The organism is Mangrovicella endophytica, from assembly GCF_002893625.1.
Classification (GTDB): Bacteria; Pseudomonadota; Alphaproteobacteria; order Rhizobiales; family Rhizobiaceae; genus Mangrovicella; species Mangrovicella endophytica.
The window spans coordinates 1-54,922 of sequence record NZ_PKMZ01000010.1; the positions used below are offsets into that span (position 1 = coordinate 1).

The 54,922-nt window shown below is 67.2% G+C and carries 55 protein-coding genes, 1 tRNA gene and 1 pseudogene (1 of these 57 cut by a window edge); 29 read left to right on the top strand and 28 right to left on the bottom strand.

The annotated features are described in order from the left end of the window. Nucleotides 1–1,348: pseudogene (locus C0R46_RS20835) on the bottom strand (hypothetical protein); the annotation flags it as partial. 482 nt (nucleotides 1,349–1,830) lie between these two features. Between C0R46_RS20835 and C0R46_RS16945 the strand changes: the two are divergent. From C0R46_RS16945 to C0R46_RS16975, 7 genes are read left to right on the top strand one after another with little or no spacing between them, the layout of a single operon-like run. Next, a complete protein-coding gene (locus C0R46_RS16945) occupies nucleotides 1,831–2,925 on the top strand; it encodes a transporter substrate-binding protein (protein ID WP_102960855.1) in 1,095 nt (364 codons plus the stop codon). Continuing rightward, nucleotides 2,922–3,527 (top strand): ANTAR domain-containing response regulator, encoded by a 606-nt coding sequence (locus C0R46_RS16950; protein WP_102960856.1) that lies wholly within the window; start codon nucleotides 2,922–2,924, stop codon nucleotides 3,525–3,527. The genes C0R46_RS16945 and C0R46_RS16950 overlap by 4 nt, the downstream gene beginning before the upstream one ends. Further along, on the top strand, nucleotides 3,505–4,416 hold the full coding sequence (locus tag C0R46_RS16955) for an ABC transporter permease (protein ID WP_102960857.1): 912 nt from the start codon (nucleotides 3,505–3,507) through the stop codon (nucleotides 4,414–4,416). The genes C0R46_RS16950 and C0R46_RS16955 overlap by 23 nt, the downstream gene beginning before the upstream one ends. Next, nucleotides 4,416–5,336, top strand: a complete 921-nt coding sequence (locus tag C0R46_RS16960; RefSeq protein WP_102960858.1) for an ABC transporter permease — start codon at nucleotides 4,416–4,418, stop codon at nucleotides 5,334–5,336. The genes C0R46_RS16955 and C0R46_RS16960 overlap by 1 nt, the downstream gene beginning before the upstream one ends. A 35-nt stretch (nucleotides 5,337–5,371) precedes the next feature. After that, nucleotides 5,372–6,976, top strand: a complete 1,605-nt coding sequence (locus tag C0R46_RS16965) for an ABC transporter substrate-binding protein (RefSeq protein WP_425349900.1) — start codon at nucleotides 5,372–5,374, stop codon at nucleotides 6,974–6,976. 1 nt (nucleotide 6,977) lies between these two features. Beyond that, nucleotides 6,978–7,922: an acetamidase/formamidase family protein gene (locus C0R46_RS16970; RefSeq protein WP_102960860.1), complete on the top strand. Its 945-nt coding sequence runs from the start codon at nucleotides 6,978–6,980 to the stop codon at nucleotides 7,920–7,922. Further along, nucleotides 7,922–9,706 (top strand): ABC transporter ATP-binding protein, encoded by a 1,785-nt coding sequence (locus C0R46_RS16975; RefSeq protein WP_102960861.1) that lies wholly within the window; start codon nucleotides 7,922–7,924, stop codon nucleotides 9,704–9,706. The genes C0R46_RS16970 and C0R46_RS16975 overlap by 1 nt, the downstream gene beginning before the upstream one ends. Before the next feature lie 33 nt (nucleotides 9,707–9,739). On the opposite strand, the gene C0R46_RS16980 is transcribed toward C0R46_RS16975, so the two are convergent. The 7 genes from C0R46_RS16980 to C0R46_RS20995 all read right to left on the bottom strand — a co-directional run bounded on the left by C0R46_RS16980 (nucleotide 9,740) and on the right by C0R46_RS20995 (nucleotide 16,398). Continuing rightward, the gene (locus C0R46_RS16980; protein ID WP_102960862.1) at nucleotides 9,740–11,887 is read right to left on the bottom strand and encodes a M48 family metallopeptidase; all 2,148 of its coding nucleotides are present in this window, start codon (nucleotides 11,885–11,887) and stop codon (nucleotides 9,740–9,742) included. Between the two features lie 134 nt (nucleotides 11,888–12,021). Further along, nucleotides 12,022–12,678, bottom strand: coding sequence for an undecaprenyl-diphosphatase (locus C0R46_RS16985; RefSeq protein WP_102960863.1), 657 nt, complete (start codon nucleotides 12,676–12,678; stop codon nucleotides 12,022–12,024). Between the two features lie 104 nt (nucleotides 12,679–12,782). Beyond that, nucleotides 12,783–13,223, bottom strand: a complete 441-nt coding sequence (locus tag C0R46_RS16990) for a hypothetical protein (RefSeq protein WP_102960864.1) — start codon at nucleotides 13,221–13,223, stop codon at nucleotides 12,783–12,785. A gap of 11 nt (nucleotides 13,224–13,234) precedes the next feature. Next, complete coding sequence (locus tag C0R46_RS16995) at nucleotides 13,235–14,104, bottom strand: TIGR02587 family membrane protein (protein ID WP_102960973.1); 870 nt, start codon at nucleotides 14,102–14,104, stop codon at nucleotides 13,235–13,237. A 64-nt stretch (nucleotides 14,105–14,168) separates the two neighbouring features. Then, a complete protein-coding gene (locus C0R46_RS17000) occupies nucleotides 14,169–15,314 on the bottom strand; it encodes an AI-2E family transporter (protein WP_102960865.1) in 1,146 nt (381 codons plus the stop codon). 232 nt (nucleotides 15,315–15,546) lie between these two features. Continuing rightward, on the bottom strand, nucleotides 15,547–16,161 hold the full coding sequence (locus tag C0R46_RS17005; RefSeq protein ID WP_102960866.1) for a cysteine hydrolase family protein: 615 nt from the start codon (nucleotides 16,159–16,161) through the stop codon (nucleotides 15,547–15,549). Between the two features lie 63 nt (nucleotides 16,162–16,224). Then, nucleotides 16,225–16,398 carry a hypothetical protein gene (locus C0R46_RS20995; RefSeq protein WP_198598389.1) on the bottom strand — a complete coding sequence of 58 codons (174 nt, stop codon included), beginning with the start codon at nucleotides 16,396–16,398 and terminating at the stop codon, nucleotides 16,225–16,227. A gap of 229 nt (nucleotides 16,399–16,627) precedes the next feature. Here C0R46_RS20995 and C0R46_RS20645 point away from each other — a divergent pair, with 229 nt between their 5' ends. Further along, a complete protein-coding gene (locus C0R46_RS20645; RefSeq protein ID WP_114348478.1) occupies nucleotides 16,628–16,786 on the top strand; it encodes a DUF3563 family protein in 159 nt (52 codons plus the stop codon). A gap of 108 nt (nucleotides 16,787–16,894) precedes the next feature. Here the strand turns inward: C0R46_RS20645 and C0R46_RS17010 are convergent, their stop codons facing one another. From C0R46_RS17010 to ytfQ, 5 genes are all read right to left on the bottom strand, one after another. After that, a complete protein-coding gene (locus C0R46_RS17010; protein WP_102960867.1) occupies nucleotides 16,895–17,635 on the bottom strand; it encodes a FadR/GntR family transcriptional regulator in 741 nt (246 codons plus the stop codon). Between the two features lie 10 nt (nucleotides 17,636–17,645). Further along, the gene (gene yjfF, locus C0R46_RS17015; protein WP_102960974.1) at nucleotides 17,646–18,635 is read right to left on the bottom strand and encodes a galactofuranose ABC transporter, permease protein YjfF; all 990 of its coding nucleotides are present in this window, start codon (nucleotides 18,633–18,635) and stop codon (nucleotides 17,646–17,648) included. Next, nucleotides 18,635–19,663, bottom strand: a complete 1,029-nt coding sequence (locus C0R46_RS17020; RefSeq protein ID WP_102960868.1) for an ABC transporter permease — start codon at nucleotides 19,661–19,663, stop codon at nucleotides 18,635–18,637. Before C0R46_RS17020 ends, yjfF begins: the two co-directional genes overlap by 1 nt. Continuing rightward, the gene (gene ytfR / locus C0R46_RS17025) at nucleotides 19,660–21,192 is read right to left on the bottom strand and encodes a galactofuranose ABC transporter, ATP-binding protein YtfR (RefSeq protein WP_102960869.1); all 1,533 of its coding nucleotides are present in this window, start codon (nucleotides 21,190–21,192) and stop codon (nucleotides 19,660–19,662) included. Before ytfR ends, C0R46_RS17020 begins: the two co-directional genes overlap by 4 nt. A 100-nt stretch (nucleotides 21,193–21,292) precedes the next feature. After that, nucleotides 21,293–22,192, bottom strand: a complete 900-nt coding sequence (ytfQ, locus tag C0R46_RS17030) for a galactofuranose ABC transporter, galactofuranose-binding protein YtfQ (RefSeq protein ID WP_425349901.1) — start codon at nucleotides 22,190–22,192, stop codon at nucleotides 21,293–21,295. Between the two features lie 445 nt (nucleotides 22,193–22,637). On the opposite strand from ytfQ, the gene C0R46_RS17035 reads away from it, so the two are divergent. After that, nucleotides 22,638–23,789 (top strand): GGDEF domain-containing protein, encoded by a 1,152-nt coding sequence (locus tag C0R46_RS17035; protein ID WP_198598390.1) that lies wholly within the window; start codon nucleotides 22,638–22,640, stop codon nucleotides 23,787–23,789. A 68-nt stretch (nucleotides 23,790–23,857) separates the two neighbouring features. Next, the gene (locus C0R46_RS17040; RefSeq protein ID WP_102960872.1) at nucleotides 23,858–24,343 is read left to right on the top strand and encodes a CreA family protein; all 486 of its coding nucleotides are present in this window, start codon (nucleotides 23,858–23,860) and stop codon (nucleotides 24,341–24,343) included. Here the strand turns inward: C0R46_RS17040 and C0R46_RS17045 are convergent. Together C0R46_RS17045 and C0R46_RS17050 are read right to left on the bottom strand one after the other, a co-directional pair. After that, entirely contained in the window at nucleotides 24,340–24,552 is a 213-nt protein-coding gene (locus tag C0R46_RS17045) for a hypothetical protein (RefSeq protein ID WP_157944677.1), read from the bottom strand. The two genes, C0R46_RS17040 and C0R46_RS17045, sit on opposite strands and share 4 nt — an antisense overlap. A 161-nt stretch (nucleotides 24,553–24,713) precedes the next feature. Continuing rightward, a complete protein-coding gene (locus C0R46_RS17050) occupies nucleotides 24,714–25,145 on the bottom strand; it encodes a hypothetical protein (protein WP_102960874.1) in 432 nt (143 codons plus the stop codon). A gap of 50 nt (nucleotides 25,146–25,195) precedes the next feature. Here C0R46_RS17050 and C0R46_RS17055 point away from each other — a divergent pair, with 50 nt between their 5' ends. Then, nucleotides 25,196–25,462, top strand: a complete 267-nt coding sequence (locus C0R46_RS17055) for a hypothetical protein (protein ID WP_102960875.1) — start codon at nucleotides 25,196–25,198, stop codon at nucleotides 25,460–25,462. A gap of 176 nt (nucleotides 25,463–25,638) precedes the next feature. On the opposite strand, the gene C0R46_RS21315 is transcribed toward C0R46_RS17055, so the two are convergent. Beyond that, entirely contained in the window at nucleotides 25,639–26,202 is a 564-nt protein-coding gene (locus tag C0R46_RS21315; protein WP_425349902.1) for a hypothetical protein, read from the bottom strand. Between the two features lie 784 nt (nucleotides 26,203–26,986). Then, entirely contained in the window at nucleotides 26,987–28,156 is a 1,170-nt protein-coding gene (locus tag C0R46_RS17065; protein WP_102960877.1) for a M20 aminoacylase family protein, read from the bottom strand. A gap of 163 nt (nucleotides 28,157–28,319) precedes the next feature. Here C0R46_RS17065 and C0R46_RS17070 point away from each other — a divergent pair, with 163 nt between their 5' ends. Continuing rightward, nucleotides 28,320–29,627 (top strand): D-alanyl-D-alanine carboxypeptidase family protein, encoded by a 1,308-nt coding sequence (locus tag C0R46_RS17070; protein WP_245413642.1) that lies wholly within the window; start codon nucleotides 28,320–28,322, stop codon nucleotides 29,625–29,627. A gap of 17 nt (nucleotides 29,628–29,644) precedes the next feature. Beyond that, the gene (locus C0R46_RS17075) at nucleotides 29,645–30,859 is read left to right on the top strand and encodes a CobW family GTP-binding protein (RefSeq protein ID WP_245413643.1); all 1,215 of its coding nucleotides are present in this window, start codon (nucleotides 29,645–29,647) and stop codon (nucleotides 30,857–30,859) included. Here the strand turns inward: C0R46_RS17075 and C0R46_RS17080 are convergent. Further along, nucleotides 30,844–31,116, bottom strand: a complete 273-nt coding sequence (locus tag C0R46_RS17080; RefSeq protein WP_342586520.1) for a sulfurtransferase TusA family protein — start codon at nucleotides 31,114–31,116, stop codon at nucleotides 30,844–30,846. The genes C0R46_RS17075 and C0R46_RS17080 overlap by 16 nt on opposite strands. A gap of 121 nt (nucleotides 31,117–31,237) precedes the next feature. On the opposite strand from C0R46_RS17080, the gene C0R46_RS17085 reads away from it, so the two are divergent. Both C0R46_RS17085 and C0R46_RS17090 read left to right on the top strand, forming a co-directional pair. Next, a complete protein-coding gene (locus C0R46_RS17085) occupies nucleotides 31,238–31,786 on the top strand; it encodes a DUF924 family protein (RefSeq protein ID WP_102960878.1) in 549 nt (182 codons plus the stop codon). 163 nt (nucleotides 31,787–31,949) lie between these two features. Next, entirely contained in the window at nucleotides 31,950–33,233 is a 1,284-nt protein-coding gene (locus tag C0R46_RS17090) for a GNAT family N-acetyltransferase (RefSeq protein ID WP_102960879.1), read from the top strand. Nucleotides 33,234–33,276: 43 nt separating this feature from the next. Here C0R46_RS17090 and C0R46_RS17095 read toward each other — a convergent pair whose 3' ends face one another. The 4 genes from C0R46_RS17095 to C0R46_RS17110 form a co-directional block, all read right to left on the bottom strand. Continuing rightward, nucleotides 33,277–35,589 (bottom strand): xanthine dehydrogenase family protein molybdopterin-binding subunit, encoded by a 2,313-nt coding sequence (locus tag C0R46_RS17095; protein WP_102960880.1) that lies wholly within the window; start codon nucleotides 35,587–35,589, stop codon nucleotides 33,277–33,279. Further along, entirely contained in the window at nucleotides 35,586–36,572 is a 987-nt protein-coding gene (locus tag C0R46_RS17100) for an FAD binding domain-containing protein (protein WP_102960881.1), read from the bottom strand. The genes C0R46_RS17095 and C0R46_RS17100 overlap by 4 nt, the downstream gene beginning before the upstream one ends. Beyond that, a complete protein-coding gene (locus C0R46_RS17105; RefSeq protein WP_102960882.1) occupies nucleotides 36,569–37,075 on the bottom strand; it encodes a (2Fe-2S)-binding protein in 507 nt (168 codons plus the stop codon). The genes C0R46_RS17100 and C0R46_RS17105 overlap by 4 nt, the downstream gene beginning before the upstream one ends. A 70-nt stretch (nucleotides 37,076–37,145) precedes the next feature. Then, entirely contained in the window at nucleotides 37,146–37,577 is a 432-nt protein-coding gene (locus C0R46_RS17110; protein WP_102960883.1) for a MarR family winged helix-turn-helix transcriptional regulator, read from the bottom strand. Nucleotides 37,578–38,061: 484 nt separating this feature from the next. Here C0R46_RS17110 and C0R46_RS17115 point away from each other — a divergent pair, with 484 nt between their 5' ends. Then, nucleotides 38,062–39,108: a cytochrome-c peroxidase gene (locus C0R46_RS17115; RefSeq protein ID WP_198598394.1), complete on the top strand. Its 1,047-nt coding sequence runs from the start codon at nucleotides 38,062–38,064 to the stop codon at nucleotides 39,106–39,108. Between the two features lie 233 nt (nucleotides 39,109–39,341). Here C0R46_RS17115 and C0R46_RS17120 read toward each other — a convergent pair. Then, a tRNA-Leu gene (locus tag C0R46_RS17120) sits at nucleotides 39,342–39,425 on the bottom strand. 358 nt (nucleotides 39,426–39,783) lie between these two features. Here C0R46_RS17120 and C0R46_RS17125 point away from each other — a divergent pair. After that, nucleotides 39,784–40,317 (top strand): disulfide bond formation protein B, encoded by a 534-nt coding sequence (locus C0R46_RS17125; RefSeq protein WP_102960885.1) that lies wholly within the window; start codon nucleotides 39,784–39,786, stop codon nucleotides 40,315–40,317. Between the two features lie 32 nt (nucleotides 40,318–40,349). Here C0R46_RS17125 and C0R46_RS17130 read toward each other — a convergent pair whose 3' ends face one another. Both C0R46_RS17130 and C0R46_RS17135 read right to left on the bottom strand, forming a co-directional pair. Then, complete coding sequence (locus C0R46_RS17130) at nucleotides 40,350–40,910, bottom strand: HNH endonuclease (RefSeq protein WP_102960886.1); 561 nt, start codon at nucleotides 40,908–40,910, stop codon at nucleotides 40,350–40,352. Nucleotides 40,911–41,183: 273 nt separating this feature from the next. Then, the gene (locus C0R46_RS17135) at nucleotides 41,184–41,843 is read right to left on the bottom strand and encodes a DNA-3-methyladenine glycosylase family protein (protein ID WP_102960887.1); all 660 of its coding nucleotides are present in this window, start codon (nucleotides 41,841–41,843) and stop codon (nucleotides 41,184–41,186) included. 48 nt (nucleotides 41,844–41,891) lie between these two features. Between C0R46_RS17135 and gluQRS the strand changes: the two genes are divergently transcribed. The 9 genes from gluQRS to C0R46_RS17180 all read left to right on the top strand — a co-directional run bounded on the left by gluQRS (nucleotide 41,892) and on the right by C0R46_RS17180 (nucleotide 49,360). Beyond that, nucleotides 41,892–42,848: a tRNA glutamyl-Q(34) synthetase GluQRS gene (gluQRS, locus tag C0R46_RS17140; protein WP_102960888.1), complete on the top strand. Its 957-nt coding sequence runs from the start codon at nucleotides 41,892–41,894 to the stop codon at nucleotides 42,846–42,848. 81 nt (nucleotides 42,849–42,929) lie between these two features. Continuing rightward, nucleotides 42,930–43,859, top strand: coding sequence for a DMT family transporter (locus C0R46_RS17145; protein ID WP_245413644.1), 930 nt, complete (start codon nucleotides 42,930–42,932; stop codon nucleotides 43,857–43,859). Between the two features lie 35 nt (nucleotides 43,860–43,894). Beyond that, nucleotides 43,895–44,083: a twin transmembrane helix small protein gene (locus C0R46_RS17150; RefSeq protein WP_102960889.1), complete on the top strand. Its 189-nt coding sequence runs from the start codon at nucleotides 43,895–43,897 to the stop codon at nucleotides 44,081–44,083. Between the two features lie 121 nt (nucleotides 44,084–44,204). After that, the gene (locus C0R46_RS17155; RefSeq protein ID WP_102960890.1) at nucleotides 44,205–44,777 is read left to right on the top strand and encodes a cob(I)yrinic acid a,c-diamide adenosyltransferase; all 573 of its coding nucleotides are present in this window, start codon (nucleotides 44,205–44,207) and stop codon (nucleotides 44,775–44,777) included. Nucleotides 44,778–44,784: 7 nt separating this feature from the next. After that, nucleotides 44,785–45,507 carry a rhomboid family intramembrane serine protease gene (locus tag C0R46_RS17160; RefSeq protein ID WP_102960891.1) on the top strand — a complete coding sequence of 241 codons (723 nt, stop codon included), beginning with the start codon at nucleotides 44,785–44,787 and terminating at the stop codon, nucleotides 45,505–45,507. 150 nt (nucleotides 45,508–45,657) lie between these two features. Beyond that, nucleotides 45,658–46,407, top strand: coding sequence for an electron transfer flavoprotein subunit beta/FixA family protein (locus C0R46_RS17165; protein ID WP_102960892.1), 750 nt, complete (start codon nucleotides 45,658–45,660; stop codon nucleotides 46,405–46,407). A 101-nt stretch (nucleotides 46,408–46,508) separates the two neighbouring features. Continuing rightward, nucleotides 46,509–47,438 (top strand): electron transfer flavoprotein subunit alpha/FixB family protein, encoded by a 930-nt coding sequence (locus C0R46_RS17170; RefSeq protein WP_102960893.1) that lies wholly within the window; start codon nucleotides 46,509–46,511, stop codon nucleotides 47,436–47,438. Between the two features lie 149 nt (nucleotides 47,439–47,587). Then, the gene (locus C0R46_RS17175; RefSeq protein WP_102960894.1) at nucleotides 47,588–48,469 is read left to right on the top strand and encodes a 3-hydroxybutyryl-CoA dehydrogenase; all 882 of its coding nucleotides are present in this window, start codon (nucleotides 47,588–47,590) and stop codon (nucleotides 48,467–48,469) included. Between the two features lie 141 nt (nucleotides 48,470–48,610). Continuing rightward, nucleotides 48,611–49,360, top strand: a complete 750-nt coding sequence (locus tag C0R46_RS17180; RefSeq protein WP_102960895.1) for a ZIP family metal transporter — start codon at nucleotides 48,611–48,613, stop codon at nucleotides 49,358–49,360. Nucleotides 49,361–49,501: 141 nt separating this feature from the next. On the opposite strand, the gene C0R46_RS17185 is transcribed toward C0R46_RS17180, so the two are convergent. Together C0R46_RS17185 and C0R46_RS17190 are read right to left on the bottom strand one after the other, a co-directional pair. Beyond that, the gene (locus C0R46_RS17185; RefSeq protein ID WP_102960896.1) at nucleotides 49,502–50,626 is read right to left on the bottom strand and encodes a GGDEF domain-containing protein; all 1,125 of its coding nucleotides are present in this window, start codon (nucleotides 50,624–50,626) and stop codon (nucleotides 49,502–49,504) included. A 209-nt stretch (nucleotides 50,627–50,835) separates the two neighbouring features. Beyond that, on the bottom strand, nucleotides 50,836–51,702 hold the full coding sequence (locus tag C0R46_RS17190) for a LysR substrate-binding domain-containing protein (RefSeq protein ID WP_102960897.1): 867 nt from the start codon (nucleotides 51,700–51,702) through the stop codon (nucleotides 50,836–50,838). Between the two features lie 99 nt (nucleotides 51,703–51,801). Here C0R46_RS17190 and C0R46_RS17195 point away from each other — a divergent pair, with 99 nt between their 5' ends. Continuing rightward, nucleotides 51,802–52,398 (top strand): LysE family transporter, encoded by a 597-nt coding sequence (locus C0R46_RS17195; protein WP_102960898.1) that lies wholly within the window; start codon nucleotides 51,802–51,804, stop codon nucleotides 52,396–52,398. Nucleotides 52,399–52,473: 75 nt separating this feature from the next. Here C0R46_RS17195 and tlpA read toward each other — a convergent pair whose 3' ends face one another. Beyond that, nucleotides 52,474–53,181: a thiol:disulfide interchange protein TlpA gene (tlpA, locus tag C0R46_RS17200; RefSeq protein ID WP_245413645.1), complete on the bottom strand. Its 708-nt coding sequence runs from the start codon at nucleotides 53,179–53,181 to the stop codon at nucleotides 52,474–52,476. Nucleotides 53,182–53,204: 23 nt separating this feature from the next. Here tlpA and argH point away from each other — a divergent pair, with 23 nt between their 5' ends. Together argH and C0R46_RS17210 are read left to right on the top strand one after the other, a co-directional pair. Continuing rightward, nucleotides 53,205–54,632: an argininosuccinate lyase gene (gene argH, locus C0R46_RS17205; RefSeq protein WP_102960900.1), complete on the top strand. Its 1,428-nt coding sequence runs from the start codon at nucleotides 53,205–53,207 to the stop codon at nucleotides 54,630–54,632. Between the two features lie 111 nt (nucleotides 54,633–54,743). Further along, a protein-coding gene (locus C0R46_RS17210; protein WP_102960901.1) for a hypothetical protein crosses the window boundary here: on the top strand, nucleotides 54,744–54,922 show its 5' portion. Its footprint extends 136 nt past the window's final position; only the first 179 of its 315 coding nucleotides appear in the window; it begins with the start codon at nucleotides 54,744–54,746; its stop codon lies off the right edge, out of view.

Genomic DNA, 54,922 nt, shown 5'->3' on the forward strand with positions numbered 1-54,922 from the left:
GCGTGCCGCCACCGCTGGTCGGGTCAGTCGGCGTGCCGCCACCGCTGGTCGGATCGGTAGGCGTACCGCCGCCGCTGGTCGGGTCGGTGGGCGTGCCGCCGCCGCTCACCGGGTCGGAAGGGGTGCCGCCGCCGCTGGTGGGGTCAGAGGGCGTGCCGCCGCCGCTGGTCGGGTCGGTGGGCGTGCCGCCGCCGCTCACCGGGTCGGAAGGGGTGCCGCCGCCGCTGGTCGGGTCAGAGGGCGTGCCGCCGCCGCTGGTGGGATCGGTAGAGGTGCCGCCGCCGCTGGTGGGATCGGTGGGATTGCCGCCGCCGCTCGTGGGGTCAGAGGGATTGCCGCCGCCGCTGGTCGGATCAGTCGGCGTACCGCCGCCGCTGGTCGGATCGGTAGGGTTGCCGCCGCCGCTGGTCGGATCAGACGGATTGCCGCCGCCGCTGACGGGATCGGACGGCGTGCCGCCACCGCTCGTGGGGTCAGAGGGGTTGCCGCCGCCGCTGGTCGGGTCAGTGGGTGTGCCACCGCCGCTCACCGGATCAGAAGGTGTGCCGCCGCCGCTGACGGGATCGGAGGGGTTGCCGCCGCCGCTGGTGGGATCGGTGGGCGTGCCGCCGCCGCTTGTCGGATCGGTGGGGTTGCCGCCGCCGCTCGTGGGGTCAGAGGGTGTGCCGCCGCTCACCGGGTCTGTAGGCGTGCCGCCGCCGCTCACGGGATCGGAGGGGTTGCCGCCGCCGCTCACCGGGTCGCTAGGCGTGCCGCCGCCGCTGGTCGGATCGGAGGGGTTGCCGCCACCGCTCACGGGATCGGACGGATTGCCGCCGCCGCTGGTCGGGTCAGTCGGCGTACCGCCGCCACTAGTCGGATCGGTCGGTGTATCGCCGCCGGCTGGTTCGCCTTCCTCGGCGGGCGTCTGCAGCGATCGCGCAAACAGGCCACCACCCATCGCCGCAGCGCCAGGCTGAACGCCGGCGGTCGATGTCATCGAAGCCGTCGCAGCGCCGGCGATCGCTTCGCCCTCCACAAACCCTGCAGCCGGGCCTGCGGACGCCCCCACCGAGGCCGGTCCAGCCGATCGCGCGATCGAAGGGCCGGATCCAGCATCGCCAACAGACTGGGCTGGATCGTCCTGGAAGCTCATGCCGTCCGGCGCGGCGCTGCTCAGGATGCGCGCGACATCGTCGTTGCGAACCTGCGGCGCGCTTTGGTTCAACTGAGGTGCGTCGATGCCCTGTGCGGCATATGATCCATTCAGATTAACGCCGTTAACCGTGCTGGTGCTGTCGAAACCGTCGATCGCTTCATAGATCTTGGTTTCGAGAACTGTTTCCCCGTTGAGCGGCTGGTTTTCCATTTTTTCGCCTCCATTATTGCGAGGCAGGTTAGGCTTTTTGGTTTGACGCTGTATTAAGGCGAAGATGAAAAAGGCCCGCTAACGCAATTGTGTTGGCTAGTGCAGCAAGGTAATCAGGATTGTTTCTTGTAAGGATAGCTTATATATTCGTATTCTCTGCCGTGACATGTTCGAAGAACGCAAAATAAACCGCAGATGATGCAGGTTTAAGCGAGCCTTAAGGATGATGAAACCCTCGCGGTGATGCTGCTTCGCTCGCCTGTCCGCGCCTCGGCCACCATTTCCGGACGCGGCGGTCCCGCTGTTCCTGCCTACTAATACGGCATGTGCAGATCATCATCATTCTGCTTGACAGCCTCGGATGCGGCAGCCAAGCTGACGGAAATACCGGCCATGGACGCCGGGTGGCATTCGCGCCTCGCTGATCCCGCATCGCATCCCGATGTCGCGGATCGCGGGGCTTTTTGCATTTTGGAGCCAGCGTGAAGCGTCAGGTCGCAATCGGCGTTCTTTATTCGCGGTCCGGCAGCTATCAGCTGCTGGGCGAGGCGAGCCGATGCGGTGCGCTCGGCGGCATCGCCGCCGTCAATGCGGATGCCGCGCGGTCCATCACCTTCGTTCCGGTCGAACACGATCCTGCCGGCCGGATCGAGGCCTATGCGCCGCTCTGTACCGATATGCTGACGCAGACATCGGCGCGTCACGTCATCGGCTGCATCACCTCGTGGAGCCGTAAGGAAATCATCCCGGTCCTGGAGAAGCACGGCGGCCTGCTCTGGTATGCCGCCCCCTACGAGGGATTCGAAGCCAACGACCACGTCATCTACATGAACGCCGCGCCGAACCAGCATCTCGTGCCGCTGGTCGCTCATGTCACGGCACGCTACGGGCGCAACGCCTTCCTGCTCGGCTCCAACTACATCTGGGGCTGGGAGATGAACCGCATCGCACGCGACCTCGTCGCCGATGCCGGCGGGGAGGTGCGGGGTGAGCGTTACCTGCCGCTCGGCGATACCGACGTCTCTCGCCTCATCGAGGAAATCCGCGCCACCCTTCCGGACTTCGTCCTGAACAACCTCATCGGGCCGTCCTCCTACGCGCTCTACGAGGCCTATGCCGCCCTCGGTCGGGAGGACGAGCGGTTTGCCGCCGAACTGCGACCGATCGTCTCCTGCAATCTGACGGAGCAGGAGCTGCCCTCCATCGCACCCCATGGCGAGGGTCACCTGTCCTGCTTGCCCTTCATGTGGAACGGTGCGGCCGGCCCGCGATCGAGTTTTGAGGCGGCGGCGCATGCGGCCGTGGTGATGCTTGCGGACGCTATCGAGGCGGCCGGGACGGACGAGCGTGATGCGGTGCGCCAGGTGATGGCGGGCCTTGCCTCCGATACAGTTCTGGGCCGCATCCGCATCGATCCGCGCACGCAGCATGCCGGCCTGCCGGCAAAGATCGGCCGCATCCGCGGGGCGCGTTTCGACATCCTGCAAGAAAGCGACGGAGCGATCGCGCCCGACCCCTACCTGTCGCGCTACGATCCCACGACGAGCATGCGGCCGCCCTTGAGGCTGGTGCGATGACCCGCCGCGCACGCATTCCCAATCTCGGCGGCGCCAAGGCTGTGGTGCTGCACAGGCCGCATCCGGGTACCGAGGCGCTCGGCCGTCATCTCGCCGCGATCGGCCTCGACGTGGTCGAAGCCTGGCCGGAGCTGCCGGCGGCGGCGATCAGCGCCGATTTCCTGTTCTTCGACGTCGATCTCGGCTTCGACGCGCAGTTTCCCTGGGCACCGGGCATGGCGCCGATGCCGCTGATCGCGCTGATCGGCTCCGAGGCGCCCGGTCGCATCGAATGGGCGCTCTCGCAGAAGGCCGACGCCCAGATCGTCAAGCCCGTCGGCAATGCCGGTGTCTATTCGGCGCTGCTGATCGCCCGGCGCGCCTTCGACGAACGGCGGCGCCTGGCGGCCGAGATTGCCGATCTGCAGGGGCGCGTGGCCGAGCGGCAGACGATCGTGCGGGCGGTCATCGCGCTGTCCTCCGGATCGACCGACGAGACCCAGGCCTATGCGCAGCTGCGCGCGCTCGCCATGAGCTGGCAGGTGACGCTGGAAGAGGCGGCGCGGCGCGTGGTCGAACTCAACAACAAGGAGGCCTCGCATGAGCGTCCTCGCCGGGCCTGATGCCACCACCATCGTGCCGCCTTCGGCGCCGGTCGGCGGGGAGGGTGTGCTGCGCCGCCTGTTCCGGCGCAAACTTGCCATCCTCGGCCTCGTCATCATCGCGGCGGTGGTGCTCTCGGCGGTGCTGGCGCCGGAGGTCGCGCCCTTCGATCCGAACGAGCAGTTCTTCGACGGGCTGACGCTGGAGGGCTCTCCGTTGCCGCCGTCCGAGCGCTTCTGGCTCGGCACCGATCTCCTCGGCCGCGATCTCCTGTCGCGCATCCTCTTCGGCGCCCGCAACTCGCTGATCATCGGCGTCGTCGCCAATGGTGCGGCGCTCATCATCGGCACGCTGGTCGGCGTTGTCGCCGGCTACTTCCGCGGGCTGATCGGTGCCGTGCTGATGCGCTTCACCGACCTGATGATGGCTTTCCCGGCGCTGCTGCTCGCCATCTGCCTCGCGGCGGTGCTTCGGCCGAGCCTCTGGATCGTCGCCCTGGTGATCGCGCTGGTGAACTGGGTGCAGGTGGCGCGTGTGGTCTACTCCGAGACGCGCTCGCTTGGCGAACGCGAGTTCGTGGCCGCCGAGAAGACGCTGGGCGCCAGTTCGAGCCGCATCCTCTTCCGCCACATCCTGCCGCACCTGACCTCGACCGTCATAGTCTACGGAACGCTCGGCATCTCGACCACCGTGCTCCTGGAGGCGACGCTCTCCTTCCTCGGCGTCGGCGTGCAGCCGCCGGATGCCTCCTGGGGCAACATCATCTTCGAGAACCAGACCTACTTCCAAGCGGCGCCCTGGCTGGTCTTCTTTCCCGGCGCGGCAATCCTCCTGCTGGCCCTCGCGTTCAATCTCGTCGGCGACGGTTTGCGCGATGCGCTCGATCCGACCGAGGAGGGGCGGCACTGATGGCGACCTATCTCTTCCGCCGGCTCGTCCAGGCCGTGCTGATCCTCCTCGGCGTCAGCCTCGTCACCTTCGTGCTGCTCTATCTCCTGCCCGCCGATCCGGCGCGGCAGATCGCCGGGCGCACCGCCTCGGCGGCGCAAGTCGCCAGCATCCGTGCGCAGCTCGGGCTCGATCAGCCCTTCTTCGTCCAGTACGGGCGCTATCTCGCCAGCCTCGTCCAGGGCGATCTCGGCCGGTCCTACCTGCAGCGGTCGCAGGTGTCGGATCTCATCGCTTCGCGCCTGCCGGCAAGCCTGCTCCTGATGGTGGCGGCGATCGCCTGCGAACTCCTCATCGGCCTCACCATGGGCGTCGCCGCAGCGGTGCGGCGCGGTCGGGCAAGCGACCATGTCCTGATGGTCGGCTCCTTCGTCACCGTCTCGGCCCCGCAGTTCGTGGTCGGCCTGCTGCTGCTCTACGTCTTCGCCGTCAAGCTCGGCTGGTTCCCGATCGGCGGCTACGGCACGGCTTCGCATCTCGTCCTGCCGGCGCTGACGCTCGGCATTCTGGGCGCCGGCTGGTACTCGCGCATGATGCGCTCCTCGATGGTGGACGTGCTGCGCCAGGACTATATCCGCACCGCCCGCGCCAAGGGCCTGCGGCGCTGGACCATCCTCGCCCGGCACGCGCTGCCGAACGCCATCCTGCCGGTGATCGCAATGATCGGCATCGATATCGGCCTGTTCATGAGCGGCATCGTGGTGGTCGAGAGCGTCTTCGGCTGGCCGGGCATCGGGCAGCTCGCCTGGCAGGCAATCCAGCGCGTCGACCTGCCGATCATCATGGGCGTCACCCTTGTCTCGGCCGTGGCGATCGTCCTCGGCAACCTTCTCGCCGACCTCGTCGCGCCCTTCGTCGATCCCCGCATCAAGCTCCAGTAACGGAAACCAAAAGGACATCTCGCATGACGTCTCTCCTGAAGCGCAGCGTCGCCGCACTTGCCTTGTCCGCCGCGGTGCTGGCGACCCCGACGATCGCTGCGGCGCAGTCCGGCGGCTCGATCACCGTGACCTATAAGGACGACATCGCCACGCTCGATCCGGCGATCGGCTACGACTGGCAGAACTTCTCGATGATCAAGGCGATCTTCGACGGGCTGATGGACTACGAACCGGGTACCGCCAAGCTGCGGCCGGGCCTCGCCGAATCTTACGAGATCTCGCCTGACGGCAAGGTCTTTACCTTCAAGCTGCGCGACGGCGTCAAGTTCCACAATGGCCGCGCCATGACGGCCGAGGACGTCAAGTACTCTTTCGAGCGCACGGTCGATCCGAAGACGCAGTCACCCGGCGCCGGCTTCCTCGGCTCGATTGAGGGCTTCGAGGCGATGCAGGGCGGCACGGCCACGGAGCTCAGCGGCGTCAAGATCGTCGATCCGAAGACCGTGCAGGTGACGTTGTCACGCCCGGACGCGACCTTCCTCTCGGTCATGGCGCTGAACTTCTCCTTCATCGTGCCCAAGGAAGAGGTCGAGAAATACGGCGCCGACTTCGGCCGCCACCCCGTCGGCACCGGCGCTTTCAAGCTCGCCGACTGGACCCTCGGCCAGAAGCTGACGCTGCAGAAGAACCCTGACTACTACCGCGAGGGCGCGCCGAAGCTCGACGAGATCAATTTCGAGATCGGCCAGGAGCCGGTGGTCTCGCTCTTGCGCGTGCAGAACGGCGAAGTGGACGTGCCCGGCGACGGCATCCCGCCGGCGAAGTTCCGCGAGGTGATGGGCAATCCGGACCAGGCGGCCCACGTCGTCCAGGGCGTGCAACTCCACACCGGCTACATCACCATGAACACCAAGGCGGCGCCCTTCGATAATCTGAAGGTGCGGCAGGCCGTCAACATGGCGATCAACAAGGAGCGCATCGTCCAGATCATCAACGGTCGCGCCACGCCGGCGAACCAGCCGCTGCCGCCGACGATGCCGGGCTACGTCGAGAATTTCGAGGGCTACAAATACGACGTCGAGGGCGCCAAGAAGCTCCTCGCCGAGGCCGGTCATCCCGACGGCTTCGAGACCGAGCTGTTCGTCGCGAATGTCGATCCGCAGCCTCGCATCGCTCAGGCGATCCAGCAGGATCTTGCCGCGGTCGGCATCAAGGCGTCGCTCCAGAACCTGGCGCAGGCCAACGTCATCGCCGCCGGCGGCTCGGCCGAAGGCGCGCCGATGATCTGGTCGGGCGGCATGGCCTGGATCGCCGACTTCCCGGATCCGTCGAACTTCTACGGTCCGATCCTCGGCTGCTCGGGCGCGGCCGAAGGCGGCTGGAACTGGGCCAAGTACTGCAATGAGGAGCTCGACAAAAAGGCCGCCGAGGCCGACGCGATCGTCGATCCCGCCAAGGCCGCCGAGCGCGCGGCTGCCTGGGGCGAGGTCTACAAGGGCGTCATGGCCGACGCACCCTGGGTGCCGGTGTTCAACGAGAAGCGCTACACCATGCGCTCCGAGCGCATGGGCGGCGACGATGCGCTGTACATCGATCCCGTCAACACGCCGATGAACTACAAGTACGTCGAGACGAAGTAAGATGTGCAAAGCCTGCGACTACACGATCCACGGCCATCAGCATCACTTCGGCTGGGATAACAGTCTTGAACCGGCCCTCCGCGTGGCGCCGGGCGCGACGATCGAGTTCGAGTGCCGGGACTCCTCGGCCGGGCAGCTGACGCCGGACTCGACGGTCGAGGACGTCAGGACGCTCGATTTCTCGAAGATCAACCCCGTGTCGGGTCCGATCTTCGTCGAGGGCGCCGAGCCCGGAGACGCGCTGAAGGTCACGATCGAGGGGTTCAAACCGTCCGGCTTCGGCTGGACGGCGAACATTCCCGGCTTCGGCCTCCTCGCCGACCAGTTCACCGAGGCGGCGCTGACGGTCTGGAAATATGATCCGCAGAGCCTCGAGCCGGCGGCCTTCGGGCCGCATGCCAAAGTGCCGCTAAAGCCCTTCGCGGGGACGATCGGCAACGCCATGGCCGAGCCCGGGCACCACACGGTGGTGCCGCCACGTCGCGTCGGCGGAAACCTCGATATCCGCGATCTTTCGGCCGGGACGACGCTCTACCTGCCCGTTGAGGTCGCCGGCGCGCTGTTCTCCGTCGGCGACACGCATGCCGCGCAGGGCGACGGCGAGGTCTGTGGCACGGCGATCGAAAGCCCGATGAATGCGGTGCTGACGCTCGACCTGGTGAAGGGCGCGAACCTCGCCATGCCGCGCTTCACGACGCCGGGGCCGGTGACGCGCCATCTCGACGCCAAGGGCTACGAGGTGACGACGGGCGTCGGGCCCGATCTCATGACCGGCGCCAGGCAGGCGGTCGCCGACATGGTCGAGCTTCTCGCCGGACGCTACAACCTCAATCCGGTCGACGCCTATATGCTCGTCTCGACCTGCGGCGATCTGCGCATCTCCGAGATCGTCGACATGCCGAACTGGGTGGTGTCCTTCTACTTCCCGCGTGTCGTGTTCGAGTGATGTCGGCACTTAGGCAGACAGAGGCGGTCGGCGCGGGTGCGCCGGCTTCCACCCCGGTCCTCACCGTCGAAGGCCTGACCATCACGGTCGGCGAGGGCGCGCATCGCCGCCCGCTCGTCGAGGACCTGTCCTTCACGCTTCAGCGCGGCGAGACGCTGTGCATCGCCGGCGAGTCCGGCTCCGGCAAGTCGCTGACTTCGCTCGCCATCATGGGTCTCCTGCCGAAGCCCGGGCCGAGGGTCGAACGCGGCTCGATCCGCCTCGGCGACGCCGATCTGGTGGCGCTCGGCGAGCGCGAGATGCGGCGTGTGCGCGGCGACCGTATCGCCATGATCTTCCAGGAGCCGATGACCTCGCTGAACCCGGTGCTCACCGTCGGGCGCCAGCTCACCGAGGCGATCGAGGCGCATCGCGACGTCGGCGCTGCCGAGGCGCGGCGGCTGGCGCTGGAATCGCTCGAGGCTGTCCGCATCCCCGAGGCCGCACGTCGCATGCGGCAATATCCGCACGAACTCTCCGGCGGCATGCGCCAGCGCGTGATGATCGCGATGGCGCTGGCGCTGGAGCCGGACGTCCTCATCGCCGACGAGCCGACGACGGCGCTCGATGTGACCATCCAAGCGCAGGTGCTGGGCATCCTGAAGGAGATCCAGGCGACCCGCGGCACCGCCGTCATCCTAATCACCCACGATATGGGCGTCGTCGCCGAGGTCGCCGACCGGGTCGTCGTGATGCGCCAGGGCAGGGCGGTGGAAAGCGGCGCCGTCGCGCCGCTCTTCGAGGCGCCGCAGCAAGATTATACCCGCGCGCTTCTCGCCGCCGTGCCGCGCATGGGCGCCGGTGCTGCCGCCGGCGAGGGGACGCGCGCGAACCAGCCGGTCGCCGAGATCCGCGACCTCACCGTCCGCTTTCCGCTGAAGGGCGGTCTCCTCGGCCGAACCGTAGCCGAGGTGCATGCCGTCGCCGGCGTTTCCTTCGACATTCCGGCGCGCCAGACGCTGAGCCTCGTCGGCGAATCCGGCTGCGGCAAGTCGACGACGGCGAAGGCAATCGCGGGCCTCGTCACCTATGGCGGGCACCTCTCCGTGGACGGCCGCGCAGCGCAGAGCCTCAGTACCACCGACCGCAAGGCGCTGCGCCGCGACGTGCAGATGATCTTCCAGGATCCGTTCGCCTCGCTCGATCCGCGCATGCGGGTGGGCGACCTCGTGGCCGAGCCGCTGGTAATCCACGGCATCGGCACGCCCAAGGAGCGGCGCGAGCGTGTGGCGGCTCTGTTCGAGCGCGTCGGTCTGGAAGCCGATGCGATGCGGCGCTATCCGCACCAGTTCTCCGGCGGCCAGCGCCAACGCATCTGCATTGCGCGGGCGCTCGCCCTCAGGCCGAAGCTCATCATCGCCGACGAGAGCGTCTCGGCGCTGGACGTCTCCGTGCAGAAGCGCGTGCTCGAGCTCCTGAAGGAGCTGCAGGACGAGTTCGGCATCGCCTATCTCTTCATCAGCCACGACATGGCGGTGGTGGAGAACATCTCCGACCGCGTCGCCGTCATGTATCTCGGGCAGATCGTCGAGATGGGAACGCGGGCGCAGGTTTTCGGCGCTCCGCGCCATTCCTATACGCGGCGGCTGATCGAGGCGGTGCCGGTGCCCGACCCCGCCCGTCGGCGCGCCGCGTTCCCGCGGCTCGTCGGCGACATTCCGAGCGCCGTGCGCAAGCCGAATGATCCGCCGCAGCGTCTCGTCCTCACCGATGTCGGCGAGGGGCACCTCGTGGCGGCGGAGTAGCCGCCGACCGGCAGTGACGCTGGCCGACGAGCCTTATGCCGCCGTCTGGAGGCTGGCGCGCGCATAGGCGGCGCGCAGATGCCGGTCGACCAGCTCGGCGAAGGCGTCCGGCTTCATGCCTTTCACCCCGAGAAAGCCCAGTGTGACGAGGCGCTTCTTGCGCTGGATCTTGCTGTAGAGCGCTACGCGCGACTTGGCCGGAATGGCTGTGCCCTCCTTCAGAAGAAGCTGCAGGGCGAAGCGGTTCGACGCATAGACCTTGAAGTCGCTGATGCTGGTCCAGGCGATCGGCTCGGTCAGGACGCGCGACTTTAGATGCGTCGGCGTCAGCACGAGCACCGGCGTCTGCATGCTGCGGTGGACGTACCAGGCATAGCCTGCCGCCAGGAGTGCGATGAGGCTGGTCACGCACAGGATGATGGTGGTCGCAGAGGGGTCGTGGGCGATACCGAGCCCTGCAGCGAAGGCGATAGACGCGACCGCAAAGCCGCCCATCAGCACGGCGAGGATGCCCATGGTCCAGATCATCGGCTTGCCGTTGTCGTAGATGGCGGTCTCGCCTTCCGGCATCAGCGCCGCGTCGGCTTCGAGCTGCGCTTGGCGGGCGGCTCCCACGTGGCGGGCGCGGTCGAGGAAGTCGGCGCTGAGCGTGGCGCAGAGCTGCGGCCACTTGCGGAAGAGCAGCCCGGGCAGGGCCGCATCGTTGGCGTCCGGCACACGGGATGCGCGGCGCAGCAGCGTCTCGTCGACGGTAACACTCAGCGCGGCGATGCGCTGCCTCGTCGGTGGGTGGCTGTCGGTCGGGTGCGGCTGGCGCTCTTCGAGATGCTCGGCCGGATCGGGCACGCCCTCGCGCCCGGCTTCCGCGCAGATCGCGGCAATGAGATCCGGCGGCGCCGCGCCCGGTGCCTGATAGGCGCGCATGAGGACTCGGTCGATGACGGCGCTGACCGCGGCGCTGCGCAGGAGAGCCGAAGCCGCACCCTCAGGGCCGCTTACCATGCTGCCGAGCCGGTCTGCCTCGAACTCGCGCAGGCGGCTCCAGTGCCCGACCGAGTTGTCGAATGTCTTGAGCGCCTGGAAGCCGAGCGTTGCCGCGGGGCGCAGCATCAGCCCGGCCGCCTCGCCGTTCTGGAGCGCACCGATGGCGCGCCAGAGACCGGCATGGATCGGCGCGAAGCGTGTGCTGTAGGCGGTGTCTTCGCCGGCGAAGTGCGCCAGTTCATGGCCGAGGATCGCCGTCACCTCCGGCGCGCTGAGAAGGCCGAGATAGGGTGCCGGCATGTAGAGCGTACGGCCGGACAGAACCCGCTGTTCCGGCCAGATGCGCACTGGTGCCTCGGTGACGAAGAAGCCCTCGGTGAGGCCGATCACGACGGCCTCCGGCATCAGCGCGCCCTGACGCTCCGCGAGCTCGCGCACCGCGCGCCAGAACTCGGGCGCCTCGGCTTCCGTCACCGCCCTGCCTTCGACGTCGATCGGCTCGGGCGTATAGAGTGCGAAAACCTGCCGCAGGCCCTTGATGGCCAGGATGGCGCCGTAGAGCGCCGTTGCCGCGAGCAGCAGCCCGGCCAAAGCCAGCTTCACCTCGCCGCCGGAGACACTGTCCTGGAACCAAAGGCCGCCGACCTCGAAGAGCGTCGCGCTGATGGCACAGACGGCCAAACCGAGGATGACGGCACTGAGCGAGAAGGGCAGGATGGCGCGCAGGCGCGCGAAGCTTCGCACCATCTGCTCGCGCGAGCGGCGCGCCCGAAGCCCGGCGATCGCCGCCGCCAGCAGGCCGAGCAGCCCGCCCACGAGCGCGAGCACGGCTCCGCCGACAGTGCCAAAACCAAGCGGCCAACGCAGCTCGGAGACTAATGCGGCCTGGTCCACATAGGCGACCGACTTCTCGATCTCTGCCACCGCCAGCATGGCGGCGAGCGCCGGCGCGCCTTCCCCCTGGAAGTTGATCGTGGCGAAGGGATCCTCGTCGGCAATCTTCTTCACCTCGGCCAGCATCGGCGGCAGATCGGCCTGGGCGTTGCGGTATGTCTCGAGCGTTTGCGCGCCCCTGTCGATCTGCCACAGGCCGAGCGCGATGAGGCAGATCGGCAGCACCACGATCCAGCCGGTCAAGGCGATGCGCGACGCGAAACTGGGTGAACGTTCGGTCAGCTGCTGCAGAACACTGGCCAAGAACCGGACTCCCGTTGCCGACGCAGACGGGATCAGACGACGGCGCCCCGGGAGCTTCGTCGAAGGATCGAGGCCGAATACGTCTCCTTACCCGAGGTCGGTTAGCCGATCGATGTAACGATTGTCCATGATGATCACGCGTTCCGTGATCGAGGGGCGCGGACGCTTGCCATTCTCGCTGTGCTCTGGCTCCAGGAGCGCGCCAGGGCGATCAGCTTGGAAAGCGGCTGCAGAACGAGGAAAGCATAAGCCGCATCTGCCAAGGCCAGGACCATGCCGGCGAAGCGACGCATGAGCGCGAAGGCGACGGCCGCCGCCAACGGCCCGACCATGGCGGCGCCGGCGACGTCGAGCGGGAAGTGGATGCCGAGATAGATCCGCGCCCATCCGACGATAACGCCGACGACAGCGAAGACGGCGGCGTAGCGCCAGTGCCGCAGCAACGCGAGCATGGCGGCATAGGTGAAGACCACCAGCGCGTGGTTGCTGGGGAAGGAGGCGCTCGGCCGATGCTCGATCAGCTGGTGCCCGAGCGGGATCTGAAACGGCCGCTCCGTTGGCATGAGCTGGCCGATAAGGCCGCTTACGGTGATCGCGACCACCAGCGCGAGGAGCAGCGCCAGCGCCTGGCGCCGCACCGATCGGTCGCCGAGGATCCAAAGCATCGCGAGATGCACGAGAACGATGAAGAAGAGGTACTTGGCGGCGAGATAGGCCAGCGTCGCCGTGACACCCCAATCGGTGCTCGACGCGTTGATCAGCTCGAAGAGCTGGCGATCGAATGCGTTCATCGGGATCTCCCTCGAAGCCGCCGAGGGTGCGCCCGCATGGTTTACAACATGCTAAGATCGAAGGGTTTTTCGCCCTTCGATGACGTCCGTGTGACAGATTTATGTCAGGGCTCGCGATACGCTACGGGTCGGATCGTGACAGTGTCGGTGGCGGTCTCGGCCGGGAAGATCATCGTGCCCACGGCCTCCGAATGCGCGGGTACGTAGTCGAAGGTAACGTGGGCCATCACGGTCCGTTCGCCGCCAACCTGCGCCGCGGCGCTTCCCACGACCTCGACGCCGGCGGCCGTCGCATCGCCCCCATTGACGACCCGGAAGTGCACCTGCGTTCCCGATGGCGACGGCGCCCTGCCGTCGATGACAACCGAAAGCACGGGCTGTGTTCCCGACGCGTTGATCGCCTCGTACAGCGTGAAGCCGATCATGCCGAAGACGAGGAAGACGGAGGTCCAACCGACGACCCATTCGACGGTCGGCGGCCGTCTTATAGTGGGTGCGACGTCTCGAACCTTGCCGCTGCTGATCCGTCTGAGCAAACCAAACATTGGTACGATCCTCAGAGAACGAGCCGGGCCGAAGCCGCGCCGACCGCGCAAGGCAGGCCGAGGACGATCGCCGTCATCAGCGTCTGCGTCAGGCTCACCCCGTCGGTGCGCCCGAAGACCCAGAGAACGAAGAGGCTGATCAGCAGCGCCAGGACATAGCCGGGAATCGTCAGTCGCAGGAGCGGGCTCCACCACGGGCCCTCCGGCTCCAGCGGATGACCGCCGCTGAACTCCACGGCGTAGACGAAGCCGTGCATGATCAGGATCGAAGCCGCGATCATCGCGAGAATATGGACCTGCGTCATCATGTAGGAGATCAGGATCATCTCCTCGGTCGGCGCGACGTTCAGCCCGAGATAGAGGGCGCCGATCGCCATGACCGCGAACTCGCCGGCGACGCCCGGCAACGTCCCCTGGTTCCTGGGCCGATCGTCACCGGCCTTACCTTCGCCGAACTGGCTGCGGGCCAGCAGCGCGCCGATGCTGGCCGGAACGGACTGGATCGCCACCTTGCCGATGACTTCGTCGAGGGTCATGCCCGCCTTGATCACCCCGAACATCACGAGGATGATCAGGCTCGCCACCATGCCGATCGCATAGGCCACCATCGCATCGCGGATCACGGCGCGCCATTTCCAGTTCGGCTCGAAGCCGGCCTCGATCGCCAGCAGCAGAAGGAAGGGCAGGTTCAGGATCAGAAGCAGGAACAGACGCCAGCGGTCGATGTAGAGGCCGATCCACCACATCTCCATGGTCATCAGCATCGGCAGGGCGAAGAGCAGCGCACCACCGAAGGCGCGGCCGATGCCGACCAGGAACTCCCGCCGCTCGGCGCTGGGCGACGGTCTACGCAGAGAAGAGGTCAGACGCGTGTCGATCATCGGCATCCAGGATCGTCAGTCCGGCAGATGATGCTCCGAATGTTTCAACCAAATGTGAGCGGCACTATAGCGTCTGGCGAAGGTCGAGAGGCGCAGGCTGCTCAACAAGGGGCTCGGTCACTTTCAGCTCGCGCATCCATTCGCGCCAGATCGCGACGATCAGAGCCATCAGCACAGGGCCGATGAAGAGGCCGAGCAGGCCCATCGTCTTCACTCCGCCTACGAGGCCGAAGAAGGTCGGCAGGAACGGCAGCTTGATCGGGCCACCAACAAGGCGCGGACGCAGCGTCTTGTCGACGATGAAGAGCTCCACGGCGCCCCAGGTGAAGAGGCCGATGCCGGCGAGCGTCGCGCCGCTGCCGACGAGGTAGAGCGACACGCAGGTAAAGGCGAGCGGCGCACCGCCCGGGACCAGCGCCATGATGCCGGTGAGGACCCCCAGCGTGACCGGCGACGGAACGCCGGCAATCCAATAGGCGACGCCCAGTACGACGCCTTCGCCGATGGCGATGAGACCCATCCCGGTGACGGTGGCGCTGATCGTTTCCGGCACGACGCGGGAGAAGCTTCGCCACTGCAGCGGCAGGATGCGCTCGCCGAGCCGGTCGATCTGCGCGGCAAAGCTGTCGCCGTCGCGATAGACGAAGAACAGCGCGATCAGGAGGAAAAGCAGGCCGAGCAGGAAGTTGAAGGCGCCGCTGCCGGCTGCGAGTGCGATCCTGTAGATGTTGCCGATATTCTCCCCGCTGACGAACTGCACCACTTCCCCAAGCGCGCCCGGCTGGCCGAGCGTCTCGTTCCAGCGCTGCGACAGCCATTCGCCGGCCAGCGGCAGGTCGACGATCCAGCTCGGTGCCGGCTCGCCATGCCGGTTCACCTCGAGCGCCCAGCTGAACCAGAGACGCACCTCCTGAACCGCATAGGAGACGGCAAGCGAGAGCGGGATCACCAGGAAGGCGATGATGATCAACAGTGCCACGGCCGCGGCGAGCGTGCGGCGGCCGCCGAGGACGGAGCGCAGCCGGCGCAGCAGCGGCCAACTGGCAAAGCCGATCACCAGCGCCGCCAGCACCGGCACCAGAAAGCCGTGGAAGAAGTAGACCGCCGCGGCCAGCACCAGCACCAGCAGCCAGCGCGCCGCCGACAGCGGGCGCACGAGCGCGGCGGGAACCGCTGCCGTGCGGCCGAGCAGCACTGGCGGCTCGGCCATCGGGCGTTGGCGTGTGGCTCCTGTCGTCGTGTGCAGATCCATGTCCCGCAGATAAGCCGGTTGCGGCCCTGTGGCCACTGTCAGAGCGCCGGCCGTCACCGGCGACACCCGCCGGACCGTCCGGCGTCTTCCCTATATCAGCAGGAATCCGGCAAGATGCGGTTACCGTACGCAGTTTCTGCGAATAGTTTTGTGACGACTTGGCATCGGGCCTGGTGCCGATGCCCTTGGATCAGCGGCGCCAGTGCTCGATGATCTCGGCGGTTTGGCTGAGGACGATCTGCTGGCTGAAGCGGCTGGCATATACGGTCATCAGCGCGTCGTGGGTCTCGTCGGCAGAGCCGCAGATCGCGTCCTGGGCGATGACGACATGGAAGCCGGCCTCCATCGCCGAGAAGACGGCGGCGAGGACGCAGACATCGGTTTCGGCGCCGGTCACTACCAGCGTCTGCACGTCCCAGTCGCGCAGCGTCTGCAGAAGCGCCGGATTGCGGAAGGGCGTGTAGCCCGGCTTGTCGATGACGATTGCGGGCGGGACGTAGCGCTGCAGCGGCTCGACGAGTTCCAGGAGCTCCGGGTGGATCGCATGCGTGGTGAACTGCCGCCAGCGCTCGAAGTAATCGCGCCAGGCTCCATGAGCCTGCTCCGGCACTTCAGGCGGGATGAACCGGGTAAAGATCGTCCGTTCCGGATGGTGCTCGGCGATCTGGGCGACCACCGGCAGCACTCGCGGCATCCACGGCGTCTGCCACTCCGTCTCCTTGGCGAAGATGTTCTGCATGTCGATGCATAGGTGCGCAGTGTTCCTGCGCAGCAGCGCTTCCGCTGCTCCGTCGGTGGCTTGCATGGATGATTGCCGCTGTGTCGATGGTGGTCCGGCGCGATGCCGAAAGCAAACTCTTAAGCGAGATCAGCCAGTCCCGCCGTCCGCGTCGTCCTGACCCGCATCGGGCAGGGAGCCGGCGCCCGGCGTTGCGTCCTCGTTGGTCAGCTCCGGCTTGGCATGCGGACCTGCCGGATTCTGCTCGGCCGTATTTGACCTCTTCTCCCGTGAAGCATCCTCAGGCGTCTTCTGATCGCTCAACAGTCTTCCTCCTCATGCCTCCCTGCCAACGGGCAAGGCGCGGCCGAGTTGCCTCGGCTCGCCACTCGTTTCCGGTCGTGCGACCGAACGGAGTGATGAATTAGAAGTTAACGCGGGGGTGAAAACGGATGGTCGATCCGGCCGCTGAGCGCATGGGTTCCATGCGCAATGTTGCATTGCAGCATGGCGCGCCGGGGCTTACCTTTCAAGCAACAGAAGGAGAGAAGCCATGGGCCTGACAAGCCGAATTCGCGATGCTGTAAAGCGCCGGCGCGAGTACAATCCGGAACTGGAATACCTCAACGAGGCGACCTCGCTGGTTGATCTGGAGCGTCGTCAGCGCGAGATCGATCAGGGCCGTTTCCGGCGCTCGCGCTACCCCTACTAAGGCTGTGCCGGCGCACCCGGCATAGCTGAACGGCACAGCGGCGACGTTCGTGAACGTGCGTGGCCTTTAGGCCCGCCCAGCAACACGGCACGACGCCCGTTCCGCCATTCAGACACCGTCGGCCCGCAAGGCCCGGCGCGTACGCTCCACGCCGACATCAATGACGTGCAGCATCGCGGCCCGTGTTGCCGCTTCATCGCGCGCTGCAATGGCCTCGACGATGCGCATGTGGTTGGCCGCGCATTCCGCCACCATCTCCTGCCCCGAGGCCGGCGAGCTCAGCTTGAACGAGATCGCCAGAGCGGCCTCGATCAGGCTGGTGATCGAGCGCATGAACGGGTTCTTCGAGACATCCGCAATGGCCAGGTGGAACTCCAGATCCACATTGGCGATGCTGACCCGGTCATGGGCCGGGTCATCGAAGCGCCGCGCGATCGAAAACAGTTTCTCGATATCCTCCGCCGTCGCGTGACGCGCCGCCAGCGCCGCGGCCGCAGGCTCGACCGCGGCCCGCATCTCCGCCAGGTCGATCAGTAGCCCCTCATCGAGGCCGCTCTCGAAGCGCCAGCGCAGGACGTCCCCGTCGAACAGATTCCAGTTTTGTCGCTCCAGGACGCGGGTGCCGACCCGCGCCTTGGGCTGGATGAGGCTCTTGGCGGCCAGCGTCTTCATGGCTTCGCGCAGCACCGTGCGCGAGACGCCGAAACGTGCGCTCAATTCCTCGTCGCCCGGCAGGATCGTGCCTTCCCCGAATTCGCCCGACACGATGCCGCGACCGAGTTGCCCCACAACATGGGCGTGGCTGGTGCGCAGCGGTGCTCCGGTGATGGCGGCTTCGAGTATCCCCATAGACGTGCTTCTAAGCCGGCGCGCCGACGCCGCGCCAGTCGGCGCGTCGGCGTTCCGACATCCAGAGGATACCGCGCTGCAAGGCGATGAAGGCGAAGAGCAGGAGGCCGATGACGATCTTGGTCCACCAGCTCGACAGCGTTCCGTCGAAGACGATGTAGGTCTGGATCAGGCCCTGGATCAGGATGCCGAGGAAGGTGCCGGCGACGAAGCCGGAGCCGCCGGTGAGCAGCGTGCCGCCGATGACCACCGCGGCGATCGCATCGAGCTCGACGCCGACTGCTGCCAGCGAGTAGCCGGCGGAGGTGTAGAGCGAGAAGACAATTCCGGAGAGACCGGCGAGGAAGCCGGACAGGGCATAGATGCCGATCGTTGTACGGGCGACGGGCACGCCCATCAGCTCCGCCGACTGCATGTTGCCGCCGAGCGCATAGACATTGGTCCCGAATCGGGTGCGCTGCGCCACCAGGGCGCCGCCGATGAAGACGGCGAGCATCACCATGCCGACGAAGGTCAGGCGGCCGCCGCCGGGCAGGCGGAAGTAAAGGCTCTGCAGCTCGTTGTAGAAAGGGTGGCTGACCGGAACGGACTGCGTGGAGATCAGGAAGGCCATGCCGCGGGCGAAGAACATGCCGGCGAGCGTGACGATGAAGGCCGGCATCTTGAGATAATGGATGATCGCGCCCATCACGCCGCCGAAGACGGTTGCGATCAGCAGGGCGAGGACGAAGGCGACGATCGGATGGAGACCGAGCGTGTCCATCGAAACCGCCAGGAAGATGCCGGTGAAGGCGATCACCGAGCCGATCGACAGATCGATCCCGCCGGACAGGATGACGAAGGTCATGCCGACGGCGGCGATGCCGAGGAAGGCGTTGTCGGTCAGGAGATTGCCGATGACCCTCGTGGACAGCATGTTGGGGAACTGCAGCACGCAGGCGACATAGGCTGCGACGAAGATCGCCAGCGTCGTCAGAACGGGCAGATATTTCGACCGGATCATCGGGCGACGCGCTCCACCTGACGGGGCTCTCTGCGGCGTTCCGGCCGCACGAAGGTCCAGAGGCTGCGGCTCGCCGGCGACTGCACGACGAGGATCACGACGATGATCGCGGCCTTGATGATGAGATTGAACTCCGGCGGGAAGCCCGACAGCAGGATACCAGTGTTGACCGACTGGATGATCATCGCGCCGATCAGCGAGCCGATGATCGAGAAGCGACCGCCGAGCAGGGAGGTGCCGCCGATGACGACGGCAAGGATGGCGTCCAGCTCCAGCCAGAGGCCGGCATTGTTGGCATCGGCGCCCTTGATGTCGGCCGCGGCGATGATGCCGGCCACGGCCGCGCAGAGGCCCGAGGTCGCATAGACCGCGAGGAGCAGGCTGCGACTGTCGACGCCGGCGAGCGAGGAGGCGCGCCGGTTGACGCCGACAGCCTCGATCAGGAGGCCCAGCGCGGTCGAGCGCACCAGCAGCGCGACGACGATGCCGAGGGCGACCCAGATCAGCACCGGCATCGGCAGGCCGAGCGCGGCGCCGCTGCCGATGAAGATGAAGCTCGCATCGTTGAAGGTGAGGATGACGCCTTCGGTGACGAGCTGGGCGATGCCGCGGCCGGCCACCATCAGGATCAGCGTGGCGATGATCGGCTGGATGTCGAGCAGCGCGACGAGAGCGCCGTTCCATAGACCGCAAATGAGGCCGATGCCGATCGTTGCGGCGAGGGTTGCCGGCAGAGAATAGCCCCCGGCGATCAAGGAGGCGCCGACGGCGCCGCAGATCGCCATCACCGCGCCGACGGAGAGATCGATGCCGCGCGTCGCGATCACCAGCGTCATGCCGATCGACAGGATCGCCACCGGCGCGCCGCGGTTCAGAACGTCGATGAGGCTGCCATAGAGGCGCCCGTTCTGGAACTGTATGTCGAAGAAGCCGCGCGAGACGGCGGCGTTCAGCGCCAGGATCACCGCGAGAGCGATCAGCTGCGGCGCGAGGCGCTTCAGCGCATCGACGAGACGGGCGCTCATGCGGCCTCCACACTTGCCGTGCCGTGGGCCGCGGCGATGGCATTGAGGATCCCATCCGGCGTCACGTCCTCGCCGGTCAGCTCGGCGACATGGACACGATCGCTGAGGACGGCGACGCGAGAGGCATAGACGACGAGCTCCTCCAATTCGGACGAGATCACCACCAGCGACATGCCGTCCTGGCGCAGCGTCTCGATCAGGCGGATGATCTCGGCATGGGCGCCCACATCGATGCCGCGCGTCGGCTCGTCGAGAATGAGGAGTTTGGGGTCGGTCGCCAGCCAGCGGGCGAGCAGAGCCTTCTGCTGGTTACCGCCGGACAGGAACTTGATCGGCGTCTCGCGGCTGGCGGTGCGGATGTCGAGCGCCTTGATGTAACGGTCGGCGAGTTCCACCTGCTCGCGCCGCGAAAGGGGTTTCGCCCAGCCGCGCCGCGCCTGGAGAGCGAGAGCGATGTTCTCGCGCACAGACAGATCGTCGACGATGCCGTCGACCTTGCGGTCCTCGGGGCAGAAGCCGAAGCCGGCGGCGATCGCCGCCCGCGGCGAGGTCAGCGCGGCGGGCTTGCCGTCGATCTCGGCTGTACCGCTGTCGGCGGGCTCGATGCCGAACAGAAGCTCCGCCGTCTCGGTGCGGCCGGAGCCGAGGAGGCCGGCGATGCCCACCACCTCGCCACGGCCGACCGAAAGGTCAAAGGGCGCGATGCGGCCGCGCCGGCCATAGCCGGTGAAGCGGAAGGCTGCGTCTGCCGAAGCGTCCGGCTCGGCGGCGGTGCCCGCCCGGCGCTCCTCCTCGGCCAGCTCGCGGCCGAGCATCAGCGAGATGACGGTGCGCCGGGTCAGCCCCGCGACGGGGCGGCTGTCGATGAGGCGGCCGTTGCGCAGCACCGTCACCGTATCCGCGACGCGGAATACCTGATCGAGGAAATGGGTGATGAAGACGATGCCGAGGCCGCGGCTCTTCAGCTTGCGGATTACGTCGAACAGCATCTCGACCTCGGCGGTGTCGAGGCTGGCGGTCGGCTCGTCGAGCACGAGGACCTTGCCGGAGAGATCGACGGCTCGCGCAATGGCGATGATCTGGCGGATGGCGACGGAGAAGCTGCCGAGCGGCGCGGCGACGTCGATCGAGAGGCCGTAGTCGGCGAGGAGTTCGCGCGAGCGCCGGTGCATCTCGCCCGTGCGCACCAGGCCGAAGCGCCGCGGCTGGCGGCCGAGGAAGAGGTTCTCGGCGACCGACAGGTTCGGCAGAAGGTTGACCTCCTGATAGACGGTGCCGATGCCGAGCGCCTGCGCATGCTTGACGTCACGCGGGTCGATGGCCTCGCCGTCGAGCAGGATGTCGCCTGCGTCACGCCGGTAGGCACCGGTGATGATCTTGATCAGCGTCGACTTGCCGGCGCCGTTCTCGCCGAGCAGCGCATGGACCTCGCCGGCGCGGATGGTCAGGTCGACCCGATCGAGCGCTCTGACGCCGAGGAATGACTTCTCGATCCCGCGCGCCTGCAGGACCGGGCTGGACTGGAGCATGGGTTCAGGTTCCGAGCTGCCGTGCCGGGCGCCGCGGCCAAGAGGTCGCGGCGGTGCGGTCAAGGGTCGGCGCGGCATCGACCGCGCCGACCCTTGTCGATCAGTAGCCGAGGCCCTTCTTCTCCTCGTAGACCTTCATCGGGTCGTCGCTCTGGGTGTAGAGCTTGGATTCCGTCTGGATCCACTTCTTCGGCTCGGTGCCGTCGGCCTTGAACTTCTCCAGCGCGTCGAAGGCCGGACCCGCCATGTTCGGCGTCAGCTCGACGGTCGCGTTGGCCTCGCCGTTCGCCATCGCCTGGAAGATGTCCGGCACGGCGTCGATCGACACGACCTTGATGTCGGTGCCCGGCTTCAGGCCGGCTTCCTTGATCGCCTGGATCGCGCCGACGGCCATGTCGTCATTGTGGGCATAGAGCGCGCAGATGTTCTTGCCGCCACCCTCGGCCTTGATGAAACTCTCCATCACCTCCTTGCCCTTGGTCCGGGTGAAGTCGCCGGTCTGCGAGCGGGTGATCTTGATGTTGTCGTGGCCGGCAAGCGCTTCCTCGAAGCCCTTCTTGCGGTTGATTGCCGGCGAGGAGCCCGTGGTGCCCTGCAGTTCGACGACGTTGCACTCCTTGTCGCCGACCTCCTTGACCAGCCAGTCGCCGGCCACCTTGCCCTCGTGCACCTGGTCGGACGTCACGGCGGTCAGATAGAGCGAGTCCGGCGCGTCGATCTGGCGGTCCAGGAGCACGACCGGGATTTCGGCCTCCTTGGCTTCCTGCAGCACCTGATCCCAGCCTGTGGCGACTACAGGCGCCAGCAGGATCGCGTCCACGCCCTGCGCGATGAAGGAGCGGATCGCCTTGATCTGGTTTTCCTGCTTCTGCTGGGCGTCGGCGAATTTGAGGTCGACGCCGCGCTTCTCGGCTTCCTGCTTGGTGACGCTGGTCTCGGCCGCGCGCCAGCCGGATTCCGAGCCGATCTGCGAGAAACCGACGGTCATGCCGGCAGCCATGGCCGACGTTGCAACGAGCGATGCGATGAGCGCTGCGCCGGCGCTCAGCTTCCAGTTCTTCATGCCAATCCTCCCTGGCGAAACCGATCCTCCCCGACCGGCATGGTCAACGATAATATCATATTACTTTTGCTGTCCATGCCCTCCTTGTCGCACCCGGATCGTCTGCAGACGATTTTCTGGGCTGCAACCTGGAATTTCGCCAACGCGCGGGGATGATCGTGCAAGGCTGATGATCTACCCACGCAGCAGCAGGGTTCTCCGCCGCTTCCGGTAGAATAGTGTGATGCGGCAGACGTGGTGAGATACCTCGTCCTTGTTCATCTATAAACGATGTCACGCGCCTGAGTTGCTGCAAACGTCATTTCATTAGCATTTCGCAAACCTGTTTTGACCGATGATGATGAGATCACAGAACAGGTCGGCTCTGCGCCACTCAACCGCCATGACCTATCAACCCGCCATCGCGATCGCGCTGCTGCATGGTCTCGGCATCATGGCGCTGGTTGCTGTCTGCTATGGTTGCGTCGAACGCCTGCCGCTCCACCTGGTGCCGAAGCGGCTGCTGGAGGGTCTGATCTTCGGGGGCGGCGCCGTGGCCGCGATGCTCTCCCCGGCCCTTCTCTGGGAGGGCGTCATCATCGATGCACGGTCGGTGATCGTCGGCATGGCCGGTGCTTTCGCCGGGCCGGCGGTCACGTTGATCGCGGGGCTTCTGGCCTCTGCCTACCGCCTGTGGCTCGGCGGCGCCGGCGCGCCGGTCGGGGTTTCCGGCATCGTCTTCGCGGCCGTTGTCGGGCTGTGGTGGGGACGCGGCAAGCGACGGGGCCAGGATGCGAGCGTTCTCGATCTCGCGCTCCTCGGAGCGTTCGTCTCGCTGCATATGGTGACCTTCCTGTTTCTGCCGATCTTCCCTCGAACGGGCGCAGCGACGCAGATCTGGCTGACGGTCATGATCTCCTATGTCGCGGCCTCAATCGTCATGGGCTCCATGATGCGGCGCGAGCGGATGATGCTGCTGCGCGAGCGTGGCCTGCGGCATGACGCGTTGACCGACGTCCTGACCGGCCTTGCCAACCGCCGCGCCTTCGAGGAGACGCTGAGCCAGAAGCTGTCGCTGCTGCAGACGACGCAGGAGGCCGCCATCTCGCTGCTCCTGATCGACATCGACCACTTCAAGAACGTCAACGATCGCTTCGGCCACGATACAGGCGACGAAGCGTTGAAGACGGTGGCGCGCGTGCTGCGCGCCTGCGTGCGCGACGGCGACCTGGTCGCCCGCCACGGCGGCGAAGAGTTTGCAGTGCTTCTGCCGCTGACCTCGCAGCAAGCTGCCACCAAGGTCGCGGAGCGGATCCGGATGGAGATCGAAGCGACGCCGTTCGACCATCTTGACACCGCTTTCGGACTGACGGTCAGCATCGGTCTGGCCTCCTCCGAGCAGCACGGAACCGATGCGCTGGGCTTGCGAACCATGGCCGATGCGGCGCTCTATGCGGCCAAGCGTGCCGGTCGCAACCGGGTGGTCGGCCCCGTGCCGCAGGTCAAGGGCGGGCCGGACGAGAGCGTCGCCTTCGACTTGGCTCCGGCGGAGTGATCGCCTGCCATTGATGCGAAGGCCCGCGTGGACCATCTCTTCCGTTGGTTGAACAACGGAACTGATCGATGCGAACTCTGCTGCCGGCGCTCTTTGGTGTAACCCTCCTCGCTGCTGTGGGCGTGGCCCGTGCCGAGCAGGTGGGAGAGGTCTCGACGGACTGGTTTGGCAACGACATCAAGGTCGAGGCGATCGCCGACCCGAAGGTGCAGGGCGTCACCTGCCACATCACCTATTTCGAGCGGGGGCTGATCGACCGATTCCAGCAGGGCAACTGGTTCGAAGACCCGTCCAATTCGTCGATCGCCTGCCGCCAGACGGGACCTATCACCGTCGGCGACATCGACCTCGACGAGGATGGCGAGGAGATCTTCTCGGCCCGCCGCTCGCTGATCTTCAAGGCGCTCGTGGTCAACCGCATCTACGACAAGGCCAACGACACGCTGATCTACCTCGCCCATTCGCGCGAGGTGCAGAAAGGCAGCGCTAAGATGTCGATCTCGACCGTGCCGCTGTTCGCGTCCAACCCGACCTGGAGCAAGGGAAAGCCTTAAGAGGCGTTCGCTGCACGCTGGGTCGGGCGGAGAGATGCCGGGCATCCTTCGATGACGCGCCGGGCGGTGCTGCCGAGGCGCCGTTGCCAATGAAGATGAAGGCTCCCGGCCGCCCGCTCCAGCATGTAGGAAAAGTCCTCCCCGCCCATCAGCGGCGCCGCCGCGGTGTTCACGGCGTCCTTGCCGGCGATTTCGGCGGCCATCTCCATGCAGAAGCTGGCCTGACCCGCACATTAGCGAGATGCGCCTGCGATGGGCCGCTGCGGGGCGGTCCGCAACGGCCCAGCCGGTTCTCGGCAGCTAAGCGGCAGGCGAGGTGTTCATGATCGTCACCGGCGAGGCTCGCCAGCAGATGGCATGCCTGTCGAAATCACTGATTTAGTTGCGCATCCGACGTGGAACGTTCGATGACAGGCTTCTGTCCAGGCTCGTGAGACATGGTCTTCGTCCGGCTCGAAAGATCATCGCCGCTGACCTTGGTTTTGGTCTGCGACTTGGAGAACGTGCCGCCGCCCTGCGCCGAGGCGCGGGATTTCGCCTGAAGATTATTGGGGTTGGCGTTGATGCGCGTACGGCTGTCGACTTTGCCGTCGGTGGCCGCTGCGCTTCCTCCCGAGGCGATGGAGGCGCCGTAGCTGCCATCCTCGCCGGTTGATGCGCCGCCGGTGCCGACCGTGGAGGCGGATGTTCCCCCCGCCGAGGCGGTTCCGCCCGATCCGACGATTGCGGTATCCTGAGCGGAGGCCGTGATCGTGAGACCCAGGACGAGGGTGGCGGCGAGCGTGGTGCTGCTCAGGGCCATGTGACTACTCCTTCTCCATGATGACGGTGCAGCCGCCATGCGTGCTGGTGATGACTGTCCGAGTTCCATCGGACGAGGATGCGGAGGCGCTCGATGCCGCGCCTGGCGATGTCGTGGTCGTCGTCTGCCCGTCGACGGTGTTGGACGTCGACACGCTGCCGTTCCCTGCGGTCACCGTCGACGAGGTTCCGCTCCCGACCGTCGTGCTGCCGGAGACGACGCCACTGCCCGCTGTCACCGAACTAGACGTCCGCCCCGAGTCGATCCGGGCCATGAGGCTCGGATTGCGCTCGAGGTCACTGCGCTTGACGATCTGACATCCGTTCGTCTCGGTACTGCTTGGCTGCGCCACAGCGGCGCCGGCGGCCGAGAACGCCGCGACTACGCACAAGGCGATCTGGACTTTACGCAATCTCTCCTCCCGAAATCGGAATGCGCGGCCGGTCCTGTGAGACCGGCCGCGCGTTGCGCGATCAATCGGCGATCAGGCCGATCAGCACTTGCCCTTCTTGGCTTGGCCCGGAGGGCAGCTCTTGTTCGACGTATCATCCTGAGCGGCTGCTGCAGCGGAGCCGGCGGTGCCAACCGAGGACGAGGACGTGCCGTCGCCCGCGGACGTGCCGCCGGTGCCGAGCGTGGAGGCCGAACCTGCGCCCGAGCCGCTGCCGGAGCCTGCCGCCGAGCCGCCGGTGCCGACCGAGGACGAGGACGTGCCGTCTCCCGCGGATGTGCCGCCGGTGCCGAGCGTGGAGGCCGAGCCTGCGCCCGAGCCGCTGCCGGAGTCAGCCGCCGAGCCGCCGGTGCCGACCGAGGACGAGGACGTGCCATCGCCTGCAGACGTGCCGCCGGTGCTGAGCGTCGAGGCCGAGCCTGCGCCCGAGCCGCTGCCGGAGCCCGCCGCCGAGCCGCCCGTGCCGACCGAGGACGAGGACGTGCCGTCGCCTGCAGACGTGCCGCCAGTGCCGAGGGTCGAGGCTGAACCCGCGCCGGAGCCGCTGCCGGAGTCAGCCGAGGAGCCGCCCGTGCCGACGGTGCTGGAAGAGGTCCCGTTCTCGATGGTTGTGCCGCCCGTGCCGACCGTCGAACCTGACGATTGCGCGAAGCCGGTACCCACTACGGCGGTGGCGAAAATAGCCGCAAGGGCGGTCGTTTGAAGCAGTTTCATGGAGCTCTCCCAAAAGTTGCGCCGCGGCCTGTTCCGGCTGCGAACTGAGGGAAAGAACCGCATGTAGCAGCAGCGAGTTCCGTATAGATCCTGATAAATCCAAAGTGAACGATCGTTCATCTGGCGTTCATGTTGGATAGTCGTCTCAGACGAACTATAAAATCCGAGATTGTAGATACCCGGCAAATACTCGAAGAACAGACTTGAGGGCTTCTACGAAGGAAAGATCCCGCTCAGGCGTCAGCCGCGAATGCCACCGGCGGAATTCATCTGAGGTTCATCTGTGGGGCGGTAATGAACATGCAGTCGATCGCGAGAAGCGCTTGGTTGCTCCCGTCCCTTCGCAATCAGCGCCTATGGCTGGACGTCCCGATCGGGGCGTCCAGCCATTTTCCATTCGAGCTTCCCCAAAAGTGGGTCTGCTTTGGCCGCGACGCTGGGCGCTGACATGGAAGATGGATGTTCGTCCTCGCCCTGCGCCGAGCCGGAACGAGAACCACAGGTGCTTGGCATATTCGGTGGGGGCGTCGGACTGCGCATCCGATCCGCTGCCGGTGTATCCGCTTCCGCGCGGCTCGCTGAGATCGTTGCAGGTCTCGCGGGATGCTCCTGCCTTAAACCTGCAGATCAGCGGCTTCGAGGGAAGCGCTCTCCAGAGCGTTGCAGCCGGAGCCCTTTACCCCGCCGCCAGCGCAGCCTGTGCCAGCCGCACCCAGTAGGACGAGCCGTAGCCAATGGCGGTGTCGTTGAAGTCATAGGTCGGGTTGTGGAGATTGGCCGAGGCGCCGTTGCCGATGAAGATGAAGGCGCCTGGCCGCCGCTCCAGCATGTAGGAAAAATCCTCCCCGCCCATCAGCGGCGCCGCCGCGGTGTTCACGGCTTCGGTGCCGACAATCTCGGCGGCGATGCCCGCGCAGAAGCTGGCCTGCCCGGCGTCGTTGAAGGTGACGGGATAGTTGCGGTCGTAGTGAACGTCCGCCTCCGCGCCATGCGCCTCGCAGATGCCGCGGCTGATCGCCCGGATGCGCGCCTCGGCGAGATCGCGCACGGCCGGCGCCAGCGAGCGCACCGTGCCCGATATGACGGCCGTATCCGGTATGACGTTGTGGGTGAAGCCGGCATGGAACTGCGTGACCGAGACGACCACCGAATCCAGCGGATCGGCGCTGCGTGCGGCGATCGACTGCAGCGCCTGGACGAGAGCCGCGCCGGCCAGGATCGGGTCGACGCCCTTGTGCGGCAGGGCAGCGTGGACGCCGCGGCCGCGGATGGTGATCTGGAATTCGTCGGTTGCCGCCATGATCGGCCCCGGGCGAATGGCGAACTGCCCGACCGGCAGGCCCGGCAGATTGTGCATGCCGTAGACGCGCTCGATCGGGAAGCGCTCCAGCAAGCCATCCTCGATCATCGCCTTGGCGCCGGCGCCGCCTTCCTCGGCGGGCTGGAAGATGAAGGCGACGCTGCCGGCGAAGTCACGCGACGCGGCGAGATGCCGCGCAGCGCCGAGCAGCATGGCGGTGTGGCCGTCATGGCCGCAGGCATGCATCGCGCCGCCCCGCGTTGAGGCATGGGCGAGATTGGTCTCCTCCTCGATCGGCAGGGCGTCCATGTCGGCGCGCAGGCCGATCATCCTGCCGCCCGCACCGCCGCGGCCATGCACCAGCCCGACCACACCGGTGCGCCCGATCCCCGTCGCCACCGTGTCGCAGCCGAAGGCGCCGAGCTTTTCGGCAACGAAGCGCGCCGTCTCCGGCAGATCATAGCCGAGCTCCGGCCTGGCATGCAGATGGCGGCGCCATTCGGCGATTTCGGGCACGCGCTCGGCGATGGCGGGATTGATCGACATTCGTATTCTTCCGATACATGCGCCTGCGACGCGACGTGGCAGCAACCGCCAAGTCGTCTATCTTGCCACGAGAGCGTCACACAGGCGAGATAGCGGAAGGCATCGGCCACCCCATGCGCGGTAGGCCCACGATCCTCGCCCCAATCCGATGAAGGAACTGATCTTGAAAGCGATCGGCCGTTTCGTCCTGATGCTGCTGCCAGCCTTGGCCGCCGCATCTGCCGCATCCCTTCCGGCCGGCGCCGAGACCTCTGTCGTCGTCGACGTGGCGACGGGAAAGGTTCTGTCCGAGCATAATGCGACGCAGCGCTGGTATCCGGCGTCGACGACGAAGCTGATGACGGCCTATGTCGCGCTGCGGGCGGTGCAGTTGCAGAAGGCCAGCCTCGACACGCCGGTCATCATGACCCGCCGGGCGGCCGCCGAGGCGCCGAGCAAGATGGGCTTCCAGCCGGGCTCCGTCATCCGCCTCGACGTGGCGCTGCGGATGATGCTGGTAAAATCGGCGAATGACGTCGCCTATGCGATCGGCCAGACGCTCGGCGGCGGCTCGATGGAGACCTTCGTCGGGATGATGAATGCGGAAGCCGCGCGGCTCGGCATGCGCGACTCGCATTTCGTCAACCCAAACGGCCTGCCGGGCGAGGGCCAGTATTCCAGCGCCAAGGATCTGGCCATCTTGGGAACGGCGATCCGGCGCGATTTCCGGGCCTTCTCCGACCTCTTCGGCACGGAGGCGATCTCCGCCGGCAAGAGCCTCATCATCAATGGCAACAAGCTGCTCGGCCGCTTCGATGGCGCCGACGGCATGAAGACCGGCTATATCTGCGCCTCCGGCTTCAATCTCGTTTCCTCCGCGACCCGCAACGGTCGCACGCTCGTCGCCGTGGTGCTCGGCGCCGACGGACCGATCGTGCGCGAGCGCACCTCGGCCGAGCTCCTGGAGAACGGCTTCAAGACGGACCCTGCCACGCGGCCGATGCGCATCGAGCAGCTTCCCGTTTCGGCCGGTGCTCCGGCCGACATCTCGAATGAAATCTGCTCCGCCAAGGGGCGCGGGGAACGCGCCGAGGAGCGGGCCGAGGAGGCGAAGCGCAAGGAAACCTTCGGCTCGCCCTATATGCACGACATGGATCGGCCGCCGGCCGTGGTGAAGGTGGCGCTCGGCGGCGCCGCGGGCAACGAGCATGTCGAGCCAGGCGTGACGCTGATCGCAGCCTACGGCATTCCGATCCCGACGTTCCGGCCGACCGGGCCGGCTGACATCGCCGGCACGCCGCCGCCCGCCTTGGAGGCAAAGCCCGAGGTCGGCTCATTGGAGGGCGAGCCTGGCGAAGGCGACATGCCGGTCGCCGCGACGACGACCACCTCCGGCAAGTCGGCGCGCCTGACCCAGGCGCCGGTCGACGATCATCCCGCGATGCCGGCCAAGGGCTTGCCGGTGCCGCAAGCCGCCGTCAGGACCAATTGACACTCGACCGCGGCACCATGGCCCCTGAAGACGCGATCCGCCCGGCGCCGATGGCGCTGACAGTGCTGACGGGGTGCCTCGGCGCCGGCAAGACGACGCTGCTGAACCGGCTGCTGTCGGATCCTGGCGTCACCGATACGGCTGTGATCGTCAACGAGTTCGGCGCCGTCGGGATCGACCATCTCCTGGTCGAGAGCGCCGCCGGCGAAACGATCGTCGAGCTTTCCGACGGATGCCTGTGCTGCAGCGTTCGCGGCGAGCTGGCCGATACGCTGGTCGAGCTCGCCGAGCGCGTCCGGCATGGCACGCTGAAGCCGCTGAAGCGCGTGGTCGTGGAGACCACCGGGCTCGCCGATCCGACGCCGATCCTCGCCATGCTGATGACGCATCCGGCCCTGCTGTCGGCCTATGCGCTGGACGGCGTCGTGACGGTGGTGGACGCGCTTGCCGGCGCGGCGAACCTGAAGAATCGTCCTGAAGCAGCCCGGCAGATCGCCGTGGCCGACCGGCTGGTGCTGACCAAGACCGATCTTGCGCCGCCGGACGCGACAATGGCGCTGAAACGCTCGCTCGCCGATCTCAATCCACGCGCGCCGATCCTGTCAGTCGCGGCCGGCGAGGCGGAGCCGGCGGCGCTTTTCGGCAGCGGCCTTGTCGATCCCGCGACGGGGCTCGCTGATGTCAGCCGGTGGCTGGATGCCGCGGGCGTGCAGGCTGCCGGGGCAGGGCAGGGCCATGGTCATGACGGGCATGGTCATGACGACCATGATCACCATCATCACCATGGTCATGACCACGCGCATGATGGGGCTGGCGCGGACGCCGGTGCGAGGCAGTCTGCGAGCCACCGGCATGGTGGGGTCGCATCCTTCTCCATCGTCTCGGACAAGCCGATCAGCCGCGCCGCGCTCGACGGGTTCCTCGATCTCCTGATGGTGACCTGCGGCGATGGCCTGTTACGGATGAAGGCGGTGCTTGCGATTGTGGAGGATCCCGACCGTCCGCTCGCCGTTCATGCGGTCCGCAGCTTCCTGCATCCGCCGGTGCGGCTGCCGGCCTGGCCGGCGGCCACGGTGCCGTCCTGCCGCCTCGTCGTCATCGGGGAGGGGCTGGACGAGGGGGCGATCCGCGACCTGTTCGCCGCCTTCGCGGGAGAGCCTCGGACCGATCGTCCGGATCGGGCTGCCTTGTCCGACAATCCGCTTGCGGTCGCCGGCTACAGCTTCGGCTGACCCGGATCATCCTCGGCGGCCGGCGAGGCGCCGCGCTCGATCAGGAAGCGGTGGCCGCCGGATTCGGCGGAGCTTTCGAGCAGGCGGTGGCCGCCCATCTGGCAGGCATGCGGGATGTCGATCGTCGCGAGAGGATCGTCCGAGCGCACCTGCAGGCGCCGGCCCGGCTCCAGCGACGCAAGCCGCTTCTCGGTCTTCAGCGCCGGCAGGGGGCAGCGCAGGCCCCGCAGATCCAGTTCGACATCCGCCATCTTCATCCGGCCATCCGGCATACCTACATCAGCGCCGCGCCGGTGCTCTCCGGCGCAGATGCTTAACCCGGATGCCGCCGGTCTCGCCAGCGGCATCGTCCTTGCCGCAGTCCAGTGAGTTGCCGCCATGAGCCGCTACAGCCTCGACCCCCAGGTCATCGTCGACTTCTGGCGCGAGCTCGGCGCGGACCGGTGGTTCGTCAAGGATCCCGAGCTTGACGAGACGATCCGCCAGCGCTTCGGCGACGTCTACGAGCAGGCCGCGCAGGGGCTGCTCGACCATTGGCAGGAGACACCGACCGGCGCGCTTGCCCTCGTCATCCTGCTCGACCAGTTCCCGCGCAACATGTTCCGCGGCACGCCACAGGCCTTTGCGACCGATGCCAAGGCGCTCGCCATCGCGCATATGGCGCTCGAGCGGGGCGACCAGCATGCCGTGGGTGAGGACGTCAACCAGTTCCTGGCGCTGCCGCTGATGCATTCCGAGCAGCTGTCGGATCAGGAGGCCTGCGTGGAGTGGATGGGGCAGATCGGCGAGGCGAACCTCCCGTTCGCCGAGGAGCACCGCGACATCATCCGGCGCTTCGGCCGCTTCCCGCACCGCAACGTCATCCTCGGTCGCCCCTCCAGCGAAACCGAGCTGACCTTCCTCGCCGAGGGCGGCTTCGGAGGATGACCAAATTCTGTCATTCCGGCTGATTTCCTCGATCAAATCTTAAGCTCTTGCAGGACATTGTGACGCTGCCGGAGATTGCCGGCAGCCGGCGACGCTTGCCTTGCTCCGGACGAGGCGGGGTCGCTCCATGTCGATATCGCCCGGCCGGGCTTTGGAGAGAGCGATGGCGAAGCTCAATCTGGACGAGGTGTCAGCCTCTGCCGGCACTGGTGCGCAGCGCTCGCCGCAGCCGTCGCTGCGCCCGCTCGACACGCCGGATGTCAATGTCGCGACAGCGACGGGCGACGGGCGGCGGCGCTTTTCCATCTATTCGCCGATGGCGGCCTTCGATCTCGTCGATGAACTCGACTTCCTAACGCGCCGCTCGATCGACCAGAACGTCTTTTTCTCCCCGCAATTCCTCGTGCCTGCCATGCCGCGCCTCGACGAGCGAAAGGTGCGGCTGATGGTGATCCGCGACGAAGCGGCGGCGCGTAGCCGCCTGCGGCTGCTGATGCCGTTTTCCATCGAGCGCTCGGGGCTGATCGGCGGACCGTCGGCGATCCGCGCCTGGACGCATCCCTTTGGTCCGCTCGGCACCATCCTGGTCGATGCGGACGATCCGGACGGCACGCTTGCCAGCCTGTTCGAGACATTGGCGCGGCCTGACCTGCGCATGCCCGACGTGCTGATCCTGCCGGACCTCAGGGTCGGCGAGCCGATGGCGGACGCGCTGCTGCGGGTCGCCGCGGCAAACGGCCTGCCAGTCGTCAGGACTGCGGCGACCGATCGTGCGGCGATGGTGAAGGGCCCTGACGCCGCCACCTATCTCGACCGCGCACTGTCGCCCAAGCGCCGCCGCGATGCCGCCCGGCAGCGGCGGATACTGGAGCGGCGAGGCGAGGTGACCTTCGAGATCGCGCGCGAGCCGGATGCTGTGCGGCACGCGCTGGAGGAGTTCCTGGTCCTCGAGGCCAGCGGCTGGAAGGGCGAGGTCCGCAGCGCCCTCGTCATGGACCGTTATCGTTCCGCCTTCACGCGCGAGGCGGTGAACGCCTTGGCGGAGAAGGATCGCACCCGCATCTTCACCCTGCGCGCGGGCGGCCAACCGGTCGCCAGCCTGGTCGCCTTCGTTCTCGGCGGCGAGGCCTTCGCCTGGAAGACCGGTTATGACGAGAACTTCGCCGCGGCCTCGCCAGGCCTGCAGCTGATGCTGCACGTGACCGAGGCGCTGATCGCCGATCCGGACGTTGCCCGAGCCGATTCCTGCACCGTTCCCGACCACACGCTGATGAACCGCGTCTGGAAGGAGCGGATCGACATCGCGACCTATGTGGTCGGCCTGTCGCCCGATGCAGGCGCCCGTGTCGAGGCCGCGGCCAAGGGTGTCACGGCGATGAAGCGCTCGCGCAACCTCGCCCGGCTGATGCGCGAGCGGCTGCAGTCGATCCGCATCAAGCGGCGCTGAACTCTTTCGCCTCCTCGGACGCTCCGACTTCGATGAGACGTGCCTAGAGCAGCTTGTCCAGCGTGATCGGCAGCTCCCGGATGCGTTTGCCGGTCGCGTTGAAGACCGCATTGGCGATGGCCGCCGCGACGCCGGTGATGCCGATCTCGCCGATGCCGCGTGCCCCGAGCGGCGAGCGCGGATCCGGGATGCCGGTCCAGATCACCTCGATGTCCGGCACATCGAGATGCGACGGCACGTGATAGTCGGCGAGCGTGGCGTTCATGATGCGGCCGCTGCGCTCATCGAACAGCGTTTCCTCGGTGAGAGCGAGGCCGATCCCCATGATCATGCCGCCCTTGAACTGGCTCGCCGCGGTCTTCGGGTTGAGGATGGTACCGCAGTCGAACGATCCGAGCAGCCGGTCGATCCGCACTTCGCCCGTCACGTCGCTGACGCGCAGCTCGCAAAAGACCGCCGACGAGCTGTTCATCGCGAATTTCAGCATTTCGAGCGGAGCGCTGCCCGCCGCGGTGATGCTGACCTCGTCGCGTTGCGCGCGATCCAGAATCGAGCGGTAGCTCTCGTGCCGCCAGGGCTCCTCGAGGCTGGCGACGCCCTGGTCGGTGAGGCGCACATCGCCCGTCCGCAGTCCGGCGACGGGGCTGTCATTGCCGGCGAGGCGCAACAGCTCGCCGGTCAGCTTGTCGGTGGCGGCAAGGATCGCCCCTGCGATTGAAGCCGTCTGCGATGAGCCGCCGGCCATGGCCGATGCCGGAAGCGAGGAGTCGCCCATCTCGAAGGTGATCATGTCGACCGGCAGGCCGAGGCGGTCGGCCGCATGCTGGACCTGCACGGTCGAGGTCCCCATGCCCATTTCCTGCGCCGAGCAGGCGACGATCGCCGACCCGTCGCGCTTCAGCGTGATCCGGACGTTGGTCGACGGCATCCTGGCATAAGGGAACGATCCCGTCGCGCAGCCCATGCCGATACGCCATTCGCCGTCACGGCGGGTGCCGGGCTCCGCGGACCGGTGCTCCCAGCCGAAGCGCCTGGCGCCTTCCGCATAGGCCGTTATCAAGGCGCGCTGCGAGAAGGGCGCGCCGGAGATCGGATGGCGCTCCGGCTCGTTGCGGCGCCGGAGCTCGATGGGATCGATGCCCATCTGGTGCGCCAACTCGTCGACGGCGCTTTCCAGCGCGAAGGTCCCGACCGACTCGCCCGGCGCCCGCATATAGGTGTTGGGCACGATGTCGAGGTCGACATGATGCTGCACGATCTCGACGCTCTTGGCGCTGTAGAGTGCGCGCGCCGAGGAGGTGTACTGCTCCGGGCAGGCGCCATAGGGCAGCATGATCGAGTAGCCGGTGTGCACCAGCGCGGTGAAACGCCCCTCCGTGTTGGCGCCGATCGCGACGCGCTGCTCCGTCGGCGTGCGTCCGCCGATGATGCGATAGACGCCCTCGCGGCTCAGCATCAGGCGCAGCGGACGGCCGGTCAGCCGGGCCGCCGCGATCGCCAGGATCTGGTGATCCCAGAGGCCCTTGCCGCCGAAGCCGCCGCCGACGAAGGGCGACAGGACGCGCACCTGCTCCTTCTTCAGACCGAAGACCTTGGCGAGCGCGCCGGCGCTCGGCGCGATCATCTGCGTGGCGTCGTGCACGATGAGCGAGCCGTCCTGCCAGGCGACGGTCACCGCATGCAGCTCGATGGCATTGTGGTTGTGGCCCGGTGTCCGGTAGACCGCGTCGACGCGGTGTGCGGCCTGCGTCAGTTCGCGCTCGGCATTGCCGACGGTGACGTGGTTCTTGTCGATGAGCACGGATGCCGGCGTACGCGCCCGCGCCTTGGCATCCTCGAAATGCGTCTTGGCCGGAACGGTGTCGTAGTCGATCTCGATCAGCGCGGCGGCATGATCCGCCTGCTCCTGGGTCTCGGCGACGACCACTGCGACCACCTGCCCGTTGTAGCGGACATTCTCGTCCTGCAGGATCGGCAGGCTGCTGTTGCCGACGGCAGAGAGGTCGGTGATGCTGATGAGCGCCAGCGGGCTGATGCGCGGCATGTTCCGGTGCGTCATCACGAGTATCACCCCGGGCGCAGCCTCTGCAGCCTGCGTCTCGAGCCGGGCGATCCGCGCGCGCGTCACGGGGCTGTGCACGAAGGCGGCATAGGACAGGCCTTCCATTGGCACCTCAGCGGCAAAGCGCGCCTGCCCCGATACCTTCTGCGGCCCGTCCAGCCGGGACGCCTGCCGCCCGATCGCGGCGCTGCGGCCGATCAGCGGGTCCGGTGTCCCGCCCGGCAGCCACTGCGCCGGGACCCAGCCGAGCACCGTCTTGACGGACTCGACGACGACGTTCTGAACCCTTGTCATCGGCGATCTCCCGAAAGCTCGGTGAGGACGGCTGCCAGCGTGCGCTGCGCCAGGTCGATCTTGAAGCCGTTGCCGGAGAGCGGCACGGCGTCGGCGAGTTCTGTGGCGGCGGCCGCCATGAAGGCGCTCTCAGTCGCCGGCTGCCCGCGCAGAGCCGCTTCGGCGCGAAGAGCGCGCCAGGGTTTGGGCGCCACACCGCCGAAGCCGATGCGAACGTCCTCGACGACGCCGTCGCGGAGCGTCAGCCCGGCCGCGACGGAGACGAGGGCGAAGGCATAGCTCGCCCGATCGCGCACCTTGCGATAGGTCGAGTTCGCGGCGACGGCCGACGGCGGAATCTCGATCGCGGTGATGATCTCGCTCGGCTCCAGCACCGTCTCAATGTCCGGACGCTCCCCCGGCAGGCGATGGAAATCGCCGAGCGCAATGATGCGCGTGCCGCTGGCGCTGGAGACGTGAATGCGAGCGTCGAGCGCGGCAAGGGCCACGCTCATGTCCGACGGGTTCGTCGCCACGCAGTGCGGCGAGGCGCCGAGGATCGCATGGTAGCGGTTGAAGCCGCCGCGTGCGTCGCAGCCGCTGCCGGGTGCGCGCTTGTTGCAGCGCGAGCCGGCCGCATCGTTGAAATAGACGCAGCGGGTGCGCTGCATCAGGTTGCCGCCGACCGTCGCCATGTTGCGGATCTGCGCCGAGGCGCCGGCGAGGATCGCCCGCGACAGCAGGGGATAGCGGGAGCGCACCAGCGGATGCGCCGCGACGGCGCTGTTGCGCGCGGCCGCGCCGATCATCAGGCCGCCGTCATCGCTCTCCTCGATGCTGGACGACAGGGCGGTGACGTCGACCAGGTCCGAGACCTGCTCGACGCCCTTGCGCATGAGGTCGATGAGGTTGGTGCCCCCACCGAGCAGGCGGGCGCCTGGCGCACCTGCCAGATGGATGGCCTCGTCCGCGGACGAGGCGCGATGATAGGCGAGGGGGATCATGCCGCGCGCTCCGTTGCCACCTGCATTATGGCTTCGACGATGCCGTTATGCGCACCGCAGCGGCAGAGATTGCCGCTCATCCGTTCGCGGATTTCCTGTGCCGTCAGCGTCGCGCGTTCAGCCGCGAGGTCGGCCGTGACGTAGCTCGGCATGCCGCGCTCGATCTCCTGCAGCATCGCTGTCGCTGCGCAGATCTGGCCCGGCGTGCAGTAGCCGCACTGGAAGCCGTCATGCTCGATGAAGGCGACCTGCAAAGGGTTCAGCGCGCCATCGGCGGAAAGGCCCTCGATCGTGGTGACGGATCGGCCGTCGGCCTGCGCCGCCAGCGTCAGGCAGGACAGGACGCGCTCGCCGTCGATAATCACGGTGCAGGCGCCGCAGGCGCCCTGATTGCAGCCGACCTTGGTGCCGGTGAGATGCAGGTGCTCGCGCAGGAAATCGAGCAACGAGACGCGCGCGTCCCCCGGCGCCTGCACCTCGGCGCCATTGATCCGTATCGCCATCCGGTTCGTCCTCTATCGCTTCATCAGAACCCGTTAGGTTAGAAGCGATATATAACGAAGTTCGTATAATTCAATCTTCGTTATATGCGATCTTCGCGATCATGCTGATGAAGCTGTCGCGTTCGGCGGGCGAAAGCCGCTGGAGCATGAACCGATAGAGGTCACGGTGTGCTTCCTCATAGGCCGCCAGATGCGCCGTCCCGGCATCCGACAGGCCGAGGGCGACGGCGCGGCGGTCCCCCTCGACACGCCGACGCTCCAGCAACCCACGTTTGGCGAGCCGGTCCGTCGCCGAGGAGATGGTCGTCACGGGTACCGCGAGGAAGCGAGCGACGTCGGTCGGGCCGCAGGCGGGATGATCACGGACATACAGCAAGGTCTGGGTGTCGACCTCGTTCAGCGGCTTGTCCGCCCGCACAGCGTCAGCCAGCTTGAAGCGGCGCACGAAGGTGTCGAGCGCAGCGCCGAGGGTCTCAATCTGGTCGTCCGTGGGCGTCGTCATGCCGCCACATAACGCAACCCGCCAAGGTTCGGCCAGAGATTGCCCGCCTCAGTCGGTTCAGGCGGCGGCGGCGCGGTGCAAGCTATGGAAGGCGGCTCGGCCGACCGCGGCCGTCCTGCTGCCCGGTCGGTGCTCATCGGCACCTCCAACGACGCGACGAGACTGACCGGGGCCACAGCGCGAGCTCGCGCGCGCTCCTGAGGGAAACGCAGCCTGGAATCACTCCAAAAAAGGAGGCTCGCCCCGCCATCCTTTGACGTGGATCAACCATTCGTGAGCCCGCTTGCTGTCCAAATCAGTCGTCTTGCGGCGCCGCAGAAGCCCGGTGCTGCGTCAGCTGAGGAGAAGTCGGATGCGCTCGTTCTGGGTCAAACATCGTGCCGGAGCGTCTTCGGGAGTTCTCCTGGCATTGCTTGCGCTGCAGGCACCGGGTGCCTTGGCGCAGACCGCCTCGAGCGACGCGGCAGTGGCCTCCGCGGCCAGCATGTCGGCGGAGGAGGTCGACCAGCTGCGCGCCGCTGCCAATGAAGCCTTTGCCGTGGTCCCGTCCTCGGTCCCGCATGTGAAGGGCAATGCCGCGACGCGCGACAAGGTGGAGCTTGGCCGGATGCTGTGGTTCGATCCGCGCCTCTCGGCGAGCGGCATCCTCAACTGCAACTCCTGCCACAACCTCGCGGCCGGCGGCACGGATAATCTGGAGACGTCGATCGGCCACGGCTGGCAGAAGGGGCCGCGCAACTCGCCGACCGTCTTCAATTCGATCTTCAACGTCGCGCAGTTCTGGGACGGCCGTGCCGAGGATCTGAAGTCGCAGGCCAAGGGTCCGATCCAGGCCTCCGTCGAGATGGCCGCGACGCCCGAGCACGTCATCGGCGTCTTGAAGAGCATCCCGACCTATCAGGATCGCTTCCGCACCGCCTTCCCCGGCGAGGCGGACGCCGTGACCTTCGACAACGTCGCCAAAGCCATCGAAGCCTTCGAGACGACCCTCATCACCCCGGGCGCGCGGTTCGACCAGTTCCTGGAAGGCAATGTCGCGGTCCTGAACGACCAGGAGAAGGAGGGTCTGAAGCTCTTCATGGATACCGGCTGCGTCGCCTGCCACAGCGGAGTCAATCTCGGCGGCCAGGACTATTATCCGTTCGGCGTGGTGGAACGCCCCGGCAGCGACATCCTGCCGCCTGAGGATAAAGGCCGCTTCGCCGTCACCAAGACAGCGAGCGACGAATATGTCTTCCGAGCCGTGCCGCTGCGCAATGTCGAGCTGACGGCCCCCTACTTCCACAGCGGCAAGGTCTGGAACCTCGAGCAGGCGGTTGCGGTGATGGGCGTCGCGCAGCTCGGTGCGGAGCTTACGCAGGACCAGACCCGGTCAATTGCCGCCTTCCTGCGCACCTTGACGGGCGAGCCGCCGCGGGTCGAGCTGCCGATCCTGCCGCCGAGCACCGCGGAGACGCCGCGCCCCGAGCCGCTGGTGAAGAACTCGCTCGATCAAGGGGATGCGGTCAAGACGCAGAACAGCGTACGCTGAGGGCCTGATCCTCTCCCCGAAAGAGGAGCAGGACAGCAGCGTCGCTCATCGTGCAGGCCGGTCGAGGGTCGATCTTTTCGAGCATGGGAGCTCGGCCTTCGGATCGGCCTGCACGAGCCTTCGGTCGAGAGGGGCAGTGGTGAGCGCCTATAATCCGTCCTCGGCTGCCAGAATTGCTCTGGCAGCCAGCGCGATCCCGGCTGCATCGTTCAGCCGTAGCGGCGCAAGGCTGATGGTGCGGGCGGTCGGACTCGAACCGACATGGATTGCTCCGGCGGATTTTGAGTCCGCTGCGTCTACCATTTCGCCACGCCCGCACGGCAGCGCCGCTGCCCTGCGCGGGCAGGCGGCTGGCTGCCGATCCTATACGGCACCTCCGCGGCGAAGGCCACATCGATATACGGTGGAAAAGCCAGCACGACCTCGCTGAAGCCGGCCCAAAGCCGCGCAGCCCATCGACGGGCAGGTCGTCGCGCCGACACTGTCCCGCTGCGGTCGTATGGCGTCGGCTCATGGCGCGGATAGCTCACTGCAACCTTAGCGCAGGCGAAACCCGCATTCGATTCTGTGCGGGAGTCGGAGCTTCCACGAAATCCGCACTGTTGCGGTGCGGCCGGCCCTGATATGGCCGCGTCGTTGCGATGCACTGCGGCAGCCGACACGAGGTTCGCGGATATGAGCACCACTGAAAGGCTGACCCGTCCGAGCGGACCGCGGCAGTTGACGGCCGCGATCGTCCTGGCCCTCGGCATTGGGGCAAGCGTCGGCACGGCGCTCCTCTTCGAGCATGTCGGCGGCTACATCCCCTGCGCGCTCTGCCTGCAGGAGCGCATCCCCTATTACGCAGCGGTGCCGCTGGCGGTCGTGACGGCTGTCCTAGCAACACGGCCGCGCGCCGGCGCCCTGACGCGGGCGCTGCTGGTCCTGATCGGACTGGTGATGCTTTATTCGCTCTCTCTCGGCATCTACCATGCCGGTGTCGAATGGAGCTTCTGGGCGGGACCCACCGACTGCGCGCAGTCCGGCGGCGCCGACCTGACCGGCGATCTCCTCTCGGCCATCGACGCGGTGCAGCCGCCGTCCTGCAGCGAGGCGGCCGGCCGCTTCCTCGGCCTGTCCTTCGCAGGCTGGAACGCGCTGGGCTCGGCGCTCTTCGCCGCGATTGCCTTTGTTGCCGCCTTCGGCCGCAGCGGTCGCGCCAGCGCCTGAGCCGACCCTGGCAGCTTGGCGGAGTCGGGGGCCTATTCGGGGTCCAGCTCCGAGTCCCAATAGAGATAGTCGAGCCAGCTCTCGTGCAGATAGTTGGGCGGGAACATCCGGCCGTTGTTGTGCAGGTCGTGCACGGTTGGCTGGTAGGGCTTCTGATGCGGATGCATCCCCGCCGCCTTCGGCATCAGCCCGCCCTTGCGCAGATTGCAGGGCGAGCAGGCGGCAACGACGTTCTCCCAGGTGGTCAGACCGCCGCGCGAGCGCGGGATGACATGGTCGAAGGTCAGCTCGTGCGGCGAGCCGCAATACTGGCACTGGAAGCGGTCGCGCAGGAAGACGTTGAAGCGGGTGAAGGCGGGATGGCGCGCCGGCTTGACGTAGGACTTCAGGCACACGACCGAGGGCAGCCGCATCGAATAGGTCGGGCTGCGCACCGCGCGGTCGTATTCGGCCAGGATCGTCACGCGGTCGAGGAACACCGCCTTGATCGCATCCTGCCAGGACCAGAGTGACAGCGGGTAGTAGCTCAAAGGGCGGAAGTCAGCATTCAGCACGAGCGCCGGGGACAGGTCCTGGGTCACTGCGATCGTCAAAGGCAGCCTCCTCGCTCGCCGCCGCGCCGCCGCTCGGATCCGAGCGAAGACGTGGCAGGTCCCGAATACACTCCCGGTGCATCGCGATCGGCGATGCCGCCGTACCCGCCGAATCAGGCTGTCGCTGCCAAAACGACTTGGCCTGTTCTTTCAGGCAACTATCGTGCTCCATCATGTCGCCTTTGTGAAGCCTGGGGCCGGTTTCACACAGGTTGCTGCGACCCAACGTCACCAGGGCGCGGCAACTTGTCCGCTACAGGGAGGCGACTTGGATCAGCCTGCCGGCTCAACCGGCATCGCGTCGCGCCGGGTGATCGCGCGATAGTAGGCCCAGAACAGCCGGGCGGCGGTGACCCGGTGCGGCGCCCAGCCTTGTGCCGCCGCTGCCACCGCCTTCTCCTTCGGCCGCGCCGGAAGGTCGAAGGCATGGCCGACCGCGACCTGCAGGGCGAGATCGCCGGCGGGGAAGACGTCGGGATGGCCGGCGGAGAACAGGAGAAAGCATTCAGCCGTCCACCGGCCGATGCCGGGGATGACCGACAGTTCGGCCACTGCAACCTCCGGTTCGGCCGCCGCGATCCGCGTCAGATCGAGACGACCGGCAACGATGGCGTCAGCCACGGCCCGCAGCGTCACGATCTTGGCGCGCGACAGACCGGCGCGGCGCAGGGCTTCGTCCGTAGCCGCCAAGACCGCCGCGGCATCGTCGATCGCAACCTCGGCGCAGAGCCGGCCGAAGATGGCATCGGCGCTCGCCCGCGAGACCTGCTGCCCGATGATCGTCCCGGCGAGACCGCGCAGGCCCCTGGCGTTGCGCCGAAGCGGCAGGGGCCCGGCGATCTCTGCCACCCGCTGAAGGCGAGGGTCGAGCCGGAGGAGGGCGGCGAGTGCCGCCGTCACATCCGCATCCGTCTCGATCGTGCCGCTCCGCATGGTGTTGCCCTATAATCCGCCCTCGAGCGGGTGGCGAGAGGAGCAAGAATGCAGGACGAGACGCCGCCGGTCTTCCGCTTCGCACCGAGCCCGAATGGCGAGCTGCATCTGGGCCATGCCCTTTCGGCCCTCCTGAACCATGCCATGGCGCGCCGGGCCGGTGGTCGATTCCTCCTGCGCATCGAGGACATCGATCGCGAGCGCTGCACGCCGGCCTTCGAGCGCCAGATCATCGAGGATCTTCATTGGCTGGGAATCGACTGGGACGAGGCGCCGCGCCGCCAGTCCGAACATTTCGACGATTATGCCGCCGCGCTGGACGCCTTGGGCGATGCGGGACTGCTCTACCCCGCCTTCCTGTCGCGCGGCGAGATCCGCGCCGAGGCCTCGCGACGCTCGGAGATGAGCGGCCGGTCCTGGCCCGCCGATCCAGACGGTGCGCCTATCTATCCAGGGTCGGATCGCGAGCTGCCGGAGGAGGAGCGGCGGGCGCTGATCGCCACCGGGGCGCCTTTCGCTTGGCGCCTCGACATGAGCGCCGCGACGGCTGGCCTGCCGCCGCTGCCCTTTGTCGAGACCGGCGGCTCCCCGGATGGGCGCCTCGGCACCTTCGCCGCCGACCCCGCTGCCTGGGGCGACGTCATCCTCGCCCGGCGCGACGTGCCGGCGAGCTACCATCTCGCCGTGACGATCGACGATGCGCTGCAGGGTGTGACGCATGTGGTGCGCGGCCGCGATCTCTTCGCGTCGACCTCGGTGCACCGGCTGTTGCAGGCGCTGCTCGGCCTACCGACGCCGGTCTATCACCATCACCGGCTCGTCCTGGCCGATGACGGACGCAAGCTGTCGAAGAGCGCGCGCGACACCTCGCTCCGGGCACTGCGCCAGGCTGGCCTGACGCCGGCCGACATCAGGCGCATGGTCGGGTTGGACGCGGCGGAGGCGCCGCCGGCGATGATGCCAGGTGCTGCGGGAGAGTGGACAGAGGCGGCCGCGACGGACTAAGCCGCAGGGGCCGCTCCCCTGAGGCGGCCTTCCGCCGGCGCCTCTCGGCAGCCGCGCCGCTCCTGACGGGGATCTCCTGCCGTGCCGAGACTGCTGCCGTTCTTTCCTGCCATCTTCGTCGTCCTGTGGTCCACCGGCTTCATCGGCGCGCGCTACGCCATGCCGCATGCCGAGCCGCTGACCTTCCTGGTGATGCGCTACGTCCTCGCTTTGGCCATCCTGGTGCTTCTCGCGCTGACCACTCGCGCACCCTGGCCGGCGCGAGGCCCGGCGCTGCATGCCATGCTTGCGGGCGTGCTGATCCACGGCGCCTATCTCGGCGGCGTCTTCCTGGCGATCCGGCACGGCCTCTCCGCCGGTATCACCGCGCTCGTGGTGGGGCTGCAGCCGATGCTGACGGCACTGTTTGCGGCCGGCTTCCTCAACGAGCCGATCCGGCCGCGCCAATGGCTGGGCCTCGCGCTCGGCCTTCTCGGCGTCGGCCTCGTCATCCTGCCGAAGCTCGGCACCGGCGCCGGCGGCTACAGCGCCGCGACGCTCTTGCCGGCGGGCGTCGCCGTCCTCGGCATCTCGATCGGCTCGATCTGGCAGAAGCGCTTCGTCGGTGGCGTCGATCTGCGGACCGGGACGGCGCTGCAGTATCTCGGTGCCCTGATCCCGACGCTCATCGGCGCGCTGCTGACGGAGACGATGGTGGTGGACTGGACCGGCGAGCTCGTCTTCGCCCTCGTCTGGCTCGTCTTCGTCCTCTCGATCGGCGCGATTTTCCTGATGCTGACGCTGATCCGGGAGGGCGCCGTCTCGTCCGTCGCATCTCTGATGTATCTTGTGCCCGGTGTCACCGCGATCATGGCCTACGGCCTTTTCGGTGAGGCGTTGAGTTTGATCCAGCTCGTGGGCCTGGTGATCGCAGGCGTCGGCGTTGCGGCTGCGACGCATCGGCGAAGGAGTGCGGCGCCGGTCCCGCGCGACATCGGCGGCCCTTCGCCTCGCGGCGCGGAAGGCGTATAGGGGCGGCGATCCCCACAATTCAGCGAACCGCGCTCATGTCGTCAGCCCTGACCTACCTTGCCCTTGCCGTCATGATCGCCGTTGCGGTCGTGCTGCTGCTCGGCCTCGTCAATATGATGCGTGGCGGTCCCGCCAGCACATCGCAGAAGCTGATGCGGATGCGCGTTCTTCTGCAGGCGATTGCCGTGATCATCATCGTCGGCGTGCTGCTGCTCGCCCGTTGAGCTGCGCCGCGAAGAGGTCGCTCGCACGGCTTCCGCCGCGCGCCGGATCGACTATGGTGGCGCCGTCATCAAGACGGCCGACGGCTCTTGACGGCGTCTCATCGGGTGAGAAGGGCGGCGCATGGTCCGGCTGAACCGTATCTATACGCGCACAGGCGATGCCGGCACGACGGGCTTGGGCACCGGCGAGCGACGGGCGAAATGCGACGGGCGCATCGAGGCGATCGGCACGGTGGACGAGCTGAACGCCGCCGTTGGGCTCGCGCGCCTGCATGCGAGCGCCGAGCTCGATGCCAGCCTCGCCCGTATCCAGAACGAGCTCTTCGATCTCGGTGCCGAGCTGGCAACGCCGGAAACCGACGAGCCGCCGGCTTTCGAGCGGCTGACCTTGATACCGGGACAGGTGGAGCGCCTCGAGACCGAGATCGATGCGATGAACGAGGCGCTGGAGCCGTTGCGCTCCTTCGTGCTGCCGGCGGGATCGCCCGCGGCGACCTACCTCCATCTCGCGCGGACCGTCGCGCGGCGCGCCGAGCGCGTCATGGTGGCGTTGGCTCGCCAGGACGGCGAGCGGGTGTCGGAGGTGGCGCTGCGCTACGTCAACCGTCTGTCCGACCACCTCTTCGTCGCCGCCCGCATCGCCAATGACAACGGGCGGAGCGACGTCCTCTGGGTGCCGGGCAAGAGCCGGTAGGCCGCCGATGGTCTTCATCCCCTTCTACGACGGCAACCGGCTGAAGCGTATCCGCTTCCAGTACGTCACGCTCGGGCTCATCGCCGCCGAGACGCTGATCTGGCTGTTCTTTGAAGCGACCGGCGAGACAGGCGCCTATCTCAGCGCTTTCGAGATCGTCTATGGCTTCATTCCGGCCGTTGCCAACGACTATGCGGTGCTGCCGGCCGACTATGCCAAGGTGCCGGCGGCGCTGACCTATGTCTCATACGCCTTTCTCCACCTCGATTTCTGGCACCTCCTGGGCAACATGCTGTTCCTCTGGGTGTTCGGCGACAATGTCGAGGACGCCTTCGGCCATGCCCGCTTCCTCCTGTTCTTTCTCCTCTGCGCCGCAGCCGGCGCGCTCTCGCACCAGTTCCTCATGCCGCGATCGGAAGCGACACTGCTTGGCGCATCTGCGGCGGTGTCCGGCGTCGTCGCGGCGTATCTGATGCTGCATCCGCGGGTGCGTGTCTGGGTGCTCGTCCTCGGGCGGCTGCCGCTGCGGCTGCCGGCCTGGCTGCTCTTGGCGTTCTGGATCGGTTTCCAGTTCACCATGCTGGCGCTGGGCGATGAGGAGGTCTCCTATGCGGCGCATGCCGGCGGGATCGTGGCCGGCGCGCTGCTGACGCTGGTGCTGCGGGGCAAGGGCGTGCCGCTCTTCGCCGATCCGGACGAGGCGGCCGGCGAGGCGGCGGCCGGGCCGTGACGCCGAGGCGGTGTCATCCACGCTTCAGGCTTTGACGGCGCCTGCAAAGCGCCTTATCGCCACCTGGTGATGATGCCCGCGATCGTAGCGCGGGCAGTGAAATGAGACGGCCGCGGCGGCTGCCGGGTGCAGGAACGGGAGCAGGGTTCGATGAAGGTGCTGGTCTGCGTCAAGCGCGTTGTGGACTACAACGTGAAGATCCGCGTGAAGGCGGACGGCACGGGTGTCGATCTTGCCAATGTGAAGATGAGCATGAACCCGTTCGACGAGATTGCCGTCGAGGAGGCCGTGCGGCTGAAGGAGGCCGGCACGGCAACCGAGGTGGTAGCGGTGTCGATCGGCGTCAGCCAAGCCCAGGAGACGCTCCGCACCGCGCTCGCCATGGGCGCCGACCGCGGAATTCTCGTAAAGGCCGAAGGCACGGTCGAGCCGCTGGCGGTTGCCAAGATCCTGAAGGGCGTGGTGGGGGCCGAGCAGCCCGACCTCGTCATCCTCGGCAAGCAGGCGATCGATGACGACTCCAACCAGACCGGCCAGATGCTGGCGGCGCTGCTTGGCTGGAGCCAGGGCACGTTTGCCAACAAGATCACCTTCGCCGACGGCGGCGCCACGGTGACGCGCGAGGTCGATGGCGGTCTGCAGACGGTTCAGCTGAAGCTGCCGGCCGTGGTGACCACGGATCTTCGCCTCAACGAGCCACGCTACGCCTCGCTGCCCAACATCATGAAGGCCAAGAAGAAGCCGCTGGAGGAGAAGAGCGCCGGCGACTTCGGCGTCGACCTGACGCCGCGGCTGCAGGTGGTGCGCACGGTCGAGCCGAAGCGCCGTGAGGCCGGCGTCCGGGTAGGCTCGGTGGACGAGCTGATCGGCAAGCTGAAGAACGAGGTCGGCATCATCTGAGCTCGGCCGGCGCCTCGCGCCGTGCTGCTCATGTGTCAACCGACAGGGCGGAGCGCCTTCGACCCGCTACCGCCGATGATCGAACGAACGGACCATACGCCATGACCACGCTTCTTCTTGCCGAACACGCCAATGGCGCCCTCAACGAGCAGACGGCGAAGGCGCTGAGCGCCGCAACGCAGCTCGGCGGCGACGTTCACGTCCTCGTCGCCGGCAGCAACGTTGCCGCGATCGCTGAGGCCGCCGCAAAGCTCGCCGGCGTCGCCAAGGTGCTGACCGCTGACGCGGAGGCCTATGCCCATGCTCTGGCCGAGCCGCTGGCGGCTCTCATCGTCAGTCTCGCCGGCAGCTATGATGCGCTGGTCGCGCCATCGACCACCACGGGCAAGAATGTCATGCCGCGCGTCGCCGCGCTGCTCGACGTCATGCAGATCTCCGACATCACTGCCGTCGAAGGGCCTGATACGTTCGAGCGGCCGATCTATGCGGGCAACGCGCTGCAGACGGTGAAGTCGACCGATCCCAAGCGGGTGATCACCGTGCGCACTGCGGCCTTTGCGGCAGCAGGCGAGGGCGGATCGGCGCCGATCGAGGCGGTCGCGGCCGCCGCCGATCCGGCGCTGTCGAGCTTTGTGGAAGCGCGGCTGGCCGAGAGCGAACGCCCCGAGCTCACCTCGGCGAAGATCATCGTCTCCGGCGGACGGGCGCTCGGCTCCAAGGAGAAGTTCGAGGAGGTGATGCTGCCGCTCGCCGACAAGCTTGGCGCGGCCATCGGCGCCTCGCGCGCTGCGGTGGACGCCGGCTACGCTCCCAACGACTGGCAGGTCGGCCAGACCGGCAAGGTTGTGGCGCCCGAGCTCTATGTCGCCTGCGGCATCTCCGGCGCCATCCAGCATCTCGCCGGCATGAAGGACTCCAAGGTCATCGTCGCCATCAACAAGGACGCCGAGGCACCGATCTTCCAGGTCGCCGATTACGGCCTCGTCGGCGACATCTTCACCGTTGTGCCGGAACTCGCTGCCAAGCTGTGAGGCATCGTCTCGGTCTTTGACCTGATCTCCTTCCGTCGTTAATGTTGCGGCGCAGCAAGGCGACTGGAGGAGCGTCGCCCGCGTCCGCACTCGGTTAGGGCCGGCTTGATCGGCTCGACCGACCGGGCGCCGCGGAGGAGGCGGTGAGGATGGACTTGCATTTCAGGACGATCGGCATCGTCGGCGCCGGACAGATGGGCGCCGGCATTGCGCATGTCGCCTCGCTGGCCGGCTTCGACGTCACCCTCTACGACCTCTCGCCCGAGCGCCTGACGAGTGGCCAGCAGCGGCTGGCAGGAACGCTCGACCGCCAGCTCCATTCCGGCAAGATCACAGAAGCCGACAAGGCTGCGGCGCTCGCCCGGGTGAAGACGGCGACCGACATTGGCGCGCTTTCGACCATGGATCTCGTGATCGAGGCGGCGACGGAAGACGAGAGCGTCAAGCGCCGGATCTTCGCCGATCTCTGCCCGGTGCTTAAGCCTGAGGCGGTGCTCGCCACCAATACCTCGTCGATCTCGATCACCCGGCTCGCCGCAGCAACGGACCGGCCGGAGCGCTTCATGGGCATCCACTTCATGAACCCGGTGCCGGTCATGAAGCTGGTCGAACTCGTGCGCGGCATCGCGACGGACGACGCGACCTTCGATGCGGCCAAGCGTTTTGTCGCATCGCTCGATAAGGCCGCGACCGTGTCGGAGGACTTTCCGGCCTTCATCGTCAACCGCATCCTGCTGCCGATGATCAACGAGGCGATCTACACCCTCTACGAAGGCGTCGGCTCGGTGGAGTCGATCGACACGGCGATGAAGCTCGGGGCCAATCACCCGATGGGGCCGCTGCAGCTTGCCGACTTCATCGGCCTCGATACCTGCCTGTCGATCATGCAGGTGCTGCATGACGGGCTCGCCGATTCGAAGTACCGGCCATGCCCGCTGCTGGTGAAATATGTCGAGGCCGGCTGGCTCGGCCGCAAGACCAATCGCGGCTTCTACGACTATCGCGGCGAGATGCCGGTGCCGACGCGGTAGCACCGCCGTTGGCCCTGGCCGCTCATGGGCCACGGCGAGGCGTCCTCCTCGGAACGATCTGCTCGGCAGGCGCTTGAAGCGAAGGTGGGTGTTACGTGAGCCGGCACGCCCGCTGCGACCGAGTGAAGAAGAAATCGTATCATGCCGATCTGGTTGGAAGCGGGCTTCTGGGGCTTGGCCGGCGCGTCGTCTCTCGTGATCGGTGCCGCGCTCGCCTATTTCGTCAAACTGCCGGTCAGAGTGATCACCGGCATCATGGCCTTCGGCTGCGGTGTCCTGATCTCGGCCGTCGCCTATGACCTCATCATGGAGGGCTTCCAGAGCGCCGGCATCGAGCCCATCATTCTTGGCGCGGTCTCCGGGTCCGTCGCCTATACGATCGCGAACTGGCTGGTCGCGCGCAGCGGCGGACATCACCGCAAGCGTTCGGGGGGGCAGCAGCAGAAGCAGGGTGAAGGCGGCGGCATGGCGATCGCCGTCGGATCCCTTCTCGACGGCATCCCTGAATCGGTGGTGCTCGGCGTCGGTCTTCTTGGCGGCGGTGGCATCAGCCTGCCGATGTTTGCGGCGATCTTCCTGTCCAATCTGCCCGAGGGCCTGTCGAGTGCTGCAGGCATGCTCAAGTCAGGGCGCAGCAAGACCTATGTCTTCGGATTGTGGGGAACCATCGCGGTCGTTTCAGGACTCGCGGCGCTGCTCGGAGCAGCCCTGCTCGGCGACGCGTCTCCGGCGCTTCTCGCCACGGTCAACGCGGTCGCTGCAGGCGCGCTTCTGACGATGGTCGCGGACACGATGATCCCCGAGGCCGTCGAAGGGGAGCGCGGCGGCACCGGCTTCCTGGTAGTTATCGGTCTCCTCGTCGCGTTCGCGCTTTCGCACAGCGGCGGGTGAAACAGGCCGGCGCTGACTCGGCCGTTCGATTTAGGTCGCCGGAAGGAACTGAAGCATCCGCCGACGAGGCGTCTCGATCTCCTGCGCCCCGCCATAGCCATGCGAGGCAGTAGGCGCAGCTGCAGTGCTCAAGTGTCCGGCTCAAGCCGAACGGCGGCTCTTGCGTGCGTACAAAGCCTTGTCCGCCGTCGCGAATGCCTCCTGGAACGCCATGCCGGCCCGGTGGTGCCAGACCACGCCGCCGATGCTGCAGGCCAGATGCAGCTTCTGGCGGCGCACGATCAGCGGACTGCTAGCGAGCGCTGCCTGGATTGATGCCGCCGCCGCATTGCAGTCGTCCTGCCCCGCATCGGGCAGGATGATGCAGAACTCGTCGCCGCCGAGCCGGGCGAGCCGCGCCTCGTCGTCCAGCTGTGCCCTGATCAGGCGGGCGAAGTGGATCAGGCATTCGTCGCCGGTGTCATGTCCGAAACGGTCGTTGATCTGCTTGAACTCGTTAAGGTCCAACGCGAGGACGCCGTGGCGTTCGGCTCGGCCGCAGGCATCCGAACTCAACCAACGTTCAAGACCGCGCCGGTTGAGAACGCCCGTCAGCGGATCGGTATCCGCCAGCGTCGCCAGCTCGTCGCGCAGATGATCGATGGTGGCGACCGTCAGCCCAAAGTTGAGGAGAAGGCCGCTGAAGATGACGCCGAGCATCGTCAGCGCGGCGGTTGCTGACCAATCTGGCACGGGGCCGGAGCTGGCGAGGATGACGAGGTTCATCCCGATGACGACGACATGGCCCGCGATGCCGACGGCAAGGCCGCTGCAGGCGATCACCGCGCCGATCGATCCGCGATCATGCCGGATGAGGGATGCCAGCATGGCGGCCATCGGCGCGATCTGGCTGACGGCATAGAGAAGTGCGATGAGCTCGTTGCTGGCGAACAGAGCGACCGTCAGCGCGGCGCAGGCAAGGCTTGCCGCCACCGGCAGGCCGGGCTCCGGCCGCTCGCCCTGGAAGCGCCGCAGGCCCATCCAGAACAGCCAGAAGCCGTAGACGATGAGCCCGTTGGCGAGTGCCGCGACATAGACGCCGTTCGCCCCGTACTGGAAGGGCAGCATCAACCCGCCGCCGGCCTGCACCAGGCAGGCGATGAACCAGGTGCGGGCACTGGCAAAGCCGCGATTCTGCCAGGCGATCGCGCCCCAGACCGCGGTCAGCGAGAGCGCCAGCGCGACGATGACGACGTAAAGGGTGAAGAAATCGAGCGACTGGTCCATGCGTGCCTGCGGCTTGGTGACGCGACACGCGTTTGCTCTACCGTTTCCCTGAAAGCATCGTGAACTTCGGCCTTAAGATCCTTCCTAACGCCATCCATTGCCGGTGGGGCATCGCCGCTCGCCGCGTCGTCAAAGGCTGCGTGCCGTTGCGAAACAAGGGGGAGCCTTCGAGGAGGCGGGACTGTATCGAGCCTTTGAACGGTGCGTCGTCAGTCGCGCGCCCTGTCCACGAGGCCTTCGCGGATGTGGCGCAGCATCGCTGCGGCAGCCGGCGTCGGACTGCCCTTTGGTCGATGGAGCGTAATGGCGAAGGACGGCAGTTCCGGCAGCCCGTGTTCGGCGCCGAGAATGTCGAGCCCAGACGGAATGGTGCAGGCGAGCCAGGCCGTCACAGCGAGGTCGCTGCGGACCATCGCCGTCGTCGCCTCGATAGCGCCGCTCTCGAACAGCGTGCGCCAGGCATCGCCCTGCCGCTGCAGCGCCGCCAGCACCACCGGGCGAAAGGCACAGCTTTCCGCCACCATCGAGACTGGCAGCGGCCGCCGCCGATACGCTTCGCCGGCTCTCGCCCCCACCCAAAGCAGCCGCTCGACGCGCAGGCACTCGCCCGTCATGGCGTCAGCGGGCTCCTCGATCAGGGCGAGATCGATCGCTCCGCTGTTGAGAACGCCGAGAAGTTCGGTCGACGACGCGCAATGGAGCGAGACCTCCACCTCGGGATGGGTCTCTGCATAGGTCCGCAGCAGCGGCGCCAGCAGCGTGCCGACGAGATCATAGGGAACGCCGATCCGCACCTGGCCCCGGACAGCGCCGGCCGTCATCTCCGACCAGATCTCGTCGTTGAGGCCGAGCAGGCGCCGCGCCTTTGGCAGCAACTGCTCGCCCGCGGCCGTCAGCCGGATGCCGCGCCGGTCGCGCGCGAAGAGCACGGTGCCGAAGGTCTCTTCCAGCCGCTTCACCTGTTGGCTCACGGCCCCTTGCGTCCGGTGGCGGCTGTTGGCTGCCGCGGTCATGCTGGCGTGGTCGGCAACGCTGAGGAAGGTGCGGACGAGGTCCAGGTCGAGTTCGCGGGTCATACGGCATCATGGAACGTAATGCTGAGCATTATCAGCATTCGTTTCCATGAAGTCTAGCGCTGCTCTAACGCTTCGGCTCCCGACGAGAGGCCGACGACGATGCTGGAGCCCTTCCTGCCGCTGCTGCTGTTCACTGCCGTTGCGACCCTGTCCCCCGGCGGCGCGTCGGCGCTCGTGACCGCCTCCGGGGCCCATTTCGGCTATCGGCGGTCGCTGCCGCTGATCGCCGGCATCGCTCTTGGGCTGGCGTCGATGGGGGCAGCCGCGGCGGCCGGGCTCGGCGCCGTCATCGAGGAGCTGCCGGCGCTGCAGCTCGCCATCAAGGCCGTCGGATCTCTCTACCTTGCCTGGCTGGCGCTGCAGCTCGCGCTCGGCGGCCCGCCGCATCTGAACCGTGGCACGGTGCGGCCGACGCGCTTCGCCGCGGGGGTCTGGCTGGTCTGGCACAATCCGAAGGGCTGGGCGATGACGACCGGTGCCGCCGCGTCCTTCGTCGCGCTTGCGGACGGGCCGGGGCGGCTCTCGGCGATTCTCGGCATCACCTTCGGCGTCGCCGCCGCAATCTCGCTGACCCTCTGGTGCATCGCCGGGCTGCTGCTCGCCCGCCTGCTGAGGCGCGACTGGCAGTGGCGTGTCGTCAACGTTGCTCTCGCCCTGCTGCTGCTCGCCTCGATCGTCCCGATGTGGCTGGATTGAGCACGGCGGCGTCGTAGGCGCTCTTGAGCGCAGCCACGATCGTGGCGCTCGCTGTGCGCTGCGAGCCTTTGGCCGTCAGGCCTTCGGCGCCGCCACCTGCTGCTTCAGAACCTCGATCAGCGTCAGCGCGTCGGGGCTCGCCCATTCCGCCGGTCCGCTGATCGCGGCTCGCGCACAGCCGGTTTCATCGACCAGCAGCGTTGTCGGGAGGCCGACGGCGAGACCTTCGCCCTTCAGCGTGTTGAAGACGCCCATGGACGCGTCCCGCAGGAAGGGGAGGGCCGTCAGGTTGGTTTCGGCGTAGAAGGCCTTCGGCTTGTCCGGGCCGCCCATGTCGATGTTGATCGGCAGCACAGCGAACCGGCCGTCCCCCTTCTGGCGCTCCAGCGCGTCGAGCGCCGGCATCTCCTGACGACAGGGGACGCACCATGTCGCCCATAGGTTGACGAGCAGCGCCTTGCCGGAGAAGTCGGCCAGCGTCTTCTTCGCGCCGGCCTCGTCGTCGAAGGCGAGGCTTGCGACGTCGACGGGCGCATCGAGCGCCTGCACGGCTGCGACCTCGCCGCGGGCCGCCTTGTCGAGGGCGGCGCGAGCGGCATCGTCCAGCGGGCAGCGGCCGCTCCCGCCAGTGCCGAGACCGACGGCCGCCGCCAGTTCGTTGCCAGCGCCGGTTTCCATCACGTATATGCCGGCTGCTCCTGCTGCGATGCCACTGACGAGTGCCAGAGCCGCCACGAGCGCCAGTGTCCTGCCACGCCGGGCGCTCGGATTGTCCTGTGTCACTGCGCAAGCCTTTCAGAGGTCCGATGAGCCAGAAGACGAGCAACCAGATGTGGGGCGGCCGCTTCGCCTCCGGCCCGGATGCGATCATGGAGGAGATCAACGCCTCCATCGATTTCGACAGACGTCTTTATGCGGAAGACATCGCGGGATCAAAAGCGCATGCCGAGATGCTGGCCGAACAAGGCATCATTTCGACAGCCGACGCGACGGCGATTCGGGACGGGCTCGACCAGATCGCCGCGGAGATCACCGAGGGGCGGTTCTCCTTCTCGCGCGAGCGCGAAGACATCCACATGAACATAGAGGCGCGGCTCGCCGAGATCATCGGTCCTTCCGCCGGGCGTCTCCACACGGCGCGCTCGCGCAACGATCAGGTGGCGGTTGACTTCCGCCTGCATGTGAAAGCGGCGCTGCAGTCGACCGCCGGCGCGCTGACGCGCCTCATCGAAGCGCTGCTCGACCGCGCCGAGGAGCATGCCGGCACGGTGATGCCGGGCTTCACCCATCTTCAGGTCGCCCAGCCCGTCACCTTTGGCCACCACTGCCTCGCCTATGTCGAAATGGCCGCGCGCGACCTGTCGCGCTGCCGCGACGCGCTGGAGCGGCTGGATGAATCGCCGCTCGGCGCCGCGGCCCTGGCCGGCACAGGCTTCCCGATCGACCGTCATCGCACGGCGCAGGCGCTCGGCTTTCGCGAGCCGACGCGCAACTCGCTGGATTCAGTGTCGGACCGCGACTTCGCGCTGGAGTTCCTCGCAGTCGCCGCGATCGCCGCAACCCATCTCTCCCGCTTGGCCGAGGAGATCGTCATCTGGTCGACGCCGCAATTCGGCTTCGTGCGCCTGTCGGATGCCTTTTCGACCGGCTCCTCGATCATGCCGCAGAAGCGCAATCCCGATGCCGCCGAGCTGGTGCGGGCCAAACCAGGCCGCATCAACGGCGCTCTCATCTCGCTCCTGACGGTGATGAAGGGGCTGCCGCTGACCTATTCCAAGGACATGCAGGAGGACAAGGAACAGGTCTTCGACGCCATCGACAGCCTGTCGCTGGCGCTCGCCGCCGCCACCGGCATGATCCGCGACCTTTCCGTCGATACGGAGCGTATGCGTGCCTCAGCCGGCCATGGCTATTCCACGGCGACGGATCTCGCCGACTGGCTAGTGCGCGAGTTGGGGCTGCCATTCCGTGAGGCCCATCACGTCACCGGACGCGCCGTGGCGCTGGCGGAAGCCGGCAAGGTCGGACTGGAGGCGCTGCCGCTGGAGGCGCTGCAGTCGATCGACGGGCGCATCACCGAGGCCGTCTACTCCGTGCTCGGCGTCGATGCATCGGTGAACAGCCGCACCAGCTTCGGCGGCACGGCGCCTGACAATGTGCGCAGCCAGATTGCCTATTGGCGCGAGCGTCTCACCCGCGAGGCCGATCAGCAGCAGAGCGGCGATCGATCGTAGAACGGGTGATTTCTCCGGCCGTATCGGCTATGAGCGATGAACTAACCAACGGGCGGCCCGCTGCTGGCGCGTCCGGCGGTAGCGTGACTGCCTTCGTGTGAGTGGGGAACGATGACTGTTCTGACGCGTGCCGCGGCAATCGCCGCCGTGATGGTCGCCGCCGCGACGTTGGCCGGCTGCGGCGTCAAGAATTCGCCGGTCGCTCCCACCACCAAGGTGCCGCCGACGGTTTCGCGCGAGAAGGAGATCGCCCGGCCGGCCGATACGTCCTTCCGGCCGGTGGTGGTCGA

Excerpts from the sequence above, each read along its gene's own strand:
- C0R46_RS16950 (WP_102960856.1), top strand. The coding sequence starts at position 2,922 with ATGACCCGCCGCGCACGCATTCCCAATCTCGGCGGCGCCAAGGCTGTG.
- C0R46_RS16955 (WP_102960857.1), top strand. The coding sequence starts at position 3,505 with ATGAGCGTCCTCGCCGGGCCTGATGCCACCACCATCGTGCCGCCTTCG.
- C0R46_RS16960 (WP_102960858.1), top strand. The coding sequence starts at position 4,416 with ATGGCGACCTATCTCTTCCGCCGGCTCGTCCAGGCCGTGCTGATCCTC.
- C0R46_RS16970 (WP_102960860.1), top strand. The coding sequence starts at position 6,978 with ATGTGCAAAGCCTGCGACTACACGATCCACGGCCATCAGCATCACTTC.
- C0R46_RS16975 (WP_102960861.1), top strand. The coding sequence starts at position 7,922 with ATGTCGGCACTTAGGCAGACAGAGGCGGTCGGCGCGGGTGCGCCGGCT.
- C0R46_RS16985 (WP_102960863.1), bottom strand. The coding sequence starts at position 12,678 with ATGAACGCATTCGATCGCCAGCTCTTCGAGCTGATCAACGCGTCGAGC.
- C0R46_RS16990 (WP_102960864.1), bottom strand. The coding sequence starts at position 13,223 with ATGTTTGGTTTGCTCAGACGGATCAGCAGCGGCAAGGTTCGAGACGTC.
- C0R46_RS16995 (WP_102960973.1), bottom strand. The coding sequence starts at position 14,104 with ATGATCGACACGCGTCTGACCTCTTCTCTGCGTAGACCGTCGCCCAGC.
- C0R46_RS17000 (WP_102960865.1), bottom strand. The coding sequence starts at position 15,314 with ATGGCCGAGCCGCCAGTGCTGCTCGGCCGCACGGCAGCGGTTCCCGCC.
- C0R46_RS17005 (WP_102960866.1), bottom strand. The coding sequence starts at position 16,161 with ATGCAAGCCACCGACGGAGCAGCGGAAGCGCTGCTGCGCAGGAACACT.
- C0R46_RS20645 (WP_114348478.1), top strand. The coding sequence starts at position 16,628 with ATGGGCCTGACAAGCCGAATTCGCGATGCTGTAAAGCGCCGGCGCGAG.
- C0R46_RS17010 (WP_102960867.1), bottom strand. The coding sequence starts at position 17,635 with ATGGGGATACTCGAAGCCGCCATCACCGGAGCACCGCTGCGCACCAGC.
- C0R46_RS17020 (WP_102960868.1), bottom strand. The coding sequence starts at position 19,663 with ATGAGCGCCCGTCTCGTCGATGCGCTGAAGCGCCTCGCGCCGCAGCTG.
- ytfR (WP_102960869.1), bottom strand. The coding sequence starts at position 21,192 with ATGCTCCAGTCCAGCCCGGTCCTGCAGGCGCGCGGGATCGAGAAGTCA.
- ytfQ (WP_425349901.1), bottom strand. The coding sequence starts at position 22,192 with ATGGCTGCCGGCATGACCGTCGGTTTCTCGCAGATCGGCTCGGAATCC.
- C0R46_RS17035 (WP_198598390.1), top strand. The coding sequence starts at position 22,638 with ATGACCTATCAACCCGCCATCGCGATCGCGCTGCTGCATGGTCTCGGC.
- C0R46_RS17040 (WP_102960872.1), top strand. The coding sequence starts at position 23,858 with ATGCGAACTCTGCTGCCGGCGCTCTTTGGTGTAACCCTCCTCGCTGCT.
- C0R46_RS17045 (WP_157944677.1), bottom strand. The coding sequence starts at position 24,552 with ATGGAGATGGCCGCCGAAATCGCCGGCAAGGACGCCGTGAACACCGCG.
- C0R46_RS17050 (WP_102960874.1), bottom strand. The coding sequence starts at position 25,145 with ATGGCCCTGAGCAGCACCACGCTCGCCGCCACCCTCGTCCTGGGTCTC.
- C0R46_RS17055 (WP_102960875.1), top strand. The coding sequence starts at position 25,196 with ATGACTGTCCGAGTTCCATCGGACGAGGATGCGGAGGCGCTCGATGCC.
- C0R46_RS17065 (WP_102960877.1), bottom strand. The coding sequence starts at position 28,156 with ATGTCGATCAATCCCGCCATCGCCGAGCGCGTGCCCGAAATCGCCGAA.
- C0R46_RS17075 (WP_245413643.1), top strand. The coding sequence starts at position 29,645 with ATGGCCCCTGAAGACGCGATCCGCCCGGCGCCGATGGCGCTGACAGTG.
- C0R46_RS17080 (WP_342586520.1), bottom strand. The coding sequence starts at position 31,116 with ATGAAGATGGCGGATGTCGAACTGGATCTGCGGGGCCTGCGCTGCCCC.
- C0R46_RS17085 (WP_102960878.1), top strand. The coding sequence starts at position 31,238 with ATGAGCCGCTACAGCCTCGACCCCCAGGTCATCGTCGACTTCTGGCGC.
- C0R46_RS17090 (WP_102960879.1), top strand. The coding sequence starts at position 31,950 with ATGGCGAAGCTCAATCTGGACGAGGTGTCAGCCTCTGCCGGCACTGGT.
- C0R46_RS17095 (WP_102960880.1), bottom strand. The coding sequence starts at position 35,589 with ATGACAAGGGTTCAGAACGTCGTCGTCGAGTCCGTCAAGACGGTGCTC.
- C0R46_RS17100 (WP_102960881.1), bottom strand. The coding sequence starts at position 36,572 with ATGATCCCCCTCGCCTATCATCGCGCCTCGTCCGCGGACGAGGCCATC.
- C0R46_RS17105 (WP_102960882.1), bottom strand. The coding sequence starts at position 37,075 with ATGGCGATACGGATCAATGGCGCCGAGGTGCAGGCGCCGGGGGACGCG.
- C0R46_RS17110 (WP_102960883.1), bottom strand. The coding sequence starts at position 37,577 with ATGACGACGCCCACGGACGACCAGATTGAGACCCTCGGCGCTGCGCTC.
- C0R46_RS17115 (WP_198598394.1), top strand. The coding sequence starts at position 38,062 with ATGTCGGCGGAGGAGGTCGACCAGCTGCGCGCCGCTGCCAATGAAGCC.
- C0R46_RS17125 (WP_102960885.1), top strand. The coding sequence starts at position 39,784 with ATGAGCACCACTGAAAGGCTGACCCGTCCGAGCGGACCGCGGCAGTTG.
- C0R46_RS17135 (WP_102960887.1), bottom strand. The coding sequence starts at position 41,843 with ATGCGGAGCGGCACGATCGAGACGGATGCGGATGTGACGGCGGCACTC.
- gluQRS (WP_102960888.1), top strand. The coding sequence starts at position 41,892 with ATGCAGGACGAGACGCCGCCGGTCTTCCGCTTCGCACCGAGCCCGAAT.
- C0R46_RS17150 (WP_102960889.1), top strand. The coding sequence starts at position 43,895 with ATGTCGTCAGCCCTGACCTACCTTGCCCTTGCCGTCATGATCGCCGTT.
- C0R46_RS17155 (WP_102960890.1), top strand. The coding sequence starts at position 44,205 with ATGGTCCGGCTGAACCGTATCTATACGCGCACAGGCGATGCCGGCACG.
- C0R46_RS17160 (WP_102960891.1), top strand. The coding sequence starts at position 44,785 with ATGGTCTTCATCCCCTTCTACGACGGCAACCGGCTGAAGCGTATCCGC.
- C0R46_RS17165 (WP_102960892.1), top strand. The coding sequence starts at position 45,658 with ATGAAGGTGCTGGTCTGCGTCAAGCGCGTTGTGGACTACAACGTGAAG.
- C0R46_RS17170 (WP_102960893.1), top strand. The coding sequence starts at position 46,509 with ATGACCACGCTTCTTCTTGCCGAACACGCCAATGGCGCCCTCAACGAG.
- C0R46_RS17175 (WP_102960894.1), top strand. The coding sequence starts at position 47,588 with ATGGACTTGCATTTCAGGACGATCGGCATCGTCGGCGCCGGACAGATG.
- C0R46_RS17180 (WP_102960895.1), top strand. The coding sequence starts at position 48,611 with ATGCCGATCTGGTTGGAAGCGGGCTTCTGGGGCTTGGCCGGCGCGTCG.
- C0R46_RS17185 (WP_102960896.1), bottom strand. The coding sequence starts at position 50,626 with ATGGACCAGTCGCTCGATTTCTTCACCCTTTACGTCGTCATCGTCGCG.
- C0R46_RS17190 (WP_102960897.1), bottom strand. The coding sequence starts at position 51,702 with ATGACCCGCGAACTCGACCTGGACCTCGTCCGCACCTTCCTCAGCGTT.
- C0R46_RS17195 (WP_102960898.1), top strand. The coding sequence starts at position 51,802 with ATGCTGGAGCCCTTCCTGCCGCTGCTGCTGTTCACTGCCGTTGCGACC.
- argH (WP_102960900.1), top strand. The coding sequence starts at position 53,205 with ATGAGCCAGAAGACGAGCAACCAGATGTGGGGCGGCCGCTTCGCCTCC.